Origin of the sequence: Pseudomonas sp. R1-43-08, from assembly GCF_003852255.1 — a bacterium.
Classification (GTDB): domain Bacteria; phylum Pseudomonadota; class Gammaproteobacteria; order Pseudomonadales; family Pseudomonadaceae; genus Aquipseudomonas.
In genome coordinates this window covers 5544109-5600845 of the sequence record NZ_CP027734.1, presented here as the reverse complement: position 1 = coordinate 5600845, position 56737 = coordinate 5544109, and the positions used below count along the sequence as shown (strand labels likewise).

Sequence of the window (56737 nt, the reverse complement as noted above, 5' to 3'; positions counted from 1 at the left end):
ACTGTCAGATTCTGCACGGCGCCGTGCGTGAGGGCGGCCTGGTGATGAACCATGGCATTACCGCCAAACACACCGACGGCCGCCCCGTGGGCCGTGGCGCCGGGGACTTTATCGAGCGCTATGTGTTTCCCAACGGCGAGCTGCCGCACCTGGCGATGATGACGGCCGAAATCAGCGAAGTCGGGCTGGAAGTGGTGGACGTCGAAAGCCTGCGCCTGCACTACGCGCGCACCCTGGACCATTGGAGCGAGCGCCTGGAGGACAACCTCGAAGCAGCGGCGAAGATGGTGCCGGAGCACGCCTTGCGTATCTGGCGCCTGTACCTGGCGGGTTGCGCCTATGCCTTTGCGCGGGGTTGGATCAACCTGCATCAGATCCTGGCGGTGAAACCCCATGCCGATGGCAGCCATGAACTGCCGTGGACGCGGGAAGATATCTACCGCTGACGCGTTTTTTCAGAACACTGAAGGACCAAATGTGGGAGGGGGCAAGCCCCCTCCCACAGTTGTTACAGAATCGGCGAGATCAAGCGCGCCACGCGCATGCCCAGCTGTTGCAGGCGCCGGGTTTCGCGGCTTTCCTCCTGGCTGACTTCATGGGCCAGGGCGAAGTCGTCCAGCAGCATCCGCTCCACCTCTTTGGCGAAGGCTTCGTCGACCGTCAGCAACATCACTTCGAAATTCAGCCGGAACGAACGGTTGTCCATGTTCGCGCTGCCGATGGCGCTGATTTCGCTGTCCACCAGCACCACCTTCTGATGCAGAAAGCCCGGCGTATAGCGGAATACCCGCACGCCAGCGCGTACCGCTTCGATCGCGTAAAGGCTGGAGGCGGCGTAGACGATGCGGTGATCAGGGCGCGATGGCAGTAACAGGCGCACGTCGACACCGCGCAAGACCGCCAGGCGCAGGGCGGCGAATACGGCTTCGTCGGGGATGAAATACGGGCTGGTGATCCACACGCGTTCGGTCGCGGCGTGAATGGCCTCGACGAAAAACAGCGAGCAGGTTTCATACGCGTCGGCCGGGCCGCTGGCGAGCAATTGACAGAGCACGCCATTCTCGGGGTAAGCGTCCGGCAGAATCAGGGGTGGCAGTTGGCGTGCGGCCCAGAACCAGTCTTCGGCAAACGACTCTTGCAAGCACGCCACCACCGGGCCGGTGACCTGCACATGGGTATCGCGCCATGGCGCCAGGGGCGGCTTTTTGCCGAGGTATTCATCGCCCACATTGTGCCCGCCGACGAACCCGGTGATGCCGTCCACCACCACGATCTTGCGGTGGTTGCGAAAGTTGACCTGGAAGCGGTTCAGCCAGCCGCTGCGGGTGGCGAAGGCTTTGACGTTAACCCCGGCGTCGCGCAGCGACTGCACATAGCGATGGGGCAGGGCGTGGCTGCCGATGCGGTCGTAGAGCACGTAAATATTCACGCCTTCGGCCGCTTTTGCCGTGAGCAACCTGTGCAGTTGGCGACCGAGTTCATCGTCATGAATGATGAAAAACTGGAACAGCACAGCGGTTTTCGCGCTGCGGATGGCCTCGAAGATTGCGCTGAAGGTGGCGTCGCCGTTAATCAGCAACTGCACTTGGTTATTGGCCAGGCACGGCATGCGGCCCAATTTGGGCATGGCGCGCAAAGAGGCGTAGGCATTGGAATTGCGCGCGGCCAGCGCTTCCTCGACCCAGGGGCGCCAGTTCAACTCGGCGATGGCCGTGTGCATTTCCTGGTTGGCCTGGCGACGCGCCTGGATGTAGGCGTCGAAGGTGCTGCGGCCGAAAATCAGGTAGGGAATCAGTGTGAGGTAAGGCATGAACATCAGCGACAACGCCCAGGCAATCGAGCCTTGGGCGGTCCTGACGGTCAGTACCGCATGGATCGCGGCGAGGCTCCCGAAAAAATGCAGCGTGGCAATGAAGTAGGCGAGCAGGTGCGGGCCAAAAAAATCCATGAACGACATTACTCCGGGCAGTCCAATGCGTAACAGACCATGTTCCACAGTGAATGTCGCTATTTTATTTGCCGTGCAACACTGGCACCTTTGCGACGTCTAACGCCCACAATTGCCCAGGAGTTACCCGATGAATGCTCGTCTGCTCTGTTTATCCATGGTTGTTGGTTTGTCGCTGCCGGTGGCAGCACAGGCACAGATGTTGGCGCCGGGCTTGTGGGAATTGACTACCAGCAATATGAAAGTCGATAACCAGGACCTGCCGGACCTGTCGCTGATCCTCGGTCAGCTCAAGCAACAGATGACCCCCGAACAGCGCGCCATGCTGGAAAAACAGGGCATCACCATGGCCGGTAAAGGCGTGCAGGTGTGCCTGACGCCGGCTCAGGTCGCGTCCGATTCCATCCCCCTGACGGACCCGCAATCAGGTTGTAAACAGGAAGTCACCGACAAGACCGGCAACCAGTGGAAATTCCGCTTCAGTTGCCCGAAAGCCCAAGGCGTGGGCGTGGCGACTTTCCAGAGCCAGAAAGAATTCACCACCACCGTCAACGGCACCTTCAATGCCACCGGCATCCAGCAAAAGGGCAGCCTGGACACTCACGCGCAATGGCTGGGCAACGATTGCGGTACGGTCAAACCTCGCGTTTAACGCAAGAAGTGCAGGGGCAGGCCCTGGCAGCTATCGACCACCTGGCCGTTGTGCCACGCCAGGTGGCCCGACACCAGGGTAGTGCTGACGCTGTGACGAAAGCTGCGCTCGGCGAACGGCGTCCAGCCGCAACGGGCAAGGATCGGTTGGCTGCTCACGGGTTTGCCTGCGGGTTCGGGCTTGATCAGCACCAGGTCAGCCCAATACCCCTCGCGTAGATAACCTCGATCCGGAATGGCAAACAGGTCGGCAACGCGATGGCTGGTTTTGGCCACCAGCGTGGTCAGCGGCAGCAGCCCGTCTGCCACCAGTTCCAGCAACGCCGGCAACGCATGTTGTACCAAAGGTAGACCTGCCGGCGCCTGGCGATAGTCCAGTTGCTTTTGTGCCCAGGTATGCGGCGCATGATCACTGCCAATCACATCCAGACGGTCACTCAATAGAGCCAGGCGCAGCGCGTCGCGGTCGGCGCGGGTCTTGATCGCCGGGTTGCATTTGATCTGGTGGCCGAGGCGCTGGTAGTCGCGGTCATCGAACAGCAAGTGGTGCAGGCAGACTTCGGCGGTGATGTGTTTGTCCGACAGCGGCTTGTCTTCGAACAAGGCCAATTCCCGCGCGCTGGTCAGGTGCAGCACGTGCAAGCGCGTGCCATGGCGTTTGGCCAATTCTACGGCAAACGATGAGGAGCGATAACACGCCTCGGCATCGCGAATCAACGCGTGCGCCACGGCGGGGATGCACTCGCCGAAGCGCTCGCGCAGGCGCAGCTCGTTGGCCTGGATGCTTGGCGTGTGTTCGCAGTGAGCCAGCAGTATCGTCGGCACTTCGGCAAACAGGCGCTCAAGCGTTTGCGGGTCGTCCACGAGCATATTGCCGGTGGAGGCGCCCATGAACACCTTGACCCCCGCCACTTCGCGAGGGTCAAGGGCCGCGACGGTGTCGAGGTTGTCGTGGCTCACGCCAAAGTGAAAGCCGTAGTTGGCCACCGAGTGCAACGCGGCGCGACGCTTTTTATCGGCCAGGGCGTCCAGGCTCAACGTGGCCGGTTGGGTGTTAGGCATGTCCATGAAACTGGTGATGCCACCGGCCACCGCGGCACGGGACTCGCTGTAGACGCTGCCTTTGTCCGGCGCGCCGGGTTCACGAAAGTGCACCTGATCATCGATCATCCCTGGCAACAACCACTGGCCTTGAGCGTCGATCTCTACCGGTTCGTTCATATGTTCAATGCTGCTGGCGATCTTCTCGATACGGCCACTGACCACCAGCACATCAGCGTCAAATACCTGGCCTTCATTGACCACTCTAGCGTTACGAATCAACAGGCGGCTCATGCTTCAGAACTCGTTTTGCAGGGCTTTGTAACCGCGCACCAGGTCGACATTGGTGCGGGCCACGTCTTCGGAAAACTCCGAGGCGCTGACGCTCACCGGCACGAACTGCGACAAATCGGTGTTGGGCCCGATGCGGGTGGTGGAGGGGACGTAGAAGGCAGCGGGCAGGTCGCGCCCGTCCACTACCGAGTTGTGACGCACCACCGAGCCGTCGCCCACGACGCAATTGAACAGCACGCTGTTGAAGCCGATGAACACGCGGTCGCCCACGGTGCAGGGGCCATGGACGATGGAGCGGTGCGCAATGGAGGTGAACTCGCCGATGGTCACGGCGGCACCGGATTTGGAGTGGATCACCACCCCGTCCTGGATATTGGAGTTGGCACCGATGGTAATCGGGTCCATGGCGCCGCTGGCGTTGACTTCGTCGGCGCGGATCACGGCGTAGGGGCCGACAAATACGTTTTCGCCGATGATCACCTTGCCGCAAATGATCGCGGTTTTATCGACGTAAGCCGATTCGGCAATCACCGGCAGGTCGCCGGAAGGATTTTTGCGGATCATGGTTTGCTCAAGGCCGCGCACAAGGTATTGAGGTTGTATTCGAACAGCCCGATAAACGTGCTGGCCGGGCCTTCGGCGGCGAGGGCGTCGGAGTACAGCGTGCCGCCGATCTGCGCGCCGCTTTCGTCGGCAATTTGCTTGAGCAGGCGTGAGTCCTTGATGTTCTCCATGAACACGGCCTTGACCTTGTCCTGGCGAATCTGGGTGATCAGCGCGGCCACTTCGGCGGCTGACGGCTCGCGCTCGGTGGACAAACCTTGTGGCGCGAGGAACTGGATGCCATAGGCCTGGCCCAGGTAACCGAAGGCGTCATGGGAGGTTACGATACGGCGGTTGCCGGAAGGCAGGGCGCCGAACCTGGTCTTGGCTTCGGCCAACACGCGGTGGATTTCTTTCAGGTAGGCCTGGCTGTTGCGCAGGTAGTCCGCCTGGTTGGCCGGGTCTGCGGTTACCAGCGCTTTAGTGATGTTGTTGACGTAAATCTCGGCGTTGGCCAGGTTGTGCCAGGCGTGTGGGTCCGGGATGGTCTCGCCGTCCTCGTCCATGGTGTGGGAGATCACACCTTTGCTGGCGGTGACCACCGTGGCCTTGGTCTCGGTGCTGCGCACCAGTCGGTCCAACCAGGGCTCGAAGCCGAGGCCGTTCTTGATGATGAGTTTCGCCTTGAGCAACGCCTTGGCGTCGTCCGGCGTGGGTTCGTAGGTGTGGGCGTCGGCGTCCGGGCCGACCATGTTGCTGATCTGGATATGATCGCCACCGATCTGGTGGGTGATGTCATCGAGAATACTGAAGCTGGTGACCACTTGGAGTTTATCGGCGGCCTGGGCCATCGAGAGGGGCAGCAGCAGACTGAACAGCACGAGTAGAGCGCGCATCGGGAAACACCTCATTGGGATGTAAGCAAGGGCGGGCGGCGCAGCAAGCCGTGCACCGGACCGAAAACCACGGACAACGCATACCCGGCGCCCGCCACCAGCACGATGGCCGGGCCGCTGGGCAGTGAGTAGTAGAACGACAGCAACAATCCCAGCCACACCGACAGGCATCCCAGCACGGCCGATACTGCGATCAGCACCGGCAGGCGCCGGCTCCAGAAGCGCGAAGCGATGGCCGGCAACATCATCAAACCCACCACCATCAAGGCGCCGATGGCCTGGAAACCGATGACCAGGTTCAGCACCACCAGGGTCAGGAACAGCCCATGGGCGAGCGGGCCGAGGCGGCTGACGGTTTGCAGAAACAGCGGGTCGAGCGTATCGAGCAGCAGCGGTTTGTAGATCAGCGCCATGGCGATCAGGCTCAAGCCGCAGACCCAGAGCATGCCGGTGAGGGTGGTCTCATCCACGGCCAGGGCCGAGCCGAACAGCAGGTGCAAAAGGTCCAGGCGCTTGCCAGCGATGCCCAGGATCAGCACGCCGGCAGCGAGGGAGATGGGGTAGATGGCGGCAAGGCTGGCGTCTTCACGCAGGCCGGTGCGGCGGGTGATCCAGGCGGATAGTCCGGCCATGCTCAGGCCCGCACCGAGGCCACCGATAGTCAGTGCCGGCAGGCTCAACCCGGCGAACCAGAAGCCCAGGGCGGCACCGGGCAGGATGCCGTGGGCCACGGCGTCACCGATCAGGCTCATGCGCCGCAGGATCAGAAACACGCCCAGCGGCGCCGTGCTGCAGGCGAGTACCAGGCCGCCGATCAGCGCGCGGCGCATGAAGACGAAGTCGACAAAGGGCATCCACAAGTGAGCAGCAAAGTGCATCAGGCCACCTGCAATTGCGGTTGTGGGCGGATCAGCTCTTTGCTCGGGCCCAGCGCGCAGCCGGTGCTTTTGATGTGCAGCACGTGCGGAGTGTGATGGCGCACCGAGGCCAGGTCATGGCAGACGACCATCAACGTGCGGCCCGCTTCGTGCCAGGCGTGAATGTGTTTCCAGCACAGCGCCTGGCCTTCTTCGTCGAGGGCCGCGTGAGGTTCGTCGAGCAGCAGGACCGGTGCGTCGGTCAGGCTCATGCGGGCGAGCAGGGCGCGTTGCAGCTGGCCGCCAGACAGCGCCATCAAAGGGCGTTGCTCCAGGCCGCTGAGGCACCAGTCTTCCAGCACGGTTTGCAGGCGCTCGCTGCGTTGCGGTGGTGTGAGCCGGGTGCCCCAGAATCCGGCGGCAACCAGTTCTTGCAGGCTGATGGGGAACTGTCGGTCCAGGTGTTGCTGCTGAGGCAGGAACGCCAAGCCGCCACGGCGTGGAACAGCGACGCTGACGGTCCCCGCCAGCGGCTTTTGCAGGCCGGCGATGACTTTGAGCAGGCTGCTTTTGCCACAGCCATTGGGGCCGATGACGCCGGTGAGGCTGCCTTTTTCCAGGGTGAAATCCACGGCGGGCGTCAGCGGTTGGCCCGGGGCGCCCCAGCGCAAAGCGTTGCAGGTGATCATGGGGAGGGTCTCGTCCAGCGGCTTTCAGCCACGGCATCGTGCGCGTGCAGGCTTTCGGCGTGGATCACTTTGAGGTGGAAGGCTTTGACCGCATCCGAGCGTTTCAAGGCGAGGTTCAGGCGGCGGGCAGCGTCTTCGCAGAACATCAGGTTCTGCCCGTTGGCCAGCGCGAAGGCTTGTTCGTCGGCACGCTTGACTGCGGTTTGCACAGCGGTGCCGAGCGCGGCTTCGGCGGCGTTGATCAAATCGACGATGGCCAATTGGTCGCCTTGCACATGCACCTGTAGCTGTGCGCTGCTGCGCTGGCTGTGGGGCGTGGCGACGATGCCATTGGTGCTGCCGAGCCAGGTCAACACGTCTGCATGCCGCAATGGCGTGTTGGCGAAATCTTCGAGAAATTGCTGCTGAATCAATTGCCTGGCAAGGGCAGCGGAACACGGGCAGGTTGAGGAATAAGCAACGTCAATTTTTAGTTCCACGTGGAACATCTGGTTTTCCAGACGTGCCTCGATGCTTACCGGGTAGCGCTTCCAACCGTCCAGTGGGCTGACCAGGGCGGGGCGTTTCAACAGTAAATGGGTGTGGATCCGCAGGTAGGCGTTGTTAGATAAATCTTCATGTGTGTCGAGAAAGCGCTGCAGTACATTACGCAGAAGTGCAGGCGTAAGCGGTTGCTGGTCGAACGCCTGCAGCGCCAGGTACAGGCGTGACATATGAATGCCACGCGCCAAGCCATCGTCCAGGCTCACCCCTGCATCGGCGGTGGCGGGCAGACGTTGGCCCTCAAGCAGAACCGGCAAGGCGATGCCGCACATGCCGACCCAGTCGAGTGGCAAGGCTTGGCGTGAAGCCTGCGCAGCGATATCCGGCAGAGTCAGCGCATTCATAAGCAGGTCCATCGTTGGAAATAATTCGACATGTTATAGTATAACAATCGCTTCGACGATGAAATTTCTGCCCCAGCCTTTCTTCAGTCACGTCGAGCAGGGACGCTCCTTTATTTGCGGTATAGGTCATGCACAGACGTCAGCTCCTCAACCTGCTGCTGGTCAGCCCCTTATTCGCCTTGCCGCTGGGGGCCTGCGCCACGCAAATCCGCAATGCGCGCCTGTGGCGTTCGGAGGATAAGCTGCGGTTGGTGTTCGACCTCAGCGGCCCGGTGCAATACAAGACGTTTTCCCTGGCCGCCCCGGAACGCGTGATCATCGACCTGAGCGGCGCCGGGCTCAGTGGTGACTTTTCGCAATTGGTGCTGAAAAACAGTGGAATTACCTCGATTCGCTCCGGGCATTTCGGCAAGGCCGACACACGCATCGTGCTGGACCTGGCCGCACCGATGCAGCTCAACAGTTTTTTATTGCCGCCCCAGGAAGGTCAGGGTCATCGCCTGGTACTCGACCTGACTCGCGCCACCTCGGCGCCTCGTCAAATCGCCGCTGAGCCTGCGCCATTGATCGCGCCGGTGGATAAAGCTCATCCCAGGCGCGACATCATCGTGGTGGTCGACCCTGGCCATGGCGGCAAAGACCCCGGCGCCATCGGCTCCAAAGGCCAGCGGGAAAAAGACGTGGTGTTGTCGATTGCCCAGTTGCTGGCTAAACGCTTGAAACGCGAAAAGGGTTTCGATGTGAAGCTGGTGCGCAACGATGACTTCTTCGTGCCTTTACGCAAGCGCGTGGACATAGCCCGCCAGCACAAAGCCGATATGTTCATCTCGGTGCATGCCGACGCGGCATCCAGGCTCACCGCCTCGGGGGCCTCGGTGTATGCGTTGTCCGAGGGCGGTGCTACCTCGGCAACCGCGCGTTTCATGGCGCAGCGCGAAAACGGCGCGGATCTGCTGGGCGCCACGACGTTACTCAACCTGAAGGACAAGGACCCGATGCTCGCGGGCGTGATTCTCGACATGTCGATGAACGCCACCATCGCCTCCAGCCTGCAGCTGGGCAGCGCGGTGTTGGGCAGCTTGCAAAACATCACCAGCCTGCATCAGAAACGCGTGGAGCAGGCCGGGTTCGCGGTGCTCAAGTCACCGGACGTGCCGTCGATCCTAGTCGAGACCGGGTTTATCTCCAACACCCAGGACGCTCAGCGGCTGGTGACTGCGCGCCATCAACAGGCGGTGGCGGATGGGCTGTTCGACGGGCTGAAGAAATACTTCGAAAAGAACCCGCCGATGAACAGCTATATGGCATGGGTGCAGGAGCAGAAGAAGGGCCAGGTCTAACAGCCGGTCATTCGGCTGCAGGTGAATCTGGCGCTGGCGCCACCCGAACTGGAGAACCGGTTAAGGGTGGTCCAGCCCACGCGCCGCGTGTAGCCAACCCACGCCTCACCGTCCGATGCCAATCCGGTAAAGAACGTCAGCTGCCCATAGCGGCTGTTGGTTTGTGCCCAGTAGCGTTTGCCGATCACTTCGAACCCGCGCAGATACGTGGTGCTGCCAACGGTCGCCACGCTATAGGCGTTGCCCAGCGGGTCGACACAGGCCAGCAGGTTGGCGCTGCGGGTGCAGTTGGCCAGCAGGCTTGGGGGTTGGGCACAGGCAGGTCCTGCTACTGCTGATAACAGGGCGCAAATCGCGAAGAGCAAGGAGGGTTGGCTTATTTGCATTGTTATACTATAACATAAAAACGAAGCCTGGCTCGACCGGGCAACCTGATGAGAGCGAACCGATGCCCAACCGTCTACCCGTCACCGTGTTGTCCGGCTTTCTCGGCGCCGGCAAAAGCACCCTGCTCAACTATGTACTGCGCAACCGCGAAAACCTGCGGGTGGCGGTGATCGTCAACGACATGAGCGAAATCAACATCGACGGCAGTGAGGTGCAGCGCGACGTCACCCTTAATCGCGCTGAAGAAAAGCTGGTGGAGATGAGCAACGGCTGCATCTGCTGCACCCTGCGCGAGGACTTGCTCGAAGAAGTCGGCAAGCTCGCCAGGGAAGGCCGGTTCGATTACTTGCTGATCGAATCCACCGGCATCTCCGAACCCATGCCTGTGGCCGAAACCTTCACGTTTCGCGATGAAAACCAGCAGAGCCTGGCGGATGTCGCACGCCTGGACACCATGGTCACAGTGGTCGACGGGGTGAATTTCCTGCTCGACTACCAGGCCGCAGAAAGCCTGGCCTCACGTGGGGAAACCTTGGGCGAGGAGGACGAGCGCTCGATCACTGACCTGCTGATCGAACAGATCGAGTTCGCCGACGTGATACTGGTCAGCAAGATCGACCTGATCAGCAGCCGCGAGCGCGAAGAACTGATGGCCATCCTTGAGCGGCTCAATGCCCAGGCGCAGATCATTGCGATGGTCATGGGGCAAGTGCCGTTGAACAAGATCCTCAACACCGGCCGCTTTGATTTCGAACGGGCTGCCCTGGCACCGGGCTGGTTACAGGAATTGCGCGGTGAACACGTGCCGGAAACCGACGAGTACGGCATTGCGTCCACCGCTTACCGTGCGCGCCGCCCGTTTCATCCACAGCGGTTTTTCGACTTTATCGACCGGCCTTGGGAGAACGGCAAACTGTTGCGTTCGAAGGGCTTCTTCTGGCTGGCCAGCAAACACCAGGACGCCGGCAGTTGGTCCCAGGCCGGTGGCTTGATGCGCCATGGCTTTGCCGGGCGCTGGTGGCGTTTCGTGCCGAAAAGCCAGTGGCCGCAAGACGCAGAAAGTGTCGCGGCGATCATGGACAACTGGCAAACGAGCACCGGTGATTGCCGTCAGGAGCTGGTGTTTATCGGCCAGAACATCGACTTTGCGCAGATGCGCGCCGAACTGGACCAATGCTTGCTCACGGATGAAGAAATGGCCCTGGGCGTCGACGCTTGGCGCCAGTTGGCCGATCCCTTTGGCCCTTGGTATGAAGAGGCCGCCGCCTGATGTTGGCCCCGCTTACTCCCCTGCGGCCCGTGGTTCGCCAAACCCGCGGGCAAACCCCGCTGGCGCTGGCTGACATTCTCGAAGACGGCGTGAACCTGGCGCTGTGGCAGCGTCAACTGCCGTTGCACATCGCCGAATTCGCCGCCTTGGTCGTGGCGCTCGATGAGCCATTGGCCGATGCATTGGTTATCGAGTTGGACCGCGAAGACAGCGCGCCGAACCTGCACGGGCTGGCGCCCCATTGTCGCGATCTTGAGGGCTATGATGGTTTTATCGCCGATGTGTCCTGGTTGGTCAGTGCATTCGCCTGTTTGCTGGGCGCCAGGCGCATCGGCGTGCGTCTGCGCCTGCTGGACAGGGCCATGTGCCCGCGTTTTCACGTCGACCATGTGCCTGTGCGGCTGATCACCACCTACGCCGGCGTCGGCAGCCAATGGCTGCGCGAAGGCGTCATGGACCGCCGGCGATTAAGCCAGCCCGACGCAGAGCCCACCGAGCGCATCGAGCAAATCCTCTGTGGCGAGGTGGCCCTGCTCAAGGGCACCAAATGGCATGGCAACGAAGACCATGGCCTCATTCACCGCTCACCTGCACTGAAAGCCAATGAGCGTCGCTTGATCCTCACGCTGGATTGGCTTGCATAAACGCGTAGGATCAAACGCTCTACACGGTCTGAATGATGCCACCCATGCTGCAGAACATTCCCACCCACGTGATTGCCGGGCCCTTGGGCGCCGGTAAGACCAGCCTGATCAAACACCTGCTTGCCCAACGCCCGGCCAACGAGCGCTGGGCGGTGCTGATCAACGAGTTCGGGCAGATCGGCCTGGACGCGGCCTTGCTCACTCAAGCTGACGATGGCATTGCCTTGGGCGAGGTGGCGGGTGGCTGCCTGTGTTGTTTGAATGGCGCGCCGTTCCAGGTAGGCCTGGGTCGGTTATTGCGTAAGGCCAAGCCGGATCGGTTGTTTATCGAGCCGTCGGGCCTGGGCCATCCGGCGCAGTTGCTCAAACAGTTAGGCGAAGCGCCATGGCAAGGCGTGCTGGCGGTTCAGCCCTGGGTGCTGGTGCTGGACGCCCAGGCCCTGGCAGCGGGCAAACCCTTGCCGCAAGCGCAGCAGGAGGCGCTGGCCGGTGCCGGTTTGCTGGTATTGAACAAGGATGAGGCGCTGGACGCTGCGCAACGCCAGGCTATTGAGCAGCGGTTAACTGGCAACGCGCTCTATTGGACGCGCCAGGCTCAGTTGCCTCTGGAACAATTGCCTGGCTTGAAAGCCAAGGCTGGCGGGGTTGTGGATAACTTCGCGGTGCCTCAAGGCTTGGCGCAAATGCCGGCGATCTGGAGCGACCCCACGTTGCCGATCTGCTTGAGCCAAGCCGAGGAAGGTGGCTGGAGCATTGGCTGGCGCTGGCATCCGAGCCAGCGATTTGACCTGGAACGAGTGAGCCAATGGCTGACGAGTCTGCAATGGCGTCGCGCCAAACTGGTTATCCACAGCCGTGACGCGTGGATGTCCGCCAACGCTGTGGATAACAGCTCACTCGCCTGGCTACCCAGCGAATGGCGCCGCGATTCACGTATCGAATTGATCTTCAGCGCACCACAGGACGTGGCGGCATTGCAGGCCGCTCTGGCTGCCTGCCGTTACTGACGGTTCTTGGTCGCGTGGTCCTGGCGCCACTGGCTCAGCTCGATGACGTTGGCGCTGGGCAGCGGCTCCTTGGCTTCGAACGGGTAGGGCGCCAATTCAATCTGCGCGCTGTGGGCGCCAAATTGGGTAATGGTGCCGCTGTGGCGAGCCTCGCCCGTCACGGTGAACTCGAAATTGTAGACCCGTGCCAACCGGCGCCGACCCTTGGCATCCTTCACGAAACCGATGCGTTTGAGTGCCACCGCGCCATCGAGCAGTTCGATATCGAGCTTGGCGCAGTGCTGCTTGACCCGCTCCAACGCGCGCTCGCGCAGGCCATGGTTGTGCCAGACCCAAGCGGCGCCGGTCGCCAGCAGCATCAACACGAACATGTTTCCCAGGGTCAGCATTCCATGAACTCCAACAAAGTGAGCGCAGCTTAACTGTGTCGCCGGTCTGTCGTACAGGCTGCGTTTAGTCGCATACTGCGCGGCCAGAATTTCAACGGCTTTATGGACATCTCCTGCATGAAACGCACACCCCATCTGCTTGCGATCCAGTCTCATGTGGTTTTCGGCCACGCCGGAAACAGCGCCGCCGTGTTCCCCATGCAGCGGGTCGGGGTGAATGTATGGCCGCTCAACACAGTGCAGTTCTCCAACCACACACAGTATGGCCACTGGGCAGGTGAAGTGCTGGCGCCGCAGCAGATTCCGGCATTGGTGGAAGGTATCGCAGCGATCGGCGAGCTGGGTAACTGCGATGCAGTGCTGTCCGGCTACCTCGGCAGTGCGGATCAGGGGCGTGCGATTCTTACCGGCGTGGCGCGCATCAAGGCGCTCAACCCCAAGGCGATGTACCTGTGCGACCCGGTGATGGGCCACCCTGAAAAAGGCTGCATCGTGCCGCAGGAAGTCAGTGATTTCCTGCTGAACGAGGCGGCGGCCATGGCGGATTTCCTGTGCCCCAACCAACTGGAGCTGGACAGCTTTGCCGGGCGCAAACCGCAATCGCTGTTCGATTGCCTGGCGATGGCCAAAGCCCTGCTGGCGCGCGGGCCGAAGGCGGTGCTGGTCAAGCATCTGGATTACCCCGGCAAGCTGCCGGACGGCTTCGAGATGCTGCTGGTGACGGCCGAAGGCAGTTGGCACTTGCGTCGGCCGCTGCTGGCATTCCCGCGCCAGCCGGTGGGTGTGGGCGACCTGACGTCAGGGTTGTTCCTGGCGCGGGTGCTGCTGGGGGATAGCCTGGTGGCGGCCTTCGAATTCACCGCCGCAGCGGTGCACGAGGTGCTGCTGGAGACCCAGGCGTGCGCCAGTTATGAACTGGAACTGGTGCGGGCGCAGGATCGCATTGCCCATCCCCGCGTACGGTTTGAGGCCACGCCGATCAGCCTGTAACTACACAGAACCAATGTGGGAGGGGGCTTGCCCCCGATGGCGGTGTGTCAGTCAGCATGTTCGAGACTGATCCACCGCTATCGGGAGCAAGCCCCCTCCCACATTTGATCCGGGTCGCAGCTTGGAATTTAAGGCGCGTCGGCCTTGATTTCCTGATAGCGCTTTTCCAATTCCTGGCGAATCTGCCGACGCTGCTGGGCCTGCACGAAGCGGCGCTTGTCTTCGCTGTTGTGCGGCTGCAAGGGGGGCACGGCGGCCGGTTTGCGCTGGTCGTCCACCGCCACCATGGTGAAAAAGCAACTGTTGGTATGACGCACCGAGCGTTCACGAATGTTCTCGGTCACCACCTTGATGCCTACTTCCATCGAGGTGTTGCCGGTGTAGTTGACCGACGCGAGAAAGGTCACCAGCTCGCCGACATGGATCGGCTCGCGGAAAATCACCTGATCCACCGACAGCGTGACCACGTAACGGCCGGCATAACGGCTGGCGCACGCGTACGCCACTTCGTCGAGGTACTTGAGCAGGGTGCCGCCGTGGACATTGCCTGAGAAATTGGCCATGTCAGGGGTCATCAATACCGTCATCGACAGCTGGGCGTTTCCGGGTTCCATAGCACACTCACGGGTTGTAGGCATTGGTTGGTAGGGCACCTCTGCGGGTGCTGGGGTCTTTGCAGCGCCATCCCTAACGGGACGCCAGTGGACGGCTTGCCGTCACGCGCGGGTCGATCTGTTTCCATATATTGCACCGGCTTTCCGGCGGAAGTCGCGGTGTTAACCTTCAAAAGCCCATCTCCGGGCATTTCTTACGATCACGGCAGACTTTTCTTTCAGCGGTAGCACACGCGGAAAGTGAGAAAGCGCCAGCCATTTCAAGGAGCGCTTCGGCATGCACGCCATCAGTTTTATCCAGGATCTGGCCGTGATCATGTTGGTGGCGGGGGTTGTCACCATTCTGTTTCATCGCCTCAAGCAGCCGGTGGTGCTGGGCTACATCGTCGCCGGCTTCATCATCGGCCCCCACACGCCGCCGTTCGGCCTGATTCACGATGAAGACACGATCAAGACCCTGGCTGAACTGGGGGTGATCTTCCTGATGTTCTGCCTGGGCCTGGAGTTCAGCCTGCGCAAGCTGTTCAAGGTAGGCGCCACGGCGTTTATCGCGGCGTTCCTGGAAATCATCCTGATGATCTGGATCGGCTACGAAATCGGCCAATGGTTCGACTGGAACACCATGGACTCGTTGTTTCTCGGCGCGATCCTGGCGATCTCCTCGACCACCATCATCGTCAAGGCGCTCAATGACCTGAAGATGAAGAACCAGCGGTTCGCCCAGCTGATATTCGGCGTGCTGATCGTCGAGGACATCCTGGGCATCGGCATCATTGCTTTGCTGTCGAGCATCGCCGTCAGTGGCACGGTCAGCTCCGGCGAGGTGTTTTCCACCGTGGGCAAGCTGTCGCTGTTCATGATTGTTGCGCTGGTAATTGGCATTCTGCTGGTGCCGCGCCTGCTGGCTTACGTCGCCAAATTCGAAAGCAACGAGATGCTGCTGATCACCGTGTTGGGCCTGTGTTTCGGCTTCTGCCTGCTGGTGGTCAAGCTCGAATACAGCATGGTGCTGGGGGCCTTCCTGATCGGTGCGATTATGGCCGAGTCACGCCAACTGATTAAAATCGAGCGCCTGATCGAGCCGGTGCGCGACATGTTCAGTGCGATTTTCTTCGTTGCCATCGGCTTGATGATCGACCCACAGATCTTGCTGCAGTACGCCTGGCCGATTGCGGTGATCACCGTGGCGGTGGTGTTGGGCAAGATGCTGTCGTGCGGGCTGGGCGCATTTATCGCCGGCAACGATGGCCGCACCTCGCTGCGGGTGGGCATGGGGCTGTCACAGATTGGCGAATTCTCTTTCATCATCGCGGCGCTGGGGATGACCCTGCAAGTGACCAGCGACTTTCTCTACCCGGTGGCGGTGGCGGTTTCGGCGATCACCACCTTGCTTACGCCTTACCTGATCCGCGGTGCCGACCCGCTGTCGTTGAAAATTGCCGCCGTGATGCCCCAGCGCATGAGCCGGGTATTCGGGATGTATGGCGAATGGCTGCGCAGTATCCAGCCTCAAGGTGAAGGCGCCATGCTGGCGTCGATGATCCGCAAGATCGTGCTGCAAGTGGGAGTGAACCTGGCGCTGGTGATCGCGATCTTCTTCGCAGGCAGCTTTTTCGCGGCGCGCATCGGTGGGTATCTGGAAGGCTGGATCAGCGATCAAAGCTGGCAGAAGGCATTGATCTGGGGCGGGGCGTTGCTCTTGTCGCTGCCGTTCCTGATTGCGGCGTATCGCAAGCTCAAGGCGTTGTCGATGTTGCTGGCCGAGATGAGCGTGAAGCCGGAAATGGCGGGCCGGCATACCCAGCGGGTGCGGCGGGTGATTGCAGAGTTGATCCCCATCCTGTCATTGCTGGTGATCTTCCTGCTGTTGGCAGCCTTGTCGGCCAGTATTCTGCCGACCAACAAGTTGCTGGTGCTGATCGCGGTAGTCACGGCTGCGGTGGCGGCGGTGCTCTGGCGCTGGTTCATCCGCGTGCATACGCGGATGCAGGTGGCCTTGCTGGAGACGCTGGATAACCACAAGGATACGCCGGAGCACTAGCGGGGTTTGGGAATCAGCTTTCCAGCCAGACGTCCCGTGCCCAGTGCCACACCGACTCCCAGGTTTCTTCCTGGACCAGTTCTTCCTCGGCGGACCACAGCACCACGGTGCCGTCTTCCTCGACGCAGTAGTAATCGTCGCCATCCTGGCAGATCGGGATCATGCTGCGATCAACCCCGGCATCCCAGGCGTTGGCGGCAACATCCGGCAGATAAGTGTGGGATTGCGGGTCGGTGACGGTCACCGGCTCAAGGCTGCCGTAGACCACGTCGCTGACGGTCAGCAGGAATTCGCGGAACACAAACGGGATGTCGATGAACAGTTGTTCCTCGATTTCCACCAGTTGGTCTTCGTCAGGCAGCTCCAAAGGAACCGGGACCGGTTCGTTGGCTTCACGCAGTTGTTCGATGATTTCTTCCACGGCCGGGATCCTCTTGCTAGTAGGCGCGGTTTATAGGGGCGTTTTATACAGTAGCTCGCTATAAGTGCAACCGTGAAATAGAAAACCCCGGACATGTCCGGGGTTTTTGTTACCGCGTGCTCAAACGAGCAGGTATCAGCCGTTCTGGCGGATACCGGCGACCAGCCATGGCTGGTTGTCGCCCTGGGCGCGTTCCATGTTCCAGCTTTCGCTGAACACTTCGCCCTGGTCGAAACGCGAGGTTTTCGACACACCGCTGAAGGTCAGGGTGGCGATGGTCTTGTCGGCGCGATCATCCACCCCTTCCAGTTGTACGCGCAGGTCGTCGATATAGGTCGACTGGAAGGCGTCACCCAGGTCGGCGCGTTCGCGCTTGAGGAACTCGAGCAGTTGCGGGGTCACGAACTCGGAGATCTTGTCCATTTCGTTGGCGTCCCAGTGCTGCTGCAGGGACTGGAAGTGGCTGCGGGCCGCTTCGACGAAACGCTCCTCGTTGAACCAGGCCGGTGCGTTGATCACCGGACGGGCGGCGGCAGGCGCTGCCGAACCACCGAAGATCGAACCCATGGCCGGTTTTTGCTCGAACACTTCACGCTGCATCGGCGCGCCGGCCGGAGCCAGGTGCTCCTGCTGCTTGCGGCGACGGGCGGCGATAAAGCGGAAGATCACAAAGGCGATAACGGCCAGGATCAGGATGTCGAAGATCTGCATGCCCTGGAAGCCGCCGCCCATGAACATGGAGGCGAGCAGGCCACCGGCGGCGATGCCGGCCAATGGGCCCAACCAGCGCGAAGCGCCGCCGGCCTTGGCAGCAGCGCCCGCAGCACCGGCCGCGCCTGCGGTAGCCGCAGCACCGCCGGCACCGGCGGATGGAGCCATCTGGCTGGTCTGGTGGGTCGGTGCCGAGCCCATGCTTTTGCCGCCACCGAAGCGTTTGGCGTTGGCGTCGAGGCTCATCGTCAAGCCGATGCACAACGCCATGGCGATGCTAAGAAAACGTTTCATAAAGGGAATTCCCATTTGTGGATTGCACGCGCGCCATGTTGCACAGGTGTCGTGACAGTGGCTAGCGACATAATGTTTCGGGCTTTTACGTAGGACCGATTCAGAATGGTCTGTAGGACTTATTACAGATATTGGCCCGCGCTCGTTAAATACAAGGGCAGTACCCCAGATCGTTCCCACGCTCCGCGTGGTAACGCATCCTATGACGCTCTGCGTCAGTGCTTTAAGAGCGGACGCGGGGCGTCCCGGGCGGCATTCCCACGCAGAGCGTGGGAACGATCAATACACCGGTTTCAGACGGCTTCGAGCTTCGCGTAGCCCATCATCAGCCACTTGCTGCCCTCGGCGAAGTTGACCTGCACCCGCGCCTGGGCGCCAGCGCCTTCGAAATTGAGGATCACGCCCTCGCCGAAGATCGCATGCCGGACCTGCTGGCCCAGGCTGAACGGGGTTTGCGGGATCTCGGAGCCGGCAAACATAGTGCTGGAGTTCTGCTGCTGGCCGCCGCCGAACGGGCGACTGACGCTGTTGGACAGGCGCACTTCCTGGATCAGCCCCTTCGGCACTTCACGTACGAAGCGCGACACCTTGTTGTAGGTCTCGCTACCGTACAGGCGTCGGGTCTCGGCATAGGTCATCACCAGGTTCTGCATGGCCCGGGTAATGCCCACGTAAGCCAGGCGGCGTTCTTCCTCAAGGCGGCCGGGCTCTTCCAGGCTCATCTTGTGGGGGAACAGGCCTTCTTCCATGCCCACCAGGAACACATAGGGAAATTCCAGGCCCTTGGCACTGTGCAAGGTCATCAGCTGAATGCTGTCTTCATGCTCGTCGGCCTGGGTATCGCCAGCTTCCAGCGATGCGTGACCAAGGAAAGCGGCGAGCGGGGTCTGCTCTTCATCGTCCTCGATGTTTTCGAAGGCGCGGGCGGCGCTGACCAGTTCCTCGAGGTTTTCTACCCGGGCCTGGCCTTTCTCGCCTTTCTCCGCCTCGTGGTAGGCGATCAGCCCGGACTGCTCGATCACGGTCTGGGTCATCAAGTGCAGGGGCATTTCCGCGCATTTGGCCGCGAGGTTCTCGATCAGCTCGACAAACACGCCCAATGCGCCGGCGGCGCGGCCTGTCAGGCCTTTATTGGCGATGAGCAGGCGCATGGCCTCCCACATCGACACATCGGCATGGCGGGCGTGTTCGCGAATGGCCTCGACGGTTTTTTCACCGATGCCACGGGCCGGAATATTGATCACCCGCTCCAGCGCCGCATCGTTGCCGCGACCTTCCAGCAAGCGCAGGTAGGCCATGGCGTTCTTGATTTCCGCGCGCTCGAAGAAGCGCTGGCCGCCATAGATGCGATACGGGATGCGCTCGCGCAACAAGGCTTCTTCCAACACCCGCGATTGGGCGTTGGAGCGGTAGAGAATGGCGATATCGCTGCGCGCCAGGCCGGTTTTCAACGCGCTTTCGATGGTTTCCACCACGTAGCGCGCTTCATCGTGCTCATTGAACGCGGCGTACAGGTTAATTGCTTCGCCTTCGCCGCCGTCGGTCCACAGCTCTTTGCCCAGGCGCCCGGTGTTGTTGGCGATCAAGGCGTTGGCGGCCTTCAGGATTCCGGCGGTGGAGCGGTAGTTCTGCTCGAGGCGGATGGTCACCGCGTCCGGGAAGTCTTCGGAATACTGGTAGATGTTCTCGATTTTCGCGCCGCGCCAGCCGTAGATCGACTGGTCGTCGTCGCCTACTACCATCAGGCTGTCGCCACCCTTGGCCAGCAGGCGCAACCAGGCGTATTGCACGGCGTTGGTGTCCTGGAACTCGTCCACCAGAACGTGCCGGAAGCGCTTCTGGTAATGGGCCAGCAAGCCGGGGTTGTCGCGCCACAGGTCGAGGGCACGCAACAGCAGTTCGGAGAAGTCGATCACGCCGGCGCGTACGCAGGCCGCCTCGTAGGCTTCATAGATGCTGCGCATGGTCGCCAGGAACAAGTCACCGCTGGCCTGGATATGTTGCGGGCGCAGGCCTTCGTCTTTCTGGCCGTTGATAAACCACTGGGCCTGGCGGGCCGGCCAACGCTGTTCATCGAGGCCCAGCTCGCGAATTACCCGCTTGACCAGGCGTTGCTGGTCGTCGCTGTCGAGGATCTGGAACGTCTGGCTCAGCCCCGCTTCCTGCCAATGCGCGCGCAACAGGCGGTGCGCCAGGCCGTGGAAGGTGCCCACCCACATGCCGGCCGGGCTGATGCCCATCAACTGCTCGATGCGATGGCGCATCTCGGCAGCCGCCTTGTTGGTGAACGTCACCGACAGGATGGAATGGGGAGAAGCGTTCTCGACCTGGATCAACCAGGCGATACGGTGCACCAGCACTCGGGTTTTACCGGAGCCAGCACCGGCCAGGACCAACTGACGGCCAACGGGGGCCGCTACGGCCTGGCGTTGGGCATCGTTGAGGGAGTTCAGCAAAAGGGAGAGATCATCGCGCATCGGCGCATTCTAGGGTGCCGGGGGGAGAGGGGCAAATCCCAATGCCGGGTGGTCGACACAAAACCACCTGCGCGCAAACATTCTGCGGACGCGGATGACCGGTTAGTCATGCGCCACAGCCCGCATGCCGTCTCGTTCAAGCTGTCTGGGACAACGTTTTGCGCTCAACCGGCGATGGGTTTTTATGACCTGGAGCGGTTTGGTCCGAGCGCTGGCTTGTGTATGCTCCGACGACGTTTCGGGCTCACCATTATAAGAACACTGCCTATGACCTTTGACACTGACCTGTTCGGCCCCTCGGCGGCGCCTGCGCAGGTTATCCGCAAACACTACGCCACCGAGATCGCGGTCGAGCGTACACGCCTGCTGTATCAGGGCTCGCTGCTGCCGACCCTGTTGATGCTGGTCAACGGTTTGGTCTGCGCCTGGCTTTTGTGGGACCCCAAGCAATACCTGCTCGACAGCGTCTGGCTGGTCTGGTTGCTGGCCCTGGTGGCGATGCGCGTCATCCAGGTGGCGGCCTTTGATTCGGCGATGCCCAGCCGGCAGGCCCAGCCCGTCTGGCGCCGCATGTTCATGCTGGGTTCAGCGGTCAGCGGCCTGACCCTGTCGATCGCCGCCATCGCCCTGGTGCCGACCGACAGCTTCATGCAACAGGCCTGGGTGTTCGGCCTGATCGGCGCGGCGACGTTGTCGGCCAGCGTGGCCTATGCCGTCAGCCTTTGGGCCTTTCTGTCCTTTGCCTTGCCGTGCCTGTTGCCGGTCATCGCCTATCTGTTCTGGAACGGCACATCGCGGCAACAGGGTTGGGGCGTGCTCGGTCTGATCCTGTTGGCGTCATTAAGTGTGGTGGCGTGGCAGGTCAACCGCCTGATCCAGCGCGGGCTGCTGCGACGCTTCCAGAACCAGGCCCTGATCGAGCATTTGCAGCAGGCGCAGCAGCGCAGCGAGCAGTTGAATCAGGAACTGCTGCGCGAAGTCGAGCAGCGCCGCGAGGTCGAACAGGAGCTGCGTGAAGCCCAGGTCGGCCTGCAAGACCGTGTGGCGCTGCGCAGCCAGGAATTGGACGCCGCCAGCCTCGCCCTGAGTCAAAGCGAGGCGCGCCTGGCCATGGCGCTGCAGGCCAGTGAACTGGGCCTGTGGGACTGGAACCTGCAAACCGATGAGGTGCACCACACCCAGCTCAAGGAATTGTTCGGCCTGGAACCCGAGTTTGTCACCGCGATGCTCAGCCATCTCAAGCCGCGCCTGCACCCCGACGACCTGCCGCTGCTCAAGCACGCGTTGGTGGAGCATCTCAAAGGCCGCAGCGAGGACTATCAGGTGGAATACCGGATCCGTCACGGCGACGGGCACTGGGTGTGGATCGAGGACCGTGGGCGCGCGGTAGAGCGTTCGCCCGGTGGCCGGGTGATCCGCATGCTCGGCACGCGCCGTGACATCAGTGCCAGCAAGGCCGTGGAAGAACAGCAACGGCTCGCCTCGACGGTGTTCGAGGCCGCCAGCGAAGGCATCGTGATTCTCGATCCGAACTATGTGCTGCTCGCCGTCAACCAGGCGTTCAGCCGTGTCACCGGTTTTGACATCGACGACATGCTCGGTCGCAATGTCGTGGAGCTGCCCAGCAGTCGCGACGCCCGGCGTCATTTCCCGGTGATCCGCCAGGCGCTGCTCAGCCACGGCACCTGGCAGGGCGAACTGGTGGAAACACGCAAGAACGGCGAGCTGTACCCGCAGTGGCTGCAACTGAGCGTGGTGCGCGATGTTCGCGGCAATGTCAGTCATATAGTGGGCTTTTTCGCCGATCTGTCCGCGCGGCGCGAGTCCGAGGAGCGCATGCGCTACCTCACCCATTACGACGAGTTGACCGGCCTGGCCAACCGTTCGCTGTTTCGCGAAAGGCTGCGCGAAGCGCATCAACGCGTACGTCAGGGTGGGCGCAGCCTGGCGCTGCTGCACATCAACCTCGACCGTTTCAAGCTGCTCAATGACAGCCTTGGCCATGAAGTGGCCGACCAACTGTTGCAGAAAATGGCGCGGCGCTTGATCAACGCACTGCCGGAAGCCGACACCATTGCACGCCTGTCCGGTGATGAATTCGCTGTGCTGTTCGACGCCTATGGCAACCTGTCGAGCCTGGCGCGGGTGGCGACTCGGCTGCTGGCCAAGCTGCGCGTGCCGGTGACGGTGGAGGGGCATGAGCTGGTGGTCAGCGCCTCCATGGGCGTCAGCCTGCTGCCGGATAACGCGCGGGAAATTTCTGCGCTGGTCAGCCAATCGAATATGGCGATGCAGCACGCCAAGCACCTGGGCGGGAATAATTTCCAGTTCTACACCGACAGCCTGCAAGCCAGCACCCTGGAGCGCTTGCAGCTGGAAAACCATCTGCGCAAGGCCATCGACGAGGGCCAGCTCACGGTGTTCTACCAACCCAAACTGTGCCTGGCCACCGGCACGCTCAATGCGGCCGAGGCCCTGGTGCGCTGGGAACATCCGCAGTGGGGCCTGGTGCCGCCGGGAGACTTTATCGGCCTGGCCGAAGAAACCGGCCTGATCGTGCCGTTGGGTGAGCTGGTGTTGCGCCAGGCGTGCTGGCAAGCCTGTGAGTGGCAACGCCAGGGGCTTGCGCCGATTCGGGTGTCGGTGAACCTGTCGGTGCATCAGTTGCGCCAGGGCAAGCTGGTCAGTCTGGTGCGCCAGGTGCTGGAGGAGACCGGGCTGGACCCGCAATATCTGGAATTGGAATTGACCGAAAGCCAGTTGCTCGACAGTGTCGAGCACATCATCACCACCTTCCGGCAGCTACGCGACCTGGGCGTGAAGCTGGCCATCGACGATTTCGGCACCGGCTATTCATCCCTCAGCTACCTCAAGCGGATTCCGGTGGACTACGTGAAGATCGACCAGACCTTTATCCGGGGTCTTGGCCAGGGCCGCGAGGATGCGGCCATTACCCGGGCGATCATTGCCATGGCCCATGGGTTGTCGCTCAAAGTGGTGGCCGAAGGCGTGGAGGACCAGCAGCAACTGGATTTCCTGCGAAGCGAGCAGTGCGACGAGGTGCAGGGTTATCTGATCAGCCGGCCGATGGACGCTGAGGGGCTGGCAGATTTGTTACGAAAAAATCCAGATTTTTCTTAACGACTCAAGTGGCGTCCCTGTGGCTACAAAGCCCCTGCCCTTAGTTTCAGAGGGGAGCGGGGCGATTTAGTGCTGCATCAGGCGGGCAAAACGGCAATTCTTGTAGTATAACTACAAGCTTGCTACATCCCTGGCGTCTGCCAATAACAAGAGTCCTGTCCTTTGAACCTGTTGCAACATATCGCCCAGTCGCGCCACCTGTTACGCAAATCGGAACTCAAGGTTGCCGATCACGTGCTGCTTGACCCTGCGGCTGTGATGCACAGTTCCATGGCCGACCTGGCCCACAGCGTGGGCATCAGTGAGCCGACCATCGTGCGCTTCTGCCGCGCCATCGGTTGCTCCGGGTTTCAGGACTTGAAACTCAAGCTGGCGCAAAGCCTGGCTGCAGGCGCGAGCTTTGGTCAGTTTGCGATCCATGAAGACGACTCGGTCGCCGATTACAGCCTGAAAATCTTCGACACCACCTTGCACACCTTGATGGAAGTGCGCGAGAAGCTCGACCCGGTGGAGCTGCAAAAGGCCGTGACCGCGATGTCCCAGGCCCAGCGCGTGGAGTTCTATGGCTTTGGTGCTTCCGGCGCGGTAGCGGCCGACGCCCAGCACAAATTTTTCCGTCTGCTGCTCACGGCGGCGGCCTACAGCGATCCGCACATGCAGGCGATGTCGGCGGTGACCCTGAAGCCCACCGACGTGGCCATCTGTATTTCCCAGTCCGGTCGCTCCAAAGACCTGCTCATCACCGCCAACCTGGTGCGTGAAAGCGGCGCTTCGCTGATCACCCTGTGCCCGAGCCAGACGCCGTTGGCGGAATTGTCCACGGTGAACCTGGCGATCGACGTACACGAAGACACCGAGATCTACACGCCGCTGACTTCGCGCATTGCCCACCTGGTGGTGATCGATGTGTTGGCCATGGGCGTGGCCATGGCCCGCGGGCCGAGCCTGGTCAACCACCTCAAGAGCGTGAAGCGCAGTTTGCGAAGCCTGCGGTTGTCGCCAAAATCCGTCAAAGCCCTCGACGACTGATCAACTGTACACAGAACAAAATGTGGGAGGGGGGCAAGCCCTAATGCCAGTCTGTAGGAGCGAGCTTGCTCGCGAAAAACGTCAACGATAACGCGTGCTTTCTGAATGAACGCGGTGCCTGTGAGTTTTTCGCGAGCAAGCTCGCTCCTACAGAGGGCTCTAGGGCAAGCCCCCTCCCACATTTGCATCTTCTGTGTGCTCAGAATCTTCATCAGGCTGTCATAGCCCCGTCATCCTCCGCGACCATCCTGTACTCCCCGTACTCGCATTGGGAGACTCCAAATGGCCCGGCCCTACGAAGACAGCAACAGCACCGTCAAGACCCGTCGTCAGCAGGAAGACCAGCGCCGCATGGCGTTCCGTCGCGCTATCGAAGACCGCTGCGACCAGCGCCAACTGCTGCAGAGCATCAGTGACTACCCGGAACTCCATTGGCAGGCACCCTTGGCTGCCCAGCGAAACGCTCAGCCAGCGCGCTGATCTGCACCCGTTCGCTGCGGATAAAGCCCAGGAACGCGTGGGCCACCGGTGACAGCCGCTTGGCTTTGGCTTGCACCAGGCACCAACTGCGGTACAGCGGCAGTTCTTCCACCGGCAGCTCCTTGAGCCCGCCGGTGGCCAGCTCCAGGTTCAGGGCGTGGCGCGTCAGCAGGGCCACGCCCAACCCTGCAGCTACGCACTCGCGTTGCGCCTCGGCCGAGGCCACTTCCACCGTCTGCGTGAAGTGCACGCGTTTTTCCTTGAAGTACTCTTCGCAGGCCAGCCGCGTGCCGGAACCCGGTTCGCGGATGAGCAGGGTGTAGGGTTCCAGATCCTGCAGGCGTAGCGGCCCTTGCAGGCTCAAGGGGTGATCCGGCAGCGCCACGGCGACAATCGGATTATTCAGAAATGGCAGGAATTCCAGGCCCATGTCCTGAGGCACCATGGACATGATCACCAGGTCGTCACGGTTGTCCGAAAGCCGGCGAATCACCTGGGCGCGATTGACCACGGTCAGGTGCAATTGCACCTCCGGGTGTTGGCGCTTGAAGGCGGCGAACAAGTGCGGCACGAAGTACTTGGCGCTGGACTCCACCGCCAGCTTCAACTGGCCCTGCAGGGAACCCTGCATGTCCGACAGCTGCATATCGAGATTTTCCAGGCGCCCGAAAATATCCCGGCTGGCCCGCTGCAAGGCTTCAGCGGCCTCGGTCATGTAGAGCTTTTTGCCGACATAATCGAACAGCGGCTGGCCAAGCAGCTCTTCGAGCTGGCGAATTTGCAGGCTGACGGCGGGTTGGGTGAGGGACATTTCCTCGGCTGCACGGCTGTAGGAACGCAGATCACACACTTCATTGAAAATCTGCAATTGACGCAATGTCATACGCATCAATGACTTACGCATTAAGTAACTCCTCAAGCCCCGGTCGTCCGGCCAACTATAAGTCTTTACTTATACACAGCCCAACAATTATTGATTTTTGTTAATCCTCAAGTGCGCATAGTGTGTGTCTCGCGACTGTCATGAAACATTTGGTCACGCGTCGACCCGCCTACAACGGGTCGAAGAACGCAGCAATCGGCTCAAGGGAATTTCCAAGTGATAAAAAAGATCCTGATCGCCAACCGTGGTGAAATTGCCGTACGAATCGTGCGTGCCTGCGCCGAGATGGGCATTCGCTCGGTTGCGGTTTATTCGGACGCCGACCGCCACGCGTTACACGTCAAGCGTGCCGACGAAGCCCACAGCATCGGTGCCGAGCCCTTGGCCGGCTACCTGAACCCGCGCAAACTGGTGAACCTGGCCGTAGAGACCGGTTGCGATGCGCTGCATCCCGGCTACGGCTTTCTGTCGGAAAACGCCGAATTGGCGGACATCTGCGCCGAACGCGGCATCAAGTTCATCGGCCCTTCGGCGGAAGTGATTCGCCGCATGGGCGACAAGACCGAAGCGCGCCGCAGCATGATCAAGGCTGGCGTGCCGGTCACGCCGGGCACCGAAGGCAACGTCGCCGATATCCATGAAGCCCTCACCGAAGGCGACCGTATCGGTTACCCGGTGATGCTCAAGGCCACGTCCGGTGGTGGCGGGCGCGGTATCCGTCGTTGCAACAGCCGCGAAGAACTTGAACAAGCCTTCCCCCGGGTGATTTCAGAGGCCACCAAGGCCTTCGGTTCGGCGGAAGTGTTCCTGGAAAAATGCATCGTCAATCCCAAGCACATCGAAGCGCAGATCCTCGGTGACAGCTTTGGCAACGTCGTGCACCTGTTCGAGCGCGACTGCTCGATCCAGCGTCGCAACCAGAAACTCATCGAAATCGCTCCCAGCCCCCAGCTCACCCCTGAACAGCGCGCCTATATCGGCGATCTGTCGGTGCGTGCGGCCAAGGCCGTGGGCTACGAGAACGCCGGCACCGTGGAGTTCTTGCTCGCCGAGGGCGAGGTGTACTTCATGGAGATGAACACTCGGGTGCAGGTGGAACACACCATCACCGAAGAAATCACCGGGATCGACATCGTCCGCGAGCAGATCCGCATCGCCTCGGGCCTGCCGCTGTCGGTCAAGCAGGAAGACATCCAGCACCGTGGCTTCGCGTTGCAGTTCCGTATCAACGCCGAAGACCCGAAGAACAACTTCCTGCCAAGCTTCGGCAAGATCACCCGTTACTACGCCCCCGGCGGCCCCGGCGTGCGTACCGACACGGCGATCTACACCGGTTACACCATCCCGCCGTTCTACGACTCCATGTGCCTGAAACTGGTGGTGTGGGCGTTGACCTGGGAAGAAGCCATGGACCGCGGCCTGCGTGCCCTGGATGACATGCGCCTGCAAGGCGTGAAGACCACCGCCGCCTACTACCAGGAAATCCTGCGCAACCCGGAATTCCGCAGCGGCCAGTTCAATACCAGCTTTGTGGAAAGCCACCCTGAGCTGACCAACTACTCGATCAAGCGCAAACCCGAAGAGCTGGCCCTGGCCATCGCCGCCGCCATCGCCGCCCACGCAGGCCTGTGAGGAACATTCCAATGTCTAAGAAAATCTTCGTAACCGACACCATCCTGCGCGACGCCCACCAATCGTTGCTGGCGACCCGCATGCGCACTGACGACATGCTGCCGATCTGCGACAAGCTCGACAAAGTCGGCTACTGGTCCCTGGAAGTCTGGGGCGGCGCGACGTTCGACGCCTGCGTGCGCTTCCTCAAAGAAGACCCGTGGGAGCGCCTGCGCCAACTGCGCGCCGCATTGCCTAACACGCGCCTGCAAATGCTGTTGCGCGGCCAGAACCTGCTGGGCTACCGCCACTACAGCGATGACGTGGTCCGCGCGTTCGTTGCCAAAGCCGCCGTTAATGGCATCGATGTGTTCCGCATCTTCGATGCCATGAACGACGTGCGTAACCTGCGCGTGGCCATCGAAGCGGTCAAAGCCGCCGGCAAGCACGCCCAGGGCACCATCGCCTACACCACCAGCCCGGTGCACACCGTCGAGGCGTTCGTGGCCCAGGCCAAGCAACTCGAATCCATGGGCTGCGACTCGATCGCGATCAAGGACATGGCCGGCCTGCTGACGCCCTACGCCACCGGCGAACTGGTCAAGGCGCTGAAAGCCGAGCAGAACCTGCCGATCTTTATCCACTCCCACGACACCGCGGGTCTGGCCGCGATGTGCCAACTCAAGGCCATCGAAAACGGCGCCGACCACATCGACACCGCCATCTCCAGCTTCGCCTGGGGCACCAGCCACCCGGGCACCGAGTCGATGGTCGCCGCCCTCAAGGGCAGCGAATTCGACACCGGCCTGGACCTGGAACTGCTGCAGGAAATCGGCCTGTACTTCTATGCCGTGCGCAAGAAATACCACCAGTTCGAAAGCGAGTTCACCGCTGTCGACACCCGCGTGCAAGTCAACCAGGTGCCCGGTGGGATGATTTCCAACCTGGCCAACCAGTTGAAAGAGCAGGGCGCGCTGAACCGCATGAGCGAAGTGCTCGCCGAAATCCCCCGCGTGCGTGAAGACCTTGGCTTCCCGCCGCTGGTCACCCCGACCTCGCAGATCGTCGGCACCCAGGCGTTCTTCAACGTGCTGGCCGGCGAGCGTTACAAGACCATCACCAACGAAGTGAAGCTCTACCTGCAAGGCGGCTACGGCAAGGCGCCGGGCACTGTGAACGAGAAGCTGCGCCGCCAGGCCATCGGCAGCGAGGAGGTGATCGACGTACGCCCGGCTGATTTGCTCAAGCCGGAAATGACCAAGCTGCGCGGTGAAATCGGCGCGTTGGCCAAGTCCGAAGAAGACGTGCTGACCTACGCCATGTTCCCCGACATCGGCCGCAAGTTCCTCGAAGAGCGCGACGCCGGCACCCTGGCGCCGGAAGTGCTGCTGCCGATCCCTGAAGCCGGCGGCGTGGCCCGTGCCGGTGGCGAAGGCGTGCCGACCGAGTTCGTCATCGATGTGCACGGTGAAAGCTACCGCGTGGACATCACCGGTGTCGGGGTGAAAGCCGAAGGCAAGCGCCACTTCTACCTGTCCATCGACGGCATGCCCGAAGAAGTGGTGTTCGAACCGCTCAACGAGTTCGTCAGCAGCGGCGGCAGCAAGCGCAAGCATGCCACCGAGCCAGGCCATGTCAGCACCGCGATGCCAGGCAATATCGTCGACGTGCTGGTCAAGGAAGGCGACATGGTCAAGGCCGGCCAGGCGGTGTTGATCACCGAGGCGATGAAGATGGAAACCGAAGTGCAGGCCTCCATCGCCGGTAAAGTCACCGCCGTGCATGTGGCCAAGGGCGACCGCGTGAACCCTGGCGAAATCCTGATTGAAATCGAAGGCTGATACCTAGCCTTCGACACTACCGCTTAAACCTCGGGGGGGCATGTGCCCCCTTTTTTTTGCCTGCTGATCAGGCATTGGCGCCTTAGAACGCCATCGCCCACTGCCCCATCAATCCCTGGTTGCGACTCGTGCTGCCGAACTCGGCGGTGTAGGCCAGGCCCACGGTGTGTTCAGCCGACAGTGCCATGTCCATGCCGGTACGCAGCGCCAGGCTGTTGCGGTCCAGAGCAGTGCCGCCGATGGTGAACTCGCTGTTGAAGTCCTCTCGTTTATTCCAGGCAAATGACTGGCGAACGCGACTGTTAACGTCGCCATACAGGTGTTTCCATTGGGTGCTCAGGTGCGGTTTGAGGGTCATCTGGTCGCCCATTGCAACGTCGTGGCTCAAGCGAAGACCGAAGGTGCTACTGAAGTTTTGCTGGGTTTGTGCACCCACGTCCAAAGCGCTATAGCCGCCTTTTTCCTGGAAGCGGTCGCGCTGATAACGTTGAAAACCTGCGCTGGCAAAGGGCTCGGCGTGCAAGCCGCCGATATCCAGTTGATAGCCCGCCTCTGCGAATACGTTTTGGCTCTGGGCGTTGTACTTGCCGGTGAGGTTCTGGCGATGGTCAATGAGGTCGAAATCGACCGTACGTTTGTTTTTTCCGGTATGGCTGCTGTAAAGCGCGCCCAGGCGCAACGCCAGTAGTCCGTCTTGACGCACGGCGTAAGCGCCCAAGTGCCAGCTGTCCAGATCACCCTTGAAACGCGTGGCGTTCAGTTCACTGCCGGACTTGCCGCCGACTACGCCCACCCGCCATGCGTGGTCGATTGACCAGTCAGCACCCAGCAGCAGGCCTTGGCTGCGTTGTTTCAGACCGGCACTGCCGTGTTGGGCATCGAGGCTGCCGCTATTGCCCAAGCCTTGGAACCACACGCGTCCCGTCTCGCTGGCGTGGTTGTCCGGCAGACGTATTGCCGACAACAGGCTGTCGTTCAATTGTTTCATGCTGTTTTGGGTGGCGGTGCCCAAGTTGGCGTTCTGGCTGCCTGCCAATTGCTCAAGCACGGCACCTAGCCTGCCTGGCTCCAAAGTGCTCAGGTGCTGGCCGTATTGCTCAAGTTGGTCTTTTTCCCATTCGTGCAGTTCGTCCGACGCCAGCAGTGTGTCCACTGCGGAGTCCAGCACATGGGCGACGCTCAAGCCGTTGCGGCTGGTAGCCGTGTTGGCGAAGTAGAAGTCTTCAGGCGCCGGGAGGGCCGGTTCAAAATATTGTTTTCCACCGTTCACCGGAGCCGGCTCAAGCCATTCACTGTCTGGCTCGATGTCGCCGCGTGCCTGCGCCTGTTGAGTGCTGATCGCTGCGAACGCCAGGGTAATGGCCAGTGCGAGTTGTTTGTGTATGAGCGGCATGTAAACCCACCTCTTAATGTATGAGGCCGGGAATTTAGCGGGGTGCCGGGGGGATAAATGTCAGGCCGGGGGCTGCGGATTTGCGGGAGTTGTCTTTAGTTCGTTGCGATTAAGCACTAGGGCTGCGATTGACTGTGCTGATATGTATTTAAATGCGTATTTCACGCATTGACTGGCAATTTTATGCACTATATTGCATATATGACGACGAATCTAAGTAGGCAGGTGCATTAAATTGCAAATTGAATCGACATTAAAGCTTACGGTACAGGTCTTCGCCAACGACCGATGGCAGGACGCTATGGATCTGGAGTTTCTTGAGCCATCCAGCGGTTTTATGGGGCCATGCCGGTTCGGCTATACCTCGCCTTACTTAGTCGAGCATCTTGATCATATCCCTACCGTCTTTGCCCCTGCCGTCAGCGTCGGGGTACCGCCCAGCTGGAATCAAAATACTTTCAAGCAAGCGCCCGGATTTGTGTATGACATTGCGCCAGCAGGTGCAGCCAAGCGCTTTCTACTGAGCCATATGGACACGGTAAAGCCCGAGGGTATGAGCGCTGACTTGTTTCTGCTGGCATTTAATACGCCAGCCCCGATTGGGCATATGCGCATCAAAGAATCAGTGAGAGGTTGTCTGAATCGTCCAAAAATCGGATTTTCACGCCAGGATGTAGTGGCGCGCGACAATCGATTTCTGGAGTACGCCTATGAACAAGGGGCGGCTATTGGTGGTGCCACAGGCGCGGGTGGCGAGGCCCCGAAGCTACTGTTGACCGAAAGTCGGGAGGGGCTGTTGTATCCAGATGCCGCGCTGGATGATGCCCAAGTGAGCCAGCATTGGTTCATCAAGTTCGCTCGCAATCAGGCATCGCAAAGAGACCAGGATATTCTCAGGAGCGAATATCACTACTACAAGGCCTTGCATTCCTTGGGTATCGAGACGGTTGCCAGCGAGGGCTTAGCGTTGGAGCAGGCGAGCAGGCCCAGCCTGTGGATGCACCGCTTTGATCGCGCGGTCTGTGGTCAACGTGTCGAGCGTTTCGCGGTCGAATCGCTTTACTCGGCTGCTGGCATCACTGTTCCCGGCAGTCGGATGGATCATGTAAGCGTGCTTCAGATGCTGGTGAGTTTGTGGAAGGCAGCGGGCCAGGAGGCGCAAGTAGCTGATCTGGTGGCGGACTATTTGCGTCGCGATCTGCTGAACAAAATCCTGGGTAATTCAGATAACCATGGGCGCAACACCTCCATTATCCGAGGTCCGGGAAGTCTGCGCATGGCGCCGGTTTATGATTTGGCGCCCATGGTCATGGATGATGAGGGCATAACCCGCACCACTAAATGGCCCGGCCGGCTGGAAATCGCTGGCGATGTAGATTGGCGTGGCGCCTGCGGTGCCTTGGCGACTTTAGTCGATGCCGAAAGCGCCTTCGAACGTCTACGCCAGGATGCCGAGCGTCTGCGGGCGCTGCCGGACCTTCTGCTGGACAGCGGACTGCCTGAGACTACGTGGAGCCATCCCCGTATCGCCCTGCGCAGCTTGGATCAGCACCTGATTAAGTGGGGTTTGAGATGAGTCTGTCCATGGAGCAAAGGGCGCAACTGATTGCGGCTATCGAAGAAGGCTTGGCCGAGGGTTCGCTCGAACTGGGGGACGCGGTGCGACGTTTGCGTGTCGAGGTGACGGGATTGCACCAGAGTCAGTTTGCGCGCATGTGCAAAATTTCTGTGCGCACGCTGGTGCATATCGAACAGGGTGAGGGTAACCAGACGCTGAAGACGCTGGACGCGGTACTGCGGCCTTTTGGTTTGCAGATGGGCGTGATTCGAGTTCGACGCCCGCTCTACTAACCTTCACCTACGGCCCGCATAGCCCTTGCCATAGTGCCGCTCCATGCGCGCCTGGATCAGCTCCAGTCCGAGAGACATCACCCAATAGATGATTGCCGCCGTGGTGAGCATCTCGATATAGCGATAGCTTGAGCGCCCATAGGATTGTGCGAGGAACATCACTTCCCACACGCCCATCACCGAGATCAGCGACGAGTCCTTGAGCATCGAGATGAACTGGTTGGTGGCGGGCGGGACGATGGTGCGCATGGCCTGGGGCAGCGTAACGTGCCAGAAGATCGCGCTGTCGCGCATGCCCAGGGCCAGTGCCGCTTCCCGTTGGCCGTGGGGCACGCCGAGGATACCGGCGCGGAAGATTTCGCTCAGGTAGGCGCCGTAGTTCAGCGACAGCGCGATGATCCCGGCGACGATCGCACCCGGAACCAGGCCCAGTTGCGGCAGGCCGAGGTAGATCAGCAGGATCTGGATCAGCAGCGGCGTCCCGCGAAAAAACGAGGCATAGAACGTGGCGATGCCGAAGGCCAGGGCGCTTTTCGACACGCGTCCCAGCGCAGTGACGAAACCCAGCACCGACGACGCCACGATCGAACACAGGCACAGAAACAGCGTCAGCGCCGCGCCTTGCAGGAAGCCGTTGGGCGCCAGGTGCACGCCAACCAGGTTGGGCAGCTTGTCGAGGATGATCGAGAACTTCAGGTCAAAGCTCAGGAAGAAACTGGCAAACAGGCAAAACAGCGCGGCCCAGGTCAGGTACAGCCGCGTGCGAAAGCCGAACAGCCGCCGCAGCCGCGACGTGGTTGCCGGGGGTTGGGGCGGGGTCGGGAATGCGGTCATTGGCTGATGTCGGCGCCGATCCATTTTTGCGACAGCTTGCTCAAGGTGCCGTCCTGCTTGAGCTGGGCGAAGACCTCACGCACTTTGCTGTCCCACTGCGGGTCGCCTTTTTCGATGGCGACCGAGTTGGGCTCCGAGTAGAGCGGCTCGCCGGCCAGCTTGAAGCGCTTGTCGGCGGTCAAGCGTGGCTGTGCGGTCACCAGGTTGGTGAGGATCGCGTCCAGGCGCACGCCAGCGCCCAGGCCGAGGTCCTGGAAGGCCACGTTATCGGTGTCGTACGGCGCGATCTGCACGTCCTCGAACGGATACTGCAGTTGCGTGTCTTCGGCGCCTTCGATCACCAGGTTCTTGTTCAGATAGCTCTCGTAGCTCGATGCGCTGGTCAGGCCGACTTTCTTGCCGCTCAGGTCCTTGGCGCCGTGGATGCGGTCATCCTTGGCATTGACCACGATCACCGCAGGCGAGGCGTAGTACTCCACCGGGAAATCGAACACTTCGGCGCGCGCCTTGCTCGGGGTCATGGAGCAGATGCAGATGTCGTAGCGCCCGCTCCAGCGGCCGGCGGCGATCACGTCCCAGGACGGGGTTTCCAGGCGCAGTTTCACACCGAGCTTTTGCGCCACAGCCTTGGCCACATCGACGTCAAAGCCGTCGAGTTGGTTCTGCTCATTGAGAAACGAAAACGGCGGATAGCTTTCCATCAGCACGCCCACCAGTTCTTTCTTTTGCTCGATCCGATCCAGAGTGGTACCGCCGAAGGCCTGAGTGGAAGCAGCGAGCATGGTCAGGCCCAGGGCCAATAGCGGTTTAAGTTTCAAAGCAGACACCTGAAGAAAAAAGAGTTGTGATGAGCCGACTGGTGCGTATTAAATAGTTATAAGAACGACTCTCATAGTGAGTTATTTTCATAAGCATATGAGTAAAAGCTATATGAGCGCACAACCTACAGTAATTCTCGATGGTGGCATGGGCCGTGAGCTGCAACGCCGTGGCGCGCCGTTCAGGCAGCCGGAGTGGTCGGCGCTGGCGTTGAGCGAAGCACCCCAAGCGGTTGAGGCGGTGCACGCGGCGTATATCCAGAGCGGCGCCAACGTGATCACCAGCAACAGCTACGCCGTTGTGCCCTTTCATATTGGTGAGGCGCGGTTCGCCGCCGAAGGCCAGGCGCTGGCGGCCCTCGCTGGTGAATTGGCCCGCCGTGCGGTGCAGGCTTCAGGCCAGGCGGTGCGGGTGGCGGGTTCATTGCCGCCGCTGTTCGGTTCTTATCGGCCGGATTTGTTCGAGCCTGGGCGGGTGAGCGAGCTGCTGACGCCTCTGGTTAACGGCCTGGCGCCCCATGTCGACCTGTGGCTGGCGGAAACCCAGAGCTCCATCGCCGAGGCGCGGGCGATCCAGGCCGGGCTGCCGAAAGACGGTAAACCGCTCTGGCTGTCGTTTACCTTGAAGGACGAAGACACGGACGAGATGCCACGCCTGCGCTCAGGCGAACCGGTGGCGGACGCCGCCGAAGCGGCAGCGCAGTTGGGCGTGGAGGTGCTGCTGTTCAACTGCAGCCAGCCGGAAGTGATCGGCGCGGCGATTGACGCTGCCCGCCAGACCTTCGAGCGCCTTGGCGTGGGGATCCAGATCGGCGCTTACGCCAACGCGTTCCCGCCGCAACCCAAGGAGGCCACGGCCAACGATGGCCTCGACCCGCTGCGCGATGACCTTGACCCGCCCGGCTATCTGCACTGGGCGGCCGATTGGCAGGCGCGCGGGGCCAGCCATCTGGGCGGCTGCTGCGGCATCGGGCCGGAGCATATTGCGGTGCTGGCCAAGCACCTGACCCCAATCGGTTAAGGCTTTTTGTAGGAGCGCTCGCGAAGAACTGGGGGCCTCCACGTTTATCCAGTATGAACGTGTTGCCTGGGCGTTTTTCGCGAGCAAGCTCGCTCCTACAGGGGCATTGGGGCGTACCCCTCGTTTCAATTTCTGCACTCGGCCAGTGTTTTCAGCTGCCCGGCGCTGGTCTGGTTAGCCTCCGACAGCCACTGTTCGAACCCCGCATCAATCGCCGGCCATTCCGAATCCAGCATCGAAAACCATGCCGTATCGCGGTTCTGGCCCTTGACCACCATGTGCTGGCGGAACACCCCTTCGAAACTGAAACCCAGGCGCTCGGCTGCGTATCGGGAGCGGGCGTTGCCGTTGTTGCATTTCCATTCCAGGCGGCGGTAGCCCTGCTCGAACGCATACTTGGCCAGCAGATACACCGCCTCGGTGCTTTTCGGCGAGCGCTGCATCGGGGCGCCGAAGGTGACATGGCCGATTTCGATACGGCCCTGGGCCGGGACGATGGACATCAAACTCAGGATGCCCTGCACCTCATCGTTGGCGCGGTCGACCACACTGAAGAAATACGGGTCGGTGCTGGCCGCGTGGTTGTTCAACCACACATCGAACGCGGCGCGCTCGGCAAACGGGCCGTAAGGCAGGTAGTCCCACAACTTGGGGTCGGCGCCGGGGCCTTCGAGGGCTTGCCAGAGCTGATCGGCGTGGCGCGCGGGGTCGAGTTTGACCAGGCGGATAAAACGCCCTTCGAGCAGTTGAGCCGTGGGCGCCGGAACGCCTTTCCAGTCAGCGAGGGAGGTGGGCATGCTGCGCTCCTTAAAGGGCTTTGCGAAATTGAATTAAACCTGGGCGTTCAGCGATGCGCTCATAAAGCTGGATCGCCGTGGCGTTGGTCTCGTGGGTCAGCCAATGCACTTTGCCGCAGCCATCCGCCTTGGCCGTGGCATAGACGAACTCGATCAGTTTGCGACCGACGCCGGTGCCGCGTTGGGCCGAGTCCACCAGCAGGTCCTGCAGGTAGCAGGAGTTCTCGATACTCCAGTTGGAGCGATGGTAGATGAAGTTGACCATGCCCACCGCCTTGCCATCCTGCCAGGCCAGGGCCGAATGGGTCGGCTCGTCGGCATCGATCAGGCGTTGCCAGGTGCTCTGGCTGACCGCGTCCGGCAATTGGGTGTTGTAGAACGTCAAATACGCCTGCCACAGCGGCAACCAGGCGGTGTGGTCGGCGGCGCTGACCTGGCGAATCTCGAGCGGGCTCATTCTGGAACTCCTTGGGGCATAAAGCGGGCGAGGGTCTGGTCGCGTACGTCGACACTGGCGGCCAGGCCGTTGCGCACCCCGGCGATGTCGGCCGGGCTGCGGTTCTGGCTGAGCTTGCGTTTGCCGATCAGGCGATCGATGGGCAGCGCGAAGCCGACGATGGCCTTGAGCATGCCATCAATGTAGTCGGCCGGGGCGTCGCTGACTTTCCAGGGCTGGGCGCGATTGCACTCGTGGCGGTCGGTAAGGGCGCTGACCACGTCGAGCAAACGTTCGGCATCTGTAAACACCTCGGCCGTGCCGTAGGCATGCACCGCGATGTAGTTCCAGGTGGGCACCACTTTGCCGTGCTCGGCCTTGGCCGGGTAAAACGCCGGGCTGACGTAAGCATCGGCGCCGGCAAAGATCACCAGGGCTTCGCTGCCGTTTTGCAGGTCTTTCCACTGCGGATTGGCCCTGGCCAGGTGCCCGTACAACGTGCCATTGGGGCCTTCATCGGGATTCAGCAGCAGTGGCAAATGGCTGGCCTGCAGGCCTTGCTCGCCAAAGGTCACCAACTGCGCCAGGCGTGTGTGCTGGATCAGTTGGTGTAATTCGGGCAGGTCTTCGAGGACAAAGGCGCGTGGTGTGTACATGAATATTTTCCTTGGCGAATGCCTGCATCCTAGGCAGGCTAATGGTCCGTTGTAAGAGCCATCCAAGGTCAATTTCGTAGGTCCAATATGTCACCACTCTCGCCGCCTCTGTCATTTAACCCGGCCGGTATCGAGCTGGACCGGCGCCAGGGCCTCACGCGCCAACTCTATGAGGCCCTGCGCCTGCGCGTGCTGGACGGGCGCCTGGTCAGCGGCACGCGTTTGCCCGCCAGCCGTGATCTGGCTGCGGCCCTGTCGATTTCCCGCAACAGCGTGGTGCGCGCCTACGATCAGTTGTACGCCGAGGGGTTTATCGAAGGCCGGGTGGGAGATGGCACTTATGTCGCCCAATTGCCTACCCCTAAAAATTTATCCACAAAACTATCCACAGGCTTACCAACAGGCTTACCAACAGGCTTATCCCCAGCCTTATCCACAAAATGCACGAATTTGCCGGTGGATCTGGATGCCGAAGTTATCCACAGTCCGGCCCTGGACCGTCTGCAACACAACCATTTATCCCAACCGCCGACCGGGCCGCCCAAGGCGTTTCGCGTGGGGGTGCCCGCCTTCGATCTGTTCCCTTTTGAGGTCTGGGCCAAGCTGAACGGGGCTTTCTGGCGCAAGCCGGACCTGGAACAGTTGTGTTACGGCGACCCCGCAGGCGACGCACGCCTGCGTGGGCTGATCGCGGCTTACCTGCGCAGTTCGCGAGGCATGCAGTGCACGGCTGAACAAATAGTGATCACCAGTGGTGCACAGCAGGCAATCAGCCTTTGTGCACAATTGCTGGTGGAGCCCGGCGACGGGGTCGCGGTGGAGAACCCAGGCTATCGTGCAGCCGGCCACGCATTCGCCTTGGCTGGTGCGGACCTGCGGGGTGTGCCGGTGGACAGCGAAGGTATCGACTGCCAGACCCTCAATGGCCTGAAAGACTGCCGCCTGGCCTATGTCACACCCTCCCATCAATACCCGCTGGGCGTGGTGATGAGCCTGGCGCGGCGCCTGGAACTGCTGGCCTGGGCCGAGCGCACCGGTGGCTGGATCATCGAAGACGACTACGATGGCGAATACCGCTACAGCGGTGCGCCGCTGGCGCCCCTGGCCGCGTTGGACCGCAGCGGGCGCGTGCTCTACGTCGGTACCTTCGGCAAAGTGGCGTTCCCGGCCCTGCGTCTGGGCTATCTGGTATTGCCGCCGGGTTTGGTGGATGCGTTCTCCCGGCGCCGCGCCGTCGACATGCGCCACTCGGAAGTCAGCACTCAGGCGGTGATGGCCGAATTCATGGCGGCCGGGCATTTCCAGCGCCATATCCGCCGCATGCGTCGCGCCGCCCTGAGTCGGCGCAATGCCTTGCTGGCCGGCTGGCCCAGCGGGCTGCCCGGTGTGCACAACCTGCCCGCTGTTGCAGCGGGCCTGCACCTTACGGTTCGGGTAGACAGCCTGGCCCGTGAGCAGCAGTTGCTGGCACAAGCCCGCGGCGTGGGCGTAGAAATCAATGGCCTGAGTAGCTATTGGCTGCCCGATTCAAGCCCGGCACCGGATCAACGCGCCGGCTTGGTGCTGGGGTTTGCCGCCGTGCCTGAGGCAGCCATTACCCAGGCCCTTTCGCGTCTGGGCAAAGCCTGGCTCAGCGGCTGACCCACTCAGCTCTGGAAGAACAACGAGCGCGCCAGCTGCGGGCTGATTTCACTGCGGTACACCGCAATCTGGTCCCGGTCGCTCAGGCCTGCGCGCTCCATGGCTCCGCCAAGTTTGCGCTGCTCGCGGGTTTTCAGATGACCGGCAAAGAAATTTTCGGTCGCGGCTTGCACGGAATCGTAGTGAAAGTGCGCATACCACAACGCGGCACGGCTCTGGTGATCGCGCACTTCGTATTCGTCCAGATAGTTCTTGCCGGGGCCCTTGAGACGCTTGCGGGTAACGACCTTTTCAATCTTCACCAATCCCTGTTCGTGCAGCCATTCCACCCGCGCTGCGGTGGGCGGTTGTTCTTTGGTCATGCTGATGCGGGTGTCGGTGCCCAGTTTGTAGAGCCGCTGAGCGGCGTCGTTGAGGTTCCTGCTGAGGGTGGCGGCTGAGGGGCGATCGCTTTCGGTCAGGTTGAGTCGCGTCAGCCCTTCCTCAATGGTGCTGACCGAGCGCTCCAGGCGTGCGGCGTACTGGTGCAGCATCTCTTCGATTTCCACCGGGATGCACCCGGCTTTTCTGGAGTGCGCAAGGATACGCTGGGTGACGGCCTGCTCTTCATCCAGCAAGCCTTGCCCGGCCCTCATGCCCGCATTCAGGTCTACGGTGTGTGGCTCTGCACGGCTTGGGGACGGGCTTTCCCGTTCAACCCAGACCCCCGGTGTTTTCTCGTGGAACGTGGCGATGAGCCTGCCCGTCATTGGCGCCTTGATGTCCACCAGGTGGCTTTGCGTCGCGCGAGGTTCGCCCACCACCACGCCATTGAAGCGGGTCTTGATGACTTTGCGCTTGGGCGTAGGCGGCGGCTTTGACGTACCCGGCTTGGGTTCAAGGGTCTTTTTCTCGCGCAGCAGCCGCGCAAGCTCCACCACCGCCTGCTGATTGAAACCGTCGATTTCCTTGCGAAGGTCCTCCATGGTTTCCCGGTTTACCTGCTCCGGGTGTTCAGCGTGCAGGTCCAGCAGGCGTTGGTCGACGATGGCGAATTGGTCGGCCACGCTGTTGAGCACCTCGATGCGCTCATCCAGGCCGCTGACGTTGGCTTCGATCAGGGTTTCAACCCAGTTTTGAATGTTGAGGTCTGCAATCTCGACAATTTCGCCGATCTGGGTGCGGGCATCGATAAACGCCTCGCCGTCGCCTTCGCGGACACACAGGTAACGCGTCAGGGTGACTTGCAGCGCCTTGAGATCGTGCAGCCGCATGCCGGGCAACGCGCGCATGGTGGTCTGTGCGACCTTCGCGCCTTCCATGCCAAGTCCTTCCAGTTCACGGTAGCGCGACTCGGCGTATTCCAGGCGGCTGATCATTGCCTTGTTCAAATTCGCCATGACCTGGGCAGCTTCGGCCTGCTTCTTGGGTTCAAGGGTGGACAGGGTCTCGATGTGCTCGAGGGTCCAAAGCAGTTTTTCCCGAAACTCGGGGAGGCTTTCAGCCACGGCGGATCGGGTCAGCAGCAATTGCTTGTTCAGGTAGTCGGTCATGCTGCTCTGGTAATTGGGCACCGAGTCGATGATGTTCAGTGCGCGCAACTGGCGGATGGGTGTCTCGTACTGTTCCAGGCGAGCGTCGACCTTTTCGATGAATGCCTGGCGCGTTGTGTCCCTGGACGGCCCGGGCTCGCGGACGATGGCGTCAAATACGGCAGCGACTTCCGCCTGCCCGCGTCTTTCATCGGCATCGAACGCAGTGAGGCTCTCACGCAATTCCTTGATGCGCGAAGGGGCCTTGCTTCGCGCCACCCGGCGGCGATTCCTGAAGCCGGCGCCGCGCAGGCGCAGGCGCGTGTCGACAAACCATTGGCCGGCCAGGTTGCCCGTCAATGCCGGGCCGGTTTGCGAAGATTGGCGGGGGTCGACGACCACCACGTTGTCGTTGTCGTCGACGGTGACCTCGAACCAGCGTTTACCGACCTGCGCGTACCATTTGCCGGCCAGGCCATGGAGATGCAGGTGCGGGCCAGGCTCCTTGTTCGATTCGCCCAACCCTTCCGGTTTAGAGATTTTGAAGCGATCCAGCGTCGCCGCCAGGCTTGAAGGTGTGCGGCTCAGCGCCCCTTGGATGTGCAATGGACCCTGATGTTCAGCGGGTAGCTCGGCTTCGGACAGGTCTGGTTGCTTGGTCACGATGGGTTTCCTGGGCACAGGCGCTGCCTTTTCTGGCTCTTCGACCAGCTTCGGTTCGGGCTCGAGCGCAAAACCTTCGGCGCTCTTTTTCGGTGATGAGTGGCGCAGGGTGACGTGCATCACCAGCGCCATGCCCAGATTGAGGAGCAGGTCGATCTGCGCCGTCCATGAGGTTGTCCCGTCAGGTCCAGGCTCTTGCTCGGTGGTTTCTTGCAGGCCATCCATGATTTGCCAGATCCAGGCCGCGATCCCGGCTGTGCGCCCGAGGAAGGGCAGGGCCGCGCCGAAAATCTGCCAGGCGGCCTGTCGATAGCTTGCCCAGCGCTTCTGGGTGTTGGATACCGATTGCTGCTTGGCCAGATCAATCATGGCATTGGCGTTGGCCTCGAACAGCGTCCCCAGGACGTCACCGGTCAGCACTTCATCGCTCAGGCCGATAGGCCCGCTCATTTGCAGGACCACTTCGGGCTCCACCAGCACCCGCGCCACGGTCCACGGCGAAGGCAGTTTGTCGGGGAACACGTATTGCTCGTAGTTGAAGCGCGAACTTTCCGGCAGCCAGGCCAGGACCGACTCGCGCAGCAGGTGACTGTGCTTGATGGCATACAGCAGGTTCTGCCGGGTGGGGAATTGGAACAGCACCGGCTCGAGCAGCGGGCGATAAAGCACGCAGGGGCCCTGGGTGTGATCGCGAGGGCCGATCACGAACATATTGGCGACCACATCCTGCTCATGACCGGGTCGCAGCGTGGGGATGAAAGCCAGGCGGCGGATAACGATCTCCTGCCCCTCGACCTGGCGGTCGTGCTGCTGGGCCTGGACAACGGCAGCGACATAGCGATAGCCGAGGGAGTTGAGTCCGTTCTCACCCTTGATCTTCCACTGCAGGGCTTGCAGCGGTAATTGCACTCGCAGGTGTGAAACGTAGAGCAGTTGCCGGGCCTTGGACTCGAACGGGTCCGTGAGCAGGGTGCTCTTGATCAGCACCGGATAGTGCTTGCCGATATCGACGGATTCGATCAGTTGCTTCAAGTAGTCGTAGGTCAGCCAGTCCGGGGCGTCGCCACCGTTGTAGCGCACGCTCGGTGTACCCGTCGGTAAACCGGTGAGGTTTGCCAGGGCCAGGTCGACCAGGCTGTGGCGCGTGATGTCACTGCTACCCGGCACCACAAACGTACCCCAGAGCACCGGGCTCTCGATGCTGACTTCGACCTTGTCCAGGTTCAGGCCGGCGCCATTGGGGCGGGCCTGGATTTTACTGCGCAGTTGCGCCCGGGCGTAGTCGCGGATCGACGCGATCCCGTCATCGAACTGCAAGCCTTGGTTGTGCGTGTGCAACTGGGCCAGATCAATGACGCCTCGGCCGTAAGTGGATATGTCGAGGTCCGAGGCGTCCGCCAACCATTCGGGCAGTTGCTGATGAATCTGGCGGATGTTCGACAGCGACTGATCGCTCAGGTCGTCGATCACCGGCACGACGTTGATCACGGCTTGGTCGCTGATGCCTTTTCTGGTGAAAGATTTTTGGGGGCGCAAGCCAAAGGCGCCGATGACCACCAGTTGCAGGGTGATCATGGCGAAGGCCTGGCTATCGAAGAAATTCCCAGGGGGTTGATACAGCCGCCATTGCACGTCCAGCTCGGGGTGATACGGGTTCAACCTGCCCGGCAGGACTTCGCCCAGTTGCTGCATCGAGTCGAACTTCTCGTAACCCTCGACCAGCGAGTACGTCAGGATCCGCTGCTTCTGCTCATGGACGCCGATCAGTACCGCTATGTCCGCCAGGCCCGCATGCACGGTCTTGTTGTTTTGGCGTACGTCCATGTCGATCAGGTAGACATTGATCGGGTACGGATCGCCTTCTTGACGGCCAGTCGGATCCGGCAATCGGAACAGCGTTCGAGCCATGGCGCAGTCGTGTTCATCCCAGCCTTCCAGCTTGTTGAGGTTCCACACCTTGCGCAGGGACTGGGAAAGTATCTGCCAGCGCGGGCCGGCGGTGCCATTGGACGCGTTCCAGTGGTCCAGTTGCTGCTCCTGAAAGGCGACGAAAATCAGCGCCGACAGCTCGTTGAGCAACCGCGCAATGGCGTCGATTTTCACCGGCAGGTGGACTGCGGGTACTGCGTGGGGGTGTTGGGTGAGGAAATGCTCGCCGTCGATGTAGATCACCGGCGCGGGCGCCAACGCTTGCCGAGCGAGGACCGTGGTCAGCGAGTCGACATACGGCTCCGCCGGTTGGAGAACATCGTCAATGATGCTCCAGCGCGGCGTAATCACCATGGCCAGGTCAGGCTCGATATCCAGCGTCGGAAACTCTTCGCGCAGCGCCGTACGCAACAGGGTTGAGGCGACCTCGCGCATCGAAGGGCCGGTGGTCAGTTGTGTCAGCAGATCGTAGGTGCTGGGAGGAAGGTTGCGGGCGACGGGGTCGTCGTTTCGGGATGAGTCATTGGGCATCTGCAGCTCCTTGCGAGCAGTCGAACGAGAGAGTCGCAAGGTAGTGTCCAAAGATGCCCAGGGGACGGTAGATAGATAAAACAGCCAGGGCGCGCAGTCCCTGGCCGACGCTTATCAGGTCCCGGACTTGATCTTGCTCCAGGCGCGGGTCCTGCCGGGGTTTGGCAGGAAACAGCAAGGAGTGTGCCGTTCAGTGGTCGAAAAATAAGCGCTTGGCCGCTTCCAGGTTGATCTCGCTGCGGAAATAAGCAATTTGCTGTTGCTCATTGAGCCCTTGCATGGAATCGGCCAGCGACCCCTTGCGGTACTCCTGGGGCGTTTTCAAGCGCGCGGAAATAAAGGACTTGGCCGGCGTCCAGGCCGCCGAGTAATGAAAGTGCGCATACCACAGCACCTCATGGCTGTAGCGTTCGCTGATGGTGTATTCATCCAGATAATCCGGCACGGTGCTCTTGAGCCGACGCCGCTTGATGACCTTCTTGATGATGATCGCGTTGCGGTCCTTGAGCCACTCAACCCCGGCGGGGGTCGGGGCATGTTGCTTGATCATGCGCATCATGTGATCGGAGGCGAGTTTATAAAGCGCCTGCGCCGCGTCGTTGAGTTGTTTGCCGAGGCTGGCTGCCGAATGTGAGTGGGTGTCTGTGGTGGTGTTGTCGCGAGCCAGCGCCTTCTCGATGTGCCGGTTGGTTTCTTCCAGCAGCAAAGCATGCCGGTGATACAGGTACTCGATGCCGACGGCGGTGCGATCCTGCTTTTTTGCCTGCTCGACGGCGCGCTGCTTGAAGGCTGCCAGACCGTCCAGCAGTGCCCGGCCGTGGTCCAGGCTGACCTGGAGGTCGGGCACCACATCCTCGCCTTCGGGCGTGGTGACACGTTGCACCCACATGTTCGGGCTTTTCTCATGGAAGGTTGCGATGACCTGCTGGGTCAGCGGTGACCGGATATCCACCATGTCGGTTTCAAGACCGATGGGCGTCAGCCGAGGTTCACCGATCAGTACGCCGTTGTAACGGGTGTGGATGAATTTTTTCAGCGGCCTTGGCGGTGTCTGCGGTGGCGTCGGCCGGTTTCGAAAGACGTCACGCTCGGCGTGCAACAGGCTCAAATGCTGCAGGGCCTCCTGGGAAAATTCACGCAACTTCAGACGCAGGCCTTGCAGCGGGTCCGACAGGACCACGGCGGGAAACTCCTGAGGGAAATCGTCCAGGCGTTCATCGATGACCTTGAATTGCTCGATCAGGCTGCCTAGCGAGTCGATACGTTCATCCAGGCGTGATTCGCTGCGCTCGTGCAGGGTGTCGCGCAACGCCTGGACCGAGAGGTCGGCGCTGTCGACGATCTCGTCCATGGCCCTCCAGGCATCGGGTTCGGTGGACGCGCTGGTTTTTTCCAGGCACAGGTTGCGCGCCAGGGTCACCTGCAGTGCCTTGAGATCGGTGCTGGTGTAGGCCGGCAGTCGCTTCCTGGCGTCCTGGATCAGGCGCATTCCGTCCTGGGCCAGGGTACGCAGTTGGGCGAATCGCGTTTGCGTGTAATCCAGGCGCGCGATCATGTCCTCGCTCAGCTCGGTCATTTGTTGCGCGCCCGCCACCTCGCGCTGCCCGGTTTCGCGGCTCTGGCGTTCGATCTGGTCCAGGGTGGTCTTGAGCTTGGGGGTAAAAAGGGTTTGCGCTTCGCGGATTCCGGCTTCGTTGAGTTCCAGTTGCGCGCGTACGTAGCCCAGGGCCTTTTGTTGATAGTCGGGCACTGAGGTGAACACGTTCAGGCGCTTGAGTTGCTGCAGCGCCGTTTCATAGTCGGCGCGCTGGGTGCCGAGCTTCTGCAGGTAGAGTTCGCGCTTGGCGGCGGCGGAGGTTCCAGGCGCTTCGGTCATGGCCCGATGGGTTTGCTGCAGCTCGCTTTGCGCGGTTTTTTTCGCGTTTTCGAAAGCCACCAGTTTGTCGCGTACTTCGGCGGCCTGCAGGGTCGCTTCGGCTTTCGCCAGCTTGAGCATCCGTTTGGGGCCGCCGCCGCGCAGGCGCAAGCGGGTGTCGATAACCCACTGGCCCGCCGCACTGTGAAACAGCGTCGGCCCTGTCCGCTCGGGCTGCTGCGGGTCGATGATCATGACGGTATCGTTCTCGTCCACGGCGACTTCAAACCAGCGTTCGCCGACCTGGGCGTAGTACTTATGGTCGTGCCGGGTCAGGTGTTGGTGCGGCCCCTGGTTCGTTTCGACGGTGCTCGGCTCGTGCGGCTTGCTCACCTTGAAGCTTTCCAGCACACGGCCCAGTGTGGCTGGCGCCCGATTGACCGCGCCGCTGGTGTGCAGCCATCGCGCATGGCCGGGTGGCAACTCATGGGTGGCAATCGTTTCCAGTTGGAGGGTTTCCACGGTGGGCAGCGGCGCTGGGTTGATGAGCGTGGGTTCGGGCTCCCGGCGACGGCCCGCAGGCCGCAGGCGCATGCTGATGTGCAGGGTAATCGCGGTCGCGAGGTTGAGCAGCACATCGGTGAGCGCCGCCCATTGCTCGGGTTTTGCGCCGTCCTCCCAGGCAATGACGAACTGTTGCACTTGCTCGACGACCTGCCAGATCCAGGCGCCGGTTGCCACGGTCGGGCTGGCAAACGGCAGTGCGGCATTGAGCAGCGTCCAGCCGGCATGCTTGAGCGTCTCCCAGCGGTTTTCCGCATTCGACACCGACTGGCGATCGGCGAGCTTGATCAGGGCGTGGGCATTGGCCTCATAGAGGCTGGTAAACAGATCGCCGTCGAGCGTGCGTTCACCCAGGCTTATCGGTCCGCTCATGGTCCATTGCGTCGAGGTGTTCACCAGAAAGTCCGCGACGGCCCACGGCGAGGGCAGTGCCCCAGGGAACACGTAATTGGCGTAATGGTTGCGCACGGCGTCGGGCAGCCACGCCAGCACTGACTTGCGCAGTTCGGGGGACTGGGCGATGGCATACATCAGGTTGGCGTGGGAAGGGTATTGGATCAGGGCCGGGTCGAACTGCGGCCGATACAGCAGGCAGGGGCCGGCGGAAGAGCCCTTCGCGCCGATCACGTACATGTTTTCCACCTCGTCCGGCGAGCCATCGCTGCGGCGCTGGGGCACGAAGGCCAAGGGCCGGATGACAATGTCTTGCCCGTCGACCTTGCGGTCCTCGGCGTCAGCCTGCATCGCGGCGGCGACGTAGCGGTAGCCTTGTTCATCAATCCCGTGTTCGCGGAGAATCTTGCATTGCAGGGCCAGCAGCGGCAGTTGGATGCGCAGGTGATGGGCAAAGAGACGCTTTCGCCGCGAAGCTTCGCTAGTGATTTCCAGCAGCTTGCGGTTGATCAGTGCCGGGTACTGCTTGCCGATATCGGCCTTGCTGACAAGGCTTTCCACATAGTCGACGGTCATCCATTGCGGCAACGGCCGCTCATTGCTTTGGAGCAGCGTCTTGTTGCCCAGCGGCACCGCGATCAAGTTCTGCAAGGCCAGTTCGCTGAGGCTGAAGGTGGTGGTGTCCGTCTGTCCCGGCACGGTGAAAGTGCCCCACACGACCAGGCTTTGAACCCGGATGCTGAGCTTGTCCAGCGGCAGGTGCAGCGCCTCTGGATGCTCCTTGAGCATTTCGGCCTTCAGCGCCTCAAGCGCATATTGCTCGATGGGCGGGATATCGTCCTGGTAGGACTTGCCCAGGTTCATGCTTTGCAGGGCGGCCAGGTCTTTCAAATGCCGCGAATAGAAACCCAGGTCAGAGAGAGAGGCTTGCCGCAGCCAGTCCGGCAGCAATTGCCGGTACCAATCCAGGGGCGGCCCGTTTTTGGCGATCTGCTCGGGGTAACCAGCGCCGGTGCCGTCTCGGGTTCATCGTCGATGGAAAAATCCTGGGTGCCGATGGCCTCGATCTGCAAGGCGATCAGGCTGCAGGCCTGGTGGTCGAAAAAGTCGCCGGTCGGTTCGAACAGCCGCCACTGGATTTTTTTTCGCGTGGCCGACGGGCTCAGCCGGTCCGGCAGGCTCTGGCCAAATTGCTCCAGCGAGGCGAATTTTTCATACCCCTTGAGCAGGGAGTAGGTGAGGATAATCTCGCGTTCGTCCCGTCGACCGATCAGTACGGCTGTCGAGCATTCGTTCAAATGCGTGACTTTTTCGTCGTCGACCTGATCGATGTCGATCAGGCACGCTCGCAGGTTGTAAGGGTCATTGAGCCGCCCGCTACGGGCCGGGGCGTGAAACAACAGGCGAGCCATGGCGCAGTCGTCGTCATCCCAGCCGTCCACCCTCTGAACATTCCACGCTGCCCGCAATGAGTTGGAAAACCCATGCCAGCGCGGGCCGTTGTCGGTGCTGTGGTTCCAGAATTCCACCTGTTGTTCCTGGAACGCGGCCGGCATCACCGGCGCCAGGGTGTTGAGGGTGTGAGCGATGTCGACAATGCGCACGGGCAGCAGCATCGGCGGGTCGGTCAGCGGTTGCTGGGTGAGGAAGTGTTCGCCTTCAATGTACGTTGTCGTCCCGCCGACTACGGACTGTCTGGCCAGGATGTCGCTGAGGGTTTGATAGAACGTCAGCCCGGGGACGATCTTGTCCTCGACGATTTCCCAGGATGGGCTGCCGACCAGGCTGAGGTCGGGATTGATGTCGAGTGCCGGGTACTGCTCTTGTAAGGTCTGGCGCAACAACACTGAGGCTACTTCTCTGAATGATGGCCGTGCAGTGAGTTGGGTGAGCAGGTCCAGTGTCAGGTCCGCAGGCTTGACGGATGGCTGCTCAAAAGTTCGGCTGTGCGTAGTCATGGGGCATCCCTGTCTGGCCGGTTGATGGAAGCGACCCGAGGTCTCCACTCGGGTGTTCCATGCTAGGTACCGGCCAGTCAGGGCAGGGGGTGATTATGTAGCGGTCGACGCTGGCTCAGCGCAGCTCCCCACACAGGTCCAGTTCGACCAGGCGGCGGGTATCGGCGGTGGCCAGGCCAGCACCCAGCAGGGCGTTGAGCTTGCCGAAGGCCGCTTCGCGGGTCATGCCGCCGCCCGACAACACGCCCACGCCGCGCAGGCGGCTGCCGGCTTCATACACATCCAATTCCACGCCGCCTTCATGGCATTGAGTGATGGCGACTACCACGATGCCCAGGTCCTGCGCACGTTGGAGGCTGGCGAGAAACGCCGGATTGTCGCTCGGCCCGGTGCCGCTGCCGAAGCATTCCAGGATCAGCGCGCCGATCCCGCTGTCGATCAGCGCATCCAGTTGCCCGGCGCCGATCCCTGGCACCAGCGGCAACACGCCGACGTTAGCCAGGGCATTGGGCTGGCGGTAATCCAGGGCGGCGGGAAGCGCCTCGGCCTTGGCCGCGCCGCCGTTGCGCTGCAGCGCGGCGAAGGGATGGCGCCCGAAGCTGCGGATTTTCGCGCAACGGGTCGGTGCCATCAGCGCGCCGTGGAAGTACAGGTGCACGCCCGGTGCCAGGCCTTCGCCCAGCGCGGCCAAGGCGCCACTGACGTTTTCCCAGGCATCGCTGTCGGGCACACCGGCCGGCAGCATCGAGCCGGTAAACACCACCGGCGCCGGCAGGCCCAGCAGTTGGAAACTCATGGCTGCCGCGCTGTAGGCCAGGGTGTCGGTGCCATGCAGGATCAGCACCGCGTCGCAGCCTTCGTCAACGGCTTCGACCACGGCGGTGCGCAGGCGCTGCCAGTAGGCGGGCGTCATGTTGGCGCTGTCGATCAGCGGGGACATTTCCCGGAAACGCCAGGCGGGCGCTTGCAGGTTGGCGAACTGGTCACGCATGCGGGCTTCGAATCCGGAAGCGGGTGCCAGTCCATTGGCGCTGGCCTGCATGCCGATGGTGCCACCGGTGTAGAGCACCATGACGTTATTGGCTGGTTGCATTTGAAAGTCTCCTGAACGAAAAACGCCGCCGGGCCCAGAGCATGCCCAAGGCCAGGCGGCGTGTCATCTGTCTACGCTCAGCGTTGCACTTGAGCGTTCAATTCAGCCGCCGGGGAAGCTTGCGGTTTTACCGGATTCGCCGGCCAGGCCTTGCGGTCCAGGTCCAGGTCGGGGAACTGGCTGGAGTCGAACACCGGGGTCTTGATGCCTGCGGCGCGCTGATTGTCGTAGTCGTTCAGGATGCGCATGGCGATCTTGAACAGGAACGCCAGGGCGAACAGGTTGACGAACGCCAGCATGGTCATGGTGATGTCGGCGAAGGCGAACACGGTGCCCAGGTTCTCGATGGAACCCCAGAAAATCAGCACCAGCACCAATGCGCGGTAGCCCATCAGCACCTTGCGGTTGTTGCCGACCAAGAAGCGCAGGTTGCTCTCGCCCAGGTAGTAGTTGTACATGATCGACGTGAACACGAACAACGCCAGGGCCACCGAGATGAACATGCGGCCCCAGTCACCCACCACTGCCGCCAGGGAGTTCTGGGTCAGGGCAATGCCGTCGCCTTCGAAGCCTGGGGTGTAGAAGCCGGACAGCAGGATCAACAAAGCGGTGCAGGTGCAGATCACAAAGGTGTCGAGGAACACGCTGAACGCTTGCACCACACCCTGGGCGATCGGGTGTTCCACCGACGCCACGGCTGCCACGTTAGGCGCGCTGCCCAGGCCGGCTTCGTTGGCAAACACGCCGCGTTTGACGCCCATGATGATCGCGCTGCCCACCAGGCCACCGAAGGCCTGGTCGAGGCCGAACGCGCTCTTGACGATCGTCGCGAGCATGGCCGGCACGTGGTCGAATTGCAGCACGATCACGTACAGGGTCACGGCGATGTAGACCAGGGTCTTGACCGGTACCAGCAGGTCGGCGATCGAGGCGATACGCTTGATCCCGCCGATGAACACCAGGCCCAGCAACACCGCCAGCGCGAGGCCGGTGTAGGTGGTGTCGAGGCCGAAGGCGTTATTCAGCGAGTGGGTCACGGCATGGGCTTGCAGGCCGTTGAAGGCGAAACCGAAGGTCACCAGCAACAGGAACGCCATCACCATCCCCAGCCAGCGTTTGTGCAGGCCGTGCTGGATGTAATAAGCCGGCCCGCCACGGTAGGTGCCCTCGGCGTCGGTGCGCTTGTACAACTGGCCCAGGGAGCACTCGATGAAGCTCGAAGACATGCCCACCAGCGCGGTGACCCACATCCAGAACACGGCACCGGGGCCGCCCAGGGTCACGGCAATGCCGACGCCGGCAATATTACCGGCACCGACGCGGCCCGCCAGGCTGAGCATCAGCGCCTGGAATGAACTGAGTTGGCCGGAGCTGCTCTTGAGGCTGTCGCGAAACACCGAGAACATGTGGAAAAAGTGACGCAACTGCACGAAACGCGAGCGAATCGTGAAATAACCGCCGAGCCCGACAATGAGCACGATCAGTACTTTCCCTGAGAGGAAGTCGTTGATGACTTCGAGCATGGAGTGTTCCTCGCTGATTTTTCTAATGGCAAACGCAGGACGGTCCGACACATCGTATGGCACCAGGCAGTGCACGACGTTCGACCCCAATCCTTTTGCGGGTGTTGTTATTCATGCGGTTTCGCGTTGTACCCGGGCCTCGTTACCGACGGCCGCAGACGCGAAGAGGGGCGGCACTATACCTAGGCGAATGTGATCCGTCTGCCTGGGCCGATTAAAGGTTTCAGCCAGGCCGTTACAGGAGAGGTGGGTTTGCGGTGCGATATTGGATTTTTTATGGGCGTCATTTCACAACCTCAGAGCAAAAAAAAGGGCCTGAAGAACGAGCCTTCAGGCCCTCAAAAGGTGAGAGGTGTCTAGTCCCTCAACCTGGTGAGCGGTGCAACAAACACTTAGGCCTTCAACGGGACCAAGCGTGGAGCGATCATGTTTTCGGGGCGCAGGATGTCGTCGAGCATGGCGTCGTCGAGCAAGCCTTCTTCGCGCACCAGTTCCAGCACGCCGCGGCCGCTTTCAAGGGCGATGCGCGCGATGCGGGTGGCGTTTTCGTAGCCGATGTAAGGGTTCAGCGCGGTGACCAGGCCGATGGAATGTTCCACCAGCTCGCGGCAGCGCGCTTCGTTGGCGGTGATGCCGACGATGCAATGCTCGCGCAGCATGTCCATGGCGCGTTGCAGCAGGCGGATCGAGTCGAAGATCTTGAACGCGATCAGCGGCTCCATCACGTTCAACTGCAGCTGGCCGCCCTCGGCTGCCATGGTCAGCGCCAGGTCATTGCCGATGACTTGGAATGCCACCTGGTTCACCGCTTCCGGGATCACCGGGTTGACCTTGCCGGGCATGATCGAGCTGCCTGGCTGGCGTGCCGGCAAGTTGATCTCGTTGATCCCGGTGCGCGGGCCGCTGGACAGCAGGCGCAGGTCGTTGCAGATCTTCGACAGCTTCACGGCGGTACGCTTGAGCATGCCCGAGAACAGCACGAAGGCGCCCATGTCGGAGGTGGCTTCGATCAAGTCGGCAGCCGGTACCAGCGGCTGGCCGCTGATCAGGGCCAGGCGTTGCACGGCCAGGGCCTGGTAGCGCGGGTCGGCATTGATGCCGGTACCGATGGCGGTGCCGCCCAGGTTCACTTCGGTCAACAGCTCCGGCGCCAGGGTTTTCAGGCGGGCCAGGTCTTCACCGAGGGTAGTGGCGAAGGCGCGGAACTCCTGGCCGAGGGTCATCGGCACGGCGTCTTGCAATTGGGTACGGCCCATTTTCAACACATGCCCGAACTCGACGCCTTTGGCGGCGAACGCCTGGATCAGGCTGTCGAGGCTGGCCAGCAGCGCGTCATGGCCCAGCAGCAGACCCAGGCGGATCGCGGTCGGGTAGGCGTCGTTGGTCGACTGCGCCATGTTCACGTCGTTGTTGGGGTGCAGGTATTGATACTCGCCCTTCTGGTGGCCCATGGCCTCCAGCGCGATGTTGGCGATGACTTCGTTGGCATTCATGTTGGTTGAAGTGCCGGCGCCGCCTTGAATCATGTCCACCACGAATTCTTCGTGGAAATCGCCGCGGATCAGGCGGGCACAGGCTTCGCTGATGGCCGCGTGCTTGGCTTCGCTGAGTTGGCCCAGTTCGCGGTTGGCGTCAGCGGCCGCTTGCTTGACCATTGCCAGGCCGACCACCAATTTCGGGTAATGCGAAATCGGAACGCCCGAGAGGCGGAAGTTATTCACCGCTCGCAGGGTCTGGATGCCGTAATACGCTTGAGCGGGTACTTCGAGTACGCCAAGCAGGTCTTTTTCTGTGCGGAATGATGCAGCGGAGGACATGACGGAAATCATCTCGATATGGACCCGGAACTGGCCGGAACGCTGCGAATGCTAGGCTTGTAGAAGTTTTTGGGCCAATGCTGTTAAACACTGGCCTATGCACAAACGGCATAATGTGGATGTGACCCGGTTACCATGACGGGCGTGTGTGCCAAAATGGTGCATTCCCGTGGAGGCAGTGATGAACCTTGAAAGCAAATGGCTGGAAGACTTCAGCGCCTTGGCGGCGACGCGCAGTTTTTCCCAGGCGGCGGAGCGGCGCTTTGTCACCCAGCCGGCGTTCAGCCGACGCATTCGCAGCCTGGAGGCCGCGTTGGGCCTGACCCTGGTCAACCGCTCGCGCACGCCGGTGGAGCTGACGGCGGCGGGCCAGTTGTTCCTGGTCACCGCCCGCACGGTGGTCGAGCAGCTCGGTGAAGTGCTGCGCCATTTGCATCACCTGGAAGGCGGGCAGGGCGAAGTCATGCAAGTGGCAGCCGCGCACTCCCTGGCGCTGGGCTTTTTCCCACGCTGGATCGCGCAGTTGCGCAATGAAGGCCTGAACATCGCCACGCGGCTGGTGGCGACCAACGTCGGCGATGCCGTGCATGCGCTGCGCGAAGGCGGTTGCGACCTGATGCTGGCGTTCTATGACCCGGATGCGGCGATGCAGATGGACGCGGAGATCTTCCCGTCGCTGCACCTGGGCAATACCGAAATGCTCCCGGTGTGCGCCGCCGATGCGGATGGAAAACCATTGTTCGACCTCGAAGGCGAGGGCAGCGTGCCGTTGCTGGCCTACAGCGCCGGCGCGTTCCTGGGCCGTTCGGTGAACTTACTGTTGCGTCAGCGCGCCTTGCGTTTCACGACGATCTACGAGACGGCCATGGCCGACAGCCTCAAAAGCATGGCGTTGGAAGGATTGGGCATCGCCTGGGTGCCGCAATTGAGCGTGCGGGCGGAACTGGCCCGAGGCGAATTGGTGGTGTGTGGCGGAGCGCAGTGGCACGTGCCGCTGGAGATTCGGCTGTACCGCTGTGCGCTGGTGCGCAAGGCGAATGTGCGGTTGTTGTGGCGCAAGTTGGAAGGTGGGGCGGCGCAAGGCACCTGAATGCGATCCCTGTAGGAGCGAGCTTGCTCGCGAAAAACCTGAGAGCGCCGCATCCATTCAGAACGCCCGCGTCATCGTTGGCGATCTTCGCGAGCAAGCTCGCTCCTACAGGGTCAATAAAACCGCCACTTTGCACCGCTGGGCAGATGGTCGTCCAAGGGGCTGTTTATCTGGATTATTACGGTATACTGCGCGGCCTTCGGCCGGTCCAACCGGCCTTAATTCGTACACCAAGCCACGCCGGATTTCCCGCGTGGCTTGTTGTTTTTTGACGCGCCTGCGGGCGCCCAGAGAGAAGAGGCACGACGATGAGTGCATTGGTTGGCGTGATCATGGGCTCCAAGTCCGATTGGTCCACCCTTAGCCACACCGCCGATATGCTGGAAAAACTCGGCATTCCGTATGAAGTGAAGGTGGTCTCCGCCCACCGCACCCCGGACCTGCTGTTCCAGTATGCCGATGAAGCAGAATCCCGTGGCATCGAGGTGATCATCGCCGGTGCCGGTGGTGCGGCGCACTTGCCAGGCATGTGTGCAGCCAAGACTCACCTGCCCGTGCTGGGCGTTCCGGTGCAGTCGTCGATGCTCTCGGGCGTGGATTCGCTGTTGTCCATCGTGCAAATGCCCGCCGGCATCCCGGTGGCGACCCTGGCGATCGGCAAGGCCGGCGCGATCAACGCCGCGTTGCTGTCCGCCAGCATCCTGGGCGCCAAGCATCCGCAGTTTCATGCGGTGCTGAAAAAATTCCGTGCTGAGCAGACAGACAGCGTGCTGGACAATCCAGACCCACGTATCGCCTGAGGTTGTTGACGATGAAAATCGGTGTAATCGGTGGCGGCCAACTGGGTCGCATGCTCGCTCTGGCGGGAACCCCGCTGGGGATGAATTTCGCTTTCCTGGACCCGGCGCCGGACGCTTGCGCGGCCGCCTTGGGTGAACACCTGCGCGCGGACTACAGCGACCCGGACCACCTGCGCCAATTGGCCGACGAAGTCGACCTGGTGACCTTCGAGTTCGAAAGCGTCCCGGCCGAAACCGTGGCCTTCCTGTCGCAGTTCGTACCGGTGTACCCGAGCGCCGAAGCCCTGCGCATCGCGCGCGACCGCTGGTTCGAAAAGAGCATGTTCAAGGACCTGGGCATCCCGACGCCGGCCTTCGCCGATATCCAGTCCCAGGCGGACCTGGACGCCGCCGTCGCCAGTATCGGCCTGCCGGCCGTGCTGAAAACCCGCACCCTGGGCTACGACGGCAAGGGCCAGAAAGTGCTGCGCACCGCTGCCGATGTGGCCGGCACCTTCGCCGAGCTGGGCAGCGTTGCCTGCCTGCTGGAAGGCTTTGTGCCGTTCACCGGCGAAGTCTCGCTGATCGCCGTGCGCGCCCGTGATGGCGAAACCCGTTTCTACCCGTTGGTGCACAACACCCACGTCAACGGCATTCTCAAGCTCTCCGTGGCCAGCACTGACCACCCGCTGCAGGCGTTGGCCGAAGATTACTCCAGTCGCGTGCTCAAGCAGCTGGATTACGTCGGCGTAATGGCGTTCGAGTTCTTTGAAGTCGATGGTGGCCTCAAGGCCAACGAAATCGCCCCGCGCGTGCACAACTCCGGGCACTGGACCACCGAAGGCGCCGAGTGCAGCCAGTTCGAAAACCACCTGCGGGCGGTGGCGGGCTTGCCGTTGGGCTCCACGGCCAAGGTGGGCGAGAGCGCCATGCTCAACTTCATCGGCGTAGTACCGCCGGTTGAGCGGGTAATGGCGATCGACGATTGCCATGTGCATCACTACGGCAAGGCCTTCAAGGCCGGGCGCAAGGTGGGTCACGCCAACCTGCGCTGCAAGGACCGCGCGACCCTTCAGGCGCAGATTCTCAAGGTCGAAGCCTTGATCGCCGAACAATAAGCCGCGCCGCCACGGGAACCATTAAGGCTCGGCGTCTCTCTGATTGCAGGATGCCAAAGTCTGACTAGGCTTTGGCATGTCTCATACCAATCAGAGGGAAATGCCATGGGTATTATCGGAACCATTTTTATCGGCTTGATCGTCGGCCTGCTGGCGCGTTTCCTCAAGCCTGGCGACGACAGCATGGGCTGGATCATGACCATCCTGCTGGGTATCGCCGGCTCCCTGGCCGCGACCTATGGCGGCCAGGCCCTGGGGATCTACCAGGCCGGTCAAGGCGCAGGCTTTATCGGCGCGCTGGTCGGTGCCATTGTGCTGCTGGTGATCTACGGCCTGATCAAAAGGAAGTAACCAGCCGACAAAGTCCTCTGCGCTGCGCAGGCGCAGAGGGCTAGAATGCTCGCCACCTGAACCTGCCGAGCCTCTGCATGCGCCATCTTTTGTTGACTCTCCTCTTGCTGGGCCCAGGCCTGGTACACGCTGGCGAACTGCCGGAAACCGACTGGCTTGACCTGATGCCGCTGTCGGATCAGAAAGCCCTCGAGGCCATGCCCGAGATCGATCACAACTCCCCCGAAGCCCAAGGCACCTTTACCGATAAAGGCGGCCTGAAGCAGAGCAAAGGCTTGCCGGCGGTGATGTATTCCACCAAGACCGTGGCGGCCATGAACGGCAAGAACATCCGTATCGGCGGCTACCCGGTGCCGTTGGAAACCGACGCCAAGGGCCGCAGCACCCTGTTTTTCCTGGTGCCCTACCCAGGCGCCTGCATCCACGTGCCGCCACCGCCGCCTAACCAACTGGTGCTGGTGCGGTATCCGAAGGGTTTGAAGCTGGAGGATATCTATACGCCGCTGTGGGTCACGGGCACGTTGAAGGTAGAGAAGGTGAACAACGATCTGGCGGATGCGGCGTATGCACTGGATGCAGGGAAGGTGAGGGTGGTGAAGGAGTCGGATCTTTAAACCACACCACAAATCAATGTGGGAGGGGGCTTGCTCCCGATAGCGGTGTATCAGTCACCTATGAATTGACTGAACCACCGCAATCGGGGGCAAGCCCCCTCCCACATTTTGTTCTTCATCTACAG

At 61.5% G+C, this 56737-nt stretch carries 49 protein-coding genes (2 of these 49 running past the window's edge); 22 read left to right on the top strand and 27 right to left on the bottom strand.

Features of this window, described 5'->3' with window-relative positions:
- Positions 1-446, top strand: partial view of a C17 cyclopropane fatty acid synthase CfaB gene (gene cfaB, locus C4J87_RS25845; protein ID WP_124368891.1) — the final stretch only. The gene continues 739 nt to the left of window position 1, outside the view; 446 of the gene's 1185 nt are visible here — the last part of the coding sequence; its start codon lies beyond the left edge, outside the window; the stop codon is at positions 444-446.
- 62 nt (positions 447-508) lie between these two features.
- Here cfaB and cls read toward each other — a convergent pair whose 3' ends face one another.
- Entirely contained in the window at positions 509-1948 is a 1440-nt protein-coding gene (cls, locus tag C4J87_RS25840) for a cardiolipin synthase (protein ID WP_124368890.1), read from the bottom strand.
- A 130-nt stretch (positions 1949-2078) separates the two neighbouring features.
- Here cls and C4J87_RS25835 point away from each other — a divergent pair, with 130 nt between their 5' ends.
- Positions 2079-2600 carry a DUF3617 domain-containing protein gene (locus C4J87_RS25835; RefSeq protein WP_124368889.1) on the top strand — a complete coding sequence of 174 codons (522 nt, stop codon included), beginning with the start codon at positions 2079-2081 and terminating at the stop codon, positions 2598-2600.
- Here the strand turns inward: C4J87_RS25835 and C4J87_RS25830 are convergent.
- The 6 genes from C4J87_RS25830 to folE2 are packed head-to-tail and all read right to left on the bottom strand — an operon-like array spanning position 2597 to position 7806.
- A complete protein-coding gene (locus C4J87_RS25830; RefSeq protein ID WP_124368888.1) occupies positions 2597-3934 on the bottom strand; it encodes a dihydroorotase in 1338 nt (445 codons plus the stop codon). The two genes, C4J87_RS25835 and C4J87_RS25830, sit on opposite strands and share 4 nt — an antisense overlap.
- A 3-nt stretch (positions 3935-3937) precedes the next feature.
- A complete protein-coding gene (locus C4J87_RS25825) occupies positions 3938-4498 on the bottom strand; it encodes a DapH/DapD/GlmU-related protein (protein ID WP_124368887.1) in 561 nt (186 codons plus the stop codon).
- Positions 4495-5373: a metal ABC transporter substrate-binding protein gene (locus C4J87_RS25820; RefSeq protein ID WP_124368886.1), complete on the bottom strand. Its 879-nt coding sequence runs from the start codon at positions 5371-5373 to the stop codon at positions 4495-4497. The genes C4J87_RS25825 and C4J87_RS25820 overlap by 4 nt, the downstream gene beginning before the upstream one ends.
- A gap of 11 nt (positions 5374-5384) precedes the next feature.
- A complete protein-coding gene (locus C4J87_RS25815) occupies positions 5385-6251 on the bottom strand; it encodes a metal ABC transporter permease (RefSeq protein WP_124365049.1) in 867 nt (288 codons plus the stop codon).
- Positions 6251-6919, bottom strand: coding sequence for a metal ABC transporter ATP-binding protein (locus C4J87_RS25810; RefSeq protein WP_124368885.1), 669 nt, complete (start codon positions 6917-6919; stop codon positions 6251-6253). The genes C4J87_RS25815 and C4J87_RS25810 overlap by 1 nt, the downstream gene beginning before the upstream one ends.
- Positions 6916-7806 (bottom strand): GTP cyclohydrolase FolE2, encoded by an 891-nt coding sequence (folE2, locus tag C4J87_RS25805; protein ID WP_124368884.1) that lies wholly within the window; start codon positions 7804-7806, stop codon positions 6916-6918. The genes C4J87_RS25810 and folE2 overlap by 4 nt, the downstream gene beginning before the upstream one ends.
- A 128-nt stretch (positions 7807-7934) precedes the next feature.
- Here folE2 and C4J87_RS25800 point away from each other — a divergent pair, with 128 nt between their 5' ends.
- Positions 7935-9146 carry an N-acetylmuramoyl-L-alanine amidase gene (locus C4J87_RS25800; protein WP_124368883.1) on the top strand — a complete coding sequence of 404 codons (1212 nt, stop codon included), beginning with the start codon at positions 7935-7937 and terminating at the stop codon, positions 9144-9146.
- Here C4J87_RS25800 and C4J87_RS25795 read toward each other — a convergent pair.
- A complete protein-coding gene (locus C4J87_RS25795; RefSeq protein ID WP_124365045.1) occupies positions 9143-9511 on the bottom strand; it encodes a glutamine synthetase in 369 nt (122 codons plus the stop codon). The two genes, C4J87_RS25800 and C4J87_RS25795, sit on opposite strands and share 4 nt — an antisense overlap.
- Before the next feature lie 83 nt (positions 9512-9594).
- Here C4J87_RS25795 and zigA point away from each other — a divergent pair, with 83 nt between their 5' ends.
- The 3 genes from zigA to C4J87_RS25780 are packed head-to-tail and all read left to right on the top strand — an operon-like array spanning position 9595 to position 12454.
- On the top strand, positions 9595-10803 hold the full coding sequence (gene zigA / locus C4J87_RS25790) for a zinc metallochaperone GTPase ZigA (protein ID WP_124368882.1): 1209 nt from the start codon (positions 9595-9597) through the stop codon (positions 10801-10803).
- Complete coding sequence (locus tag C4J87_RS25785; RefSeq protein WP_124368881.1) at positions 10803-11447, top strand: DUF1826 domain-containing protein; 645 nt, start codon at positions 10803-10805, stop codon at positions 11445-11447. Before zigA ends, C4J87_RS25785 begins: the two co-directional genes overlap by 1 nt.
- A gap of 44 nt (positions 11448-11491) precedes the next feature.
- Positions 11492-12454, top strand: coding sequence for a GTP-binding protein (locus tag C4J87_RS25780; protein ID WP_124368880.1), 963 nt, complete (start codon positions 11492-11494; stop codon positions 12452-12454).
- Here the strand turns inward: C4J87_RS25780 and C4J87_RS25775 are convergent.
- Positions 12448-12843 carry a DUF3301 domain-containing protein gene (locus C4J87_RS25775; RefSeq protein WP_124365041.1) on the bottom strand — a complete coding sequence of 132 codons (396 nt, stop codon included), beginning with the start codon at positions 12841-12843 and terminating at the stop codon, positions 12448-12450. The two genes, C4J87_RS25780 and C4J87_RS25775, sit on opposite strands and share 7 nt — an antisense overlap.
- 117 nt (positions 12844-12960) lie before the next feature.
- On the opposite strand from C4J87_RS25775, the gene pdxY reads away from it, so the two are divergent.
- Positions 12961-13833 (top strand): pyridoxal kinase PdxY, encoded by an 873-nt coding sequence (gene pdxY / locus C4J87_RS25770; RefSeq protein ID WP_124368879.1) that lies wholly within the window; start codon positions 12961-12963, stop codon positions 13831-13833.
- A 128-nt stretch (positions 13834-13961) separates the two neighbouring features.
- On the opposite strand, the gene C4J87_RS25765 is transcribed toward pdxY, so the two are convergent.
- On the bottom strand, positions 13962-14447 hold the full coding sequence (locus tag C4J87_RS25765; RefSeq protein WP_034110411.1) for an acyl-CoA thioesterase: 486 nt from the start codon (positions 14445-14447) through the stop codon (positions 13962-13964).
- Between the two features lie 277 nt (positions 14448-14724).
- Here C4J87_RS25765 and C4J87_RS25760 point away from each other — a divergent pair, with 277 nt between their 5' ends.
- Entirely contained in the window at positions 14725-16488 is a 1764-nt protein-coding gene (locus C4J87_RS25760) for a cation:proton antiporter (protein ID WP_065936464.1), read from the top strand.
- Between the two features lie 13 nt (positions 16489-16501).
- Here the strand turns inward: C4J87_RS25760 and C4J87_RS25755 are convergent, their stop codons facing one another.
- The 3 genes from C4J87_RS25755 to uvrD all read right to left on the bottom strand — a co-directional run bounded on the left by C4J87_RS25755 (position 16502) and on the right by uvrD (position 20391).
- Complete coding sequence (locus tag C4J87_RS25755) at positions 16502-16909, bottom strand: SMI1/KNR4 family protein (protein ID WP_078735291.1); 408 nt, start codon at positions 16907-16909, stop codon at positions 16502-16504.
- Between the two features lie 135 nt (positions 16910-17044).
- Positions 17045-17914, bottom strand: coding sequence for a Tim44 domain-containing protein (locus C4J87_RS25750; protein WP_124365039.1), 870 nt, complete (start codon positions 17912-17914; stop codon positions 17045-17047).
- A 293-nt stretch (positions 17915-18207) separates the two neighbouring features.
- Positions 18208-20391 (bottom strand): DNA helicase II, encoded by a 2184-nt coding sequence (uvrD, locus tag C4J87_RS25740; RefSeq protein ID WP_124368877.1) that lies wholly within the window; start codon positions 20389-20391, stop codon positions 18208-18210.
- Between the two features lie 267 nt (positions 20392-20658).
- On the opposite strand from uvrD, the gene C4J87_RS25735 reads away from it, so the two are divergent.
- The 3 genes from C4J87_RS25735 to C4J87_RS25725 all read left to right on the top strand — a co-directional run bounded on the left by C4J87_RS25735 (position 20659) and on the right by C4J87_RS25725 (position 25041).
- A complete protein-coding gene (locus C4J87_RS25735) occupies positions 20659-23532 on the top strand; it encodes an EAL domain-containing protein (protein WP_124368876.1) in 2874 nt (957 codons plus the stop codon).
- Positions 23533-23694: 162 nt separating this feature from the next.
- Positions 23695-24561 (top strand): transcriptional regulator HexR, encoded by an 867-nt coding sequence (gene hexR, locus C4J87_RS25730; RefSeq protein WP_003177007.1) that lies wholly within the window; start codon positions 23695-23697, stop codon positions 24559-24561.
- Between the two features lie 282 nt (positions 24562-24843).
- A complete protein-coding gene (locus C4J87_RS25725; protein WP_124365036.1) occupies positions 24844-25041 on the top strand; it encodes a PA3496 family putative envelope integrity protein in 198 nt (65 codons plus the stop codon).
- Here the strand turns inward: C4J87_RS25725 and C4J87_RS25720 are convergent.
- Positions 24971-25945 (bottom strand): LysR family transcriptional regulator, encoded by a 975-nt coding sequence (locus C4J87_RS25720; protein ID WP_124368875.1) that lies wholly within the window; start codon positions 25943-25945, stop codon positions 24971-24973. The genes C4J87_RS25725 and C4J87_RS25720 overlap by 71 nt on opposite strands.
- Positions 25946-26140: 195 nt before the next feature.
- Between C4J87_RS25720 and C4J87_RS25715 the strand changes: the two genes are divergently transcribed.
- Both C4J87_RS25715 and oadA read left to right on the top strand, forming a co-directional pair.
- Positions 26141-27556, top strand: coding sequence for an acetyl-CoA carboxylase biotin carboxylase subunit (locus tag C4J87_RS25715; protein ID WP_003195732.1), 1416 nt, complete (start codon positions 26141-26143; stop codon positions 27554-27556).
- Positions 27557-27567: 11 nt separating this feature from the next.
- Positions 27568-29376: a sodium-extruding oxaloacetate decarboxylase subunit alpha gene (oadA, locus tag C4J87_RS25710; protein WP_124368874.1), complete on the top strand. Its 1809-nt coding sequence runs from the start codon at positions 27568-27570 to the stop codon at positions 29374-29376.
- An 82-nt stretch (positions 29377-29458) separates the two neighbouring features.
- Here the strand turns inward: oadA and C4J87_RS25705 are convergent, their stop codons facing one another.
- Positions 29459-30769 (bottom strand): autotransporter domain-containing protein, encoded by a 1311-nt coding sequence (locus C4J87_RS25705; protein ID WP_124368873.1) that lies wholly within the window; start codon positions 30767-30769, stop codon positions 29459-29461.
- A 301-nt stretch (positions 30770-31070) separates the two neighbouring features.
- Here C4J87_RS25705 and C4J87_RS25700 point away from each other — a divergent pair, with 301 nt between their 5' ends.
- On the top strand, positions 31071-32345 hold the full coding sequence (locus tag C4J87_RS25700) for a HipA domain-containing protein (RefSeq protein WP_124369034.1): 1275 nt from the start codon (positions 31071-31073) through the stop codon (positions 32343-32345).
- Positions 32342-32620 carry a helix-turn-helix domain-containing protein gene (locus C4J87_RS25695; RefSeq protein ID WP_124368872.1) on the top strand — a complete coding sequence of 93 codons (279 nt, stop codon included), beginning with the start codon at positions 32342-32344 and terminating at the stop codon, positions 32618-32620. Before C4J87_RS25700 ends, C4J87_RS25695 begins: the two co-directional genes overlap by 4 nt.
- 3 nt (positions 32621-32623) lie before the next feature.
- On the opposite strand, the gene C4J87_RS25690 is transcribed toward C4J87_RS25695, so the two are convergent.
- Both C4J87_RS25690 and C4J87_RS25685 read right to left on the bottom strand, forming a co-directional pair.
- Positions 32624-33454 (bottom strand): amino acid ABC transporter permease, encoded by an 831-nt coding sequence (locus tag C4J87_RS25690; RefSeq protein WP_124368871.1) that lies wholly within the window; start codon positions 33452-33454, stop codon positions 32624-32626.
- On the bottom strand, positions 33451-34272 hold the full coding sequence (locus tag C4J87_RS25685) for an ABC transporter substrate-binding protein (RefSeq protein ID WP_124368870.1): 822 nt from the start codon (positions 34270-34272) through the stop codon (positions 33451-33453). Before C4J87_RS25685 ends, C4J87_RS25690 begins: the two co-directional genes overlap by 4 nt.
- Positions 34273-34384: 112 nt before the next feature.
- Between C4J87_RS25685 and C4J87_RS25680 the strand changes: the two genes are divergently transcribed.
- Positions 34385-35293: a homocysteine S-methyltransferase family protein gene (locus tag C4J87_RS25680; protein WP_124368869.1), complete on the top strand. Its 909-nt coding sequence runs from the start codon at positions 34385-34387 to the stop codon at positions 35291-35293.
- A 125-nt stretch (positions 35294-35418) separates the two neighbouring features.
- On the opposite strand, the gene C4J87_RS25675 is transcribed toward C4J87_RS25680, so the two are convergent.
- The 3 genes from C4J87_RS25675 to C4J87_RS25665 are packed head-to-tail and all read right to left on the bottom strand — an operon-like array spanning position 35419 to position 37182.
- Positions 35419-36090, bottom strand: coding sequence for a GNAT family N-acetyltransferase (locus tag C4J87_RS25675; RefSeq protein ID WP_124368868.1), 672 nt, complete (start codon positions 36088-36090; stop codon positions 35419-35421).
- Positions 36091-36100: 10 nt separating this feature from the next.
- Positions 36101-36547 (bottom strand): GNAT family N-acetyltransferase, encoded by a 447-nt coding sequence (locus C4J87_RS25670; protein WP_124368867.1) that lies wholly within the window; start codon positions 36545-36547, stop codon positions 36101-36103.
- Entirely contained in the window at positions 36544-37182 is a 639-nt protein-coding gene (locus C4J87_RS25665) for an FMN-binding negative transcriptional regulator (RefSeq protein WP_124368866.1), read from the bottom strand. The genes C4J87_RS25670 and C4J87_RS25665 overlap by 4 nt, the downstream gene beginning before the upstream one ends.
- A gap of 87 nt (positions 37183-37269) precedes the next feature.
- Here C4J87_RS25665 and C4J87_RS25660 point away from each other — a divergent pair, with 87 nt between their 5' ends.
- Positions 37270-38823 (top strand): PLP-dependent aminotransferase family protein, encoded by a 1554-nt coding sequence (locus C4J87_RS25660; RefSeq protein WP_124368865.1) that lies wholly within the window; start codon positions 37270-37272, stop codon positions 38821-38823.
- Between the two features lie 5 nt (positions 38824-38828).
- Here C4J87_RS25660 and C4J87_RS25655 read toward each other — a convergent pair whose 3' ends face one another.
- The 6 genes from C4J87_RS25655 to aspA form a co-directional block, all read right to left on the bottom strand.
- The gene (locus C4J87_RS25655; protein ID WP_124368864.1) at positions 38829-43457 is read right to left on the bottom strand and encodes a dermonecrotic toxin domain-containing protein; all 4629 of its coding nucleotides are present in this window, start codon (positions 43455-43457) and stop codon (positions 38829-38831) included.
- A gap of 190 nt (positions 43458-43647) precedes the next feature.
- On the bottom strand, positions 43648-47220 hold the full coding sequence (locus tag C4J87_RS25650; RefSeq protein WP_256679934.1) for a dermonecrotic toxin domain-containing protein: 3573 nt from the start codon (positions 47218-47220) through the stop codon (positions 43648-43650).
- Positions 47157-48227: a hypothetical protein gene (locus C4J87_RS26510; RefSeq protein WP_256679933.1), complete on the bottom strand. Its 1071-nt coding sequence runs from the start codon at positions 48225-48227 to the stop codon at positions 47157-47159. The genes C4J87_RS25650 and C4J87_RS26510 overlap by 64 nt, the downstream gene beginning before the upstream one ends.
- A gap of 115 nt (positions 48228-48342) precedes the next feature.
- Positions 48343-49320, bottom strand: a complete 978-nt coding sequence (locus C4J87_RS25645) for an asparaginase (RefSeq protein ID WP_124368863.1) — start codon at positions 49318-49320, stop codon at positions 48343-48345.
- Positions 49321-49397: 77 nt separating this feature from the next.
- On the bottom strand, positions 49398-50843 hold the full coding sequence (locus C4J87_RS25640; RefSeq protein WP_124368862.1) for a sodium:alanine symporter family protein: 1446 nt from the start codon (positions 50841-50843) through the stop codon (positions 49398-49400).
- Positions 50844-51235: 392 nt separating this feature from the next.
- Positions 51236-52660 carry an aspartate ammonia-lyase gene (gene aspA / locus C4J87_RS25635; protein ID WP_124368861.1) on the bottom strand — a complete coding sequence of 475 codons (1425 nt, stop codon included), beginning with the start codon at positions 52658-52660 and terminating at the stop codon, positions 51236-51238.
- 181 nt (positions 52661-52841) lie between these two features.
- Between aspA and C4J87_RS25630 the strand changes: the two genes are divergently transcribed.
- The 5 genes from C4J87_RS25630 to C4J87_RS25610 all read left to right on the top strand — a co-directional run bounded on the left by C4J87_RS25630 (position 52842) and on the right by C4J87_RS25610 (position 56612).
- Positions 52842-53750, top strand: a complete 909-nt coding sequence (locus C4J87_RS25630; protein ID WP_124368860.1) for a LysR substrate-binding domain-containing protein — start codon at positions 52842-52844, stop codon at positions 53748-53750.
- A 308-nt stretch (positions 53751-54058) separates the two neighbouring features.
- Entirely contained in the window at positions 54059-54550 is a 492-nt protein-coding gene (purE, locus tag C4J87_RS25625) for a 5-(carboxyamino)imidazole ribonucleotide mutase (protein ID WP_003195648.1), read from the top strand.
- An 11-nt stretch (positions 54551-54561) separates the two neighbouring features.
- Positions 54562-55647 (top strand): 5-(carboxyamino)imidazole ribonucleotide synthase, encoded by a 1086-nt coding sequence (locus C4J87_RS25620; protein WP_124368859.1) that lies wholly within the window; start codon positions 54562-54564, stop codon positions 55645-55647.
- Between the two features lie 105 nt (positions 55648-55752).
- Complete coding sequence (locus tag C4J87_RS25615; protein WP_057006311.1) at positions 55753-55998, top strand: GlsB/YeaQ/YmgE family stress response membrane protein; 246 nt, start codon at positions 55753-55755, stop codon at positions 55996-55998.
- A gap of 77 nt (positions 55999-56075) precedes the next feature.
- The gene (locus tag C4J87_RS25610) at positions 56076-56612 is read left to right on the top strand and encodes a DUF3299 domain-containing protein (RefSeq protein ID WP_124365022.1); all 537 of its coding nucleotides are present in this window, start codon (positions 56076-56078) and stop codon (positions 56610-56612) included.
- Between the two features lie 119 nt (positions 56613-56731).
- On the opposite strand, the gene C4J87_RS25605 is transcribed toward C4J87_RS25610, so the two are convergent.
- A protein-coding gene (locus C4J87_RS25605) for a D-hexose-6-phosphate mutarotase (protein ID WP_124368858.1) crosses the window boundary here: on the bottom strand, positions 56732-56737 show its 3' end. Its footprint extends 894 nt past the window's final position; only the last 6 of its 900 coding nucleotides appear in the window; its start codon lies off the right edge, out of view — the gene reads right to left on this strand; its stop codon occupies positions 56732-56734.

What these genes read in the sequence shown, in the direction of transcription:
- C4J87_RS25690 (WP_124368871.1), bottom strand. Translation starts at nt 33,454, where the DNA reads ATGACCGCATTCCCGACCCCGCCCCAACCCCCGGCAACCACGTCGCGG.
- uvrD (WP_124368877.1), bottom strand. Translation starts at nt 20,391, where the DNA reads ATGCGCGATGATCTCTCCCTTTTGCTGAACTCCCTCAACGATGCCCAA.
- C4J87_RS25645 (WP_124368863.1), bottom strand. Translation starts at nt 49,320, where the DNA reads ATGCAACCAGCCAATAACGTCATGGTGCTCTACACCGGTGGCACCATC.
- C4J87_RS25785 (WP_124368881.1), top strand. Translation starts at nt 10,803, where the DNA reads ATGTTGGCCCCGCTTACTCCCCTGCGGCCCGTGGTTCGCCAAACCCGC.
- zigA (WP_124368882.1), top strand. Translation starts at nt 9,595, where the DNA reads ATGCCCAACCGTCTACCCGTCACCGTGTTGTCCGGCTTTCTCGGCGCC.
- C4J87_RS25780 (WP_124368880.1), top strand. Translation starts at nt 11,492, where the DNA reads ATGCTGCAGAACATTCCCACCCACGTGATTGCCGGGCCCTTGGGCGCC.
- C4J87_RS25825 (WP_124368887.1), bottom strand. Translation starts at nt 4,498, where the DNA reads ATGATCCGCAAAAATCCTTCCGGCGACCTGCCGGTGATTGCCGAATCG.
- C4J87_RS25675 (WP_124368868.1), bottom strand. Translation starts at nt 36,090, where the DNA reads ATGCCCACCTCCCTCGCTGACTGGAAAGGCGTTCCGGCGCCCACGGCT.
- C4J87_RS25680 (WP_124368869.1), top strand. Translation starts at nt 34,385, where the DNA reads ATGAGCGCACAACCTACAGTAATTCTCGATGGTGGCATGGGCCGTGAG.
- pdxY (WP_124368879.1), top strand. Translation starts at nt 12,961, where the DNA reads ATGAAACGCACACCCCATCTGCTTGCGATCCAGTCTCATGTGGTTTTC.
- C4J87_RS25765 (WP_034110411.1), bottom strand. Translation starts at nt 14,447, where the DNA reads ATGGAACCCGGAAACGCCCAGCTGTCGATGACGGTATTGATGACCCCT.
- C4J87_RS25735 (WP_124368876.1), top strand. Translation starts at nt 20,659, where the DNA reads ATGACCTTTGACACTGACCTGTTCGGCCCCTCGGCGGCGCCTGCGCAG.
- folE2 (WP_124368884.1), bottom strand. Translation starts at nt 7,806, where the DNA reads ATGAATGCGCTGACTCTGCCGGATATCGCTGCGCAGGCTTCACGCCAA.
- C4J87_RS25610 (WP_124365022.1), top strand. Translation starts at nt 56,076, where the DNA reads ATGCGCCATCTTTTGTTGACTCTCCTCTTGCTGGGCCCAGGCCTGGTA.
- C4J87_RS25835 (WP_124368889.1), top strand. Translation starts at nt 2,079, where the DNA reads ATGAATGCTCGTCTGCTCTGTTTATCCATGGTTGTTGGTTTGTCGCTG.
- C4J87_RS25810 (WP_124368885.1), bottom strand. Translation starts at nt 6,919, where the DNA reads ATGATCACCTGCAACGCTTTGCGCTGGGGCGCCCCGGGCCAACCGCTG.
- C4J87_RS25815 (WP_124365049.1), bottom strand. Translation starts at nt 6,251, where the DNA reads ATGCACTTTGCTGCTCACTTGTGGATGCCCTTTGTCGACTTCGTCTTC.
- C4J87_RS25630 (WP_124368860.1), top strand. Translation starts at nt 52,842, where the DNA reads ATGAACCTTGAAAGCAAATGGCTGGAAGACTTCAGCGCCTTGGCGGCG.
- C4J87_RS25655 (WP_124368864.1), bottom strand. Translation starts at nt 43,457, where the DNA reads ATGCCCAATGACTCATCCCGAAACGACGACCCCGTCGCCCGCAACCTT.
- aspA (WP_124368861.1), bottom strand. Translation starts at nt 52,660, where the DNA reads ATGTCCTCCGCTGCATCATTCCGCACAGAAAAAGACCTGCTTGGCGTA.
- C4J87_RS25615 (WP_057006311.1), top strand. Translation starts at nt 55,753, where the DNA reads ATGGGTATTATCGGAACCATTTTTATCGGCTTGATCGTCGGCCTGCTG.
- C4J87_RS25640 (WP_124368862.1), bottom strand. Translation starts at nt 50,843, where the DNA reads ATGCTCGAAGTCATCAACGACTTCCTCTCAGGGAAAGTACTGATCGTG.
- C4J87_RS25660 (WP_124368865.1), top strand. Translation starts at nt 37,270, where the DNA reads ATGTCACCACTCTCGCCGCCTCTGTCATTTAACCCGGCCGGTATCGAG.
- C4J87_RS25800 (WP_124368883.1), top strand. Translation starts at nt 7,935, where the DNA reads ATGCACAGACGTCAGCTCCTCAACCTGCTGCTGGTCAGCCCCTTATTC.
- oadA (WP_124368874.1), top strand. Translation starts at nt 27,568, where the DNA reads ATGTCTAAGAAAATCTTCGTAACCGACACCATCCTGCGCGACGCCCAC.
- C4J87_RS25620 (WP_124368859.1), top strand. Translation starts at nt 54,562, where the DNA reads ATGAAAATCGGTGTAATCGGTGGCGGCCAACTGGGTCGCATGCTCGCT.
- C4J87_RS25830 (WP_124368888.1), bottom strand. Translation starts at nt 3,934, where the DNA reads ATGAGCCGCCTGTTGATTCGTAACGCTAGAGTGGTCAATGAAGGCCAG.
- C4J87_RS25750 (WP_124365039.1), bottom strand. Translation starts at nt 17,914, where the DNA reads ATGAAACGTTTTCTTAGCATCGCCATGGCGTTGTGCATCGGCTTGACG.
- C4J87_RS25720 (WP_124368875.1), bottom strand. Translation starts at nt 25,945, where the DNA reads ATGCGTAAGTCATTGATGCGTATGACATTGCGTCAATTGCAGATTTTC.
- cls (WP_124368890.1), bottom strand. Translation starts at nt 1,948, where the DNA reads ATGGATTTTTTTGGCCCGCACCTGCTCGCCTACTTCATTGCCACGCTG.
- purE (WP_003195648.1), top strand. Translation starts at nt 54,059, where the DNA reads ATGAGTGCATTGGTTGGCGTGATCATGGGCTCCAAGTCCGATTGGTCC.
- C4J87_RS25705 (WP_124368873.1), bottom strand. Translation starts at nt 30,769, where the DNA reads ATGCCGCTCATACACAAACAACTCGCACTGGCCATTACCCTGGCGTTC.
- C4J87_RS25775 (WP_124365041.1), bottom strand. Translation starts at nt 12,843, where the DNA reads ATGCTGACCCTGGGAAACATGTTCGTGTTGATGCTGCTGGCGACCGGC.
- C4J87_RS25695 (WP_124368872.1), top strand. Translation starts at nt 32,342, where the DNA reads ATGAGTCTGTCCATGGAGCAAAGGGCGCAACTGATTGCGGCTATCGAA.
- C4J87_RS25820 (WP_124368886.1), bottom strand. Translation starts at nt 5,373, where the DNA reads ATGCGCGCTCTACTCGTGCTGTTCAGTCTGCTGCTGCCCCTCTCGATG.
- C4J87_RS25725 (WP_124365036.1), top strand. Translation starts at nt 24,844, where the DNA reads ATGGCCCGGCCCTACGAAGACAGCAACAGCACCGTCAAGACCCGTCGT.
- C4J87_RS26510 (WP_256679933.1), bottom strand. Translation starts at nt 48,227, where the DNA reads ATGACTACGCACAGCCGAACTTTTGAGCAGCCATCCGTCAAGCCTGCG.
- C4J87_RS25760 (WP_065936464.1), top strand. Translation starts at nt 14,725, where the DNA reads ATGCACGCCATCAGTTTTATCCAGGATCTGGCCGTGATCATGTTGGTG.
- C4J87_RS25670 (WP_124368867.1), bottom strand. Translation starts at nt 36,547, where the DNA reads ATGAGCCCGCTCGAGATTCGCCAGGTCAGCGCCGCCGACCACACCGCC.
- C4J87_RS25700 (WP_124369034.1), top strand. Translation starts at nt 31,071, where the DNA reads ATGGATCTGGAGTTTCTTGAGCCATCCAGCGGTTTTATGGGGCCATGC.
- C4J87_RS25665 (WP_124368866.1), bottom strand. Translation starts at nt 37,182, where the DNA reads ATGTACACACCACGCGCCTTTGTCCTCGAAGACCTGCCCGAATTACAC.